The 57,039-nt window shown below is 54.7% G+C and carries 56 protein-coding genes, 1 rRNA gene and 1 other RNA gene (1 of these 58 only partly in view); 22 read left to right on the forward strand and 36 right to left on the reverse strand.

Translation table 11 applies throughout. The features are described from left to right. Nucleotides 1-918: ribosomal RNA gene (locus tag QZ516_RS00005) — 16S ribosomal RNA — on the reverse strand; the annotation flags it as partial. Nucleotides 919-1,476: 558 nt separating this feature from the next. Continuing rightward, complete coding sequence (tyrS, locus tag QZ516_RS00010; protein ID WP_297184571.1) at nucleotides 1,477-2,784, reverse strand: tyrosine--tRNA ligase; 1,308 nt, start codon at nucleotides 2,782-2,784, stop codon at nucleotides 1,477-1,479. A 168-nt stretch (nucleotides 2,785-2,952) separates the two neighbouring features. Here tyrS and QZ516_RS00015 point away from each other — a divergent pair, with 168 nt between their 5' ends. Next, entirely contained in the window at nucleotides 2,953-4,392 is a 1,440-nt protein-coding gene (locus tag QZ516_RS00015) for a peptidoglycan DD-metalloendopeptidase family protein (RefSeq protein ID WP_297184573.1), read from the forward strand. An 11-nt stretch (nucleotides 4,393-4,403) separates the two neighbouring features. Next, nucleotides 4,404-5,528, forward strand: coding sequence for an anhydro-N-acetylmuramic acid kinase (locus QZ516_RS00020; RefSeq protein ID WP_297184575.1), 1,125 nt, complete (start codon nucleotides 4,404-4,406; stop codon nucleotides 5,526-5,528). 231 nt (nucleotides 5,529-5,759) lie between these two features. On the opposite strand, the gene erpA is transcribed toward QZ516_RS00020, so the two are convergent. The 4 genes from erpA to argC all read right to left on the reverse strand — a co-directional run bounded on the left by erpA (nucleotide 5,760) and on the right by argC (nucleotide 8,416). Continuing rightward, complete coding sequence (gene erpA / locus QZ516_RS00025; RefSeq protein ID WP_036858695.1) at nucleotides 5,760-6,113, reverse strand: iron-sulfur cluster insertion protein ErpA; 354 nt, start codon at nucleotides 6,111-6,113, stop codon at nucleotides 5,760-5,762. A 100-nt stretch (nucleotides 6,114-6,213) separates the two neighbouring features. Next, nucleotides 6,214-6,654: a polymer-forming cytoskeletal protein gene (locus QZ516_RS00030; RefSeq protein WP_297184577.1), complete on the reverse strand. Its 441-nt coding sequence runs from the start codon at nucleotides 6,652-6,654 to the stop codon at nucleotides 6,214-6,216. Nucleotides 6,655-6,665: 11 nt separating this feature from the next. Further along, nucleotides 6,666-7,385, reverse strand: a complete 720-nt coding sequence (locus QZ516_RS00035) for a DUF6776 family protein (RefSeq protein WP_297184579.1) — start codon at nucleotides 7,383-7,385, stop codon at nucleotides 6,666-6,668. Continuing rightward, nucleotides 7,385-8,416, reverse strand: a complete 1,032-nt coding sequence (argC, locus tag QZ516_RS00040) for an N-acetyl-gamma-glutamyl-phosphate reductase (RefSeq protein ID WP_297184581.1) — start codon at nucleotides 8,414-8,416, stop codon at nucleotides 7,385-7,387. Before argC ends, QZ516_RS00035 begins: the two co-directional genes overlap by 1 nt. Before the next feature lie 100 nt (nucleotides 8,417-8,516). On the opposite strand from argC, the gene QZ516_RS00045 reads away from it, so the two are divergent. Together QZ516_RS00045 and hemJ are read left to right on the forward strand one after the other, a co-directional pair. Then, nucleotides 8,517-10,265 carry a chloride channel protein gene (locus tag QZ516_RS00045; protein WP_297184583.1) on the forward strand — a complete coding sequence of 583 codons (1,749 nt, stop codon included), beginning with the start codon at nucleotides 8,517-8,519 and terminating at the stop codon, nucleotides 10,263-10,265. Nucleotides 10,266-10,275: 10 nt separating this feature from the next. Then, a complete protein-coding gene (gene hemJ / locus QZ516_RS00050; protein WP_297184585.1) occupies nucleotides 10,276-10,731 on the forward strand; it encodes a protoporphyrinogen oxidase HemJ in 456 nt (151 codons plus the stop codon). Nucleotides 10,732-10,740: 9 nt separating this feature from the next. Here the strand turns inward: hemJ and QZ516_RS00055 are convergent, their stop codons facing one another. Then, the gene (locus QZ516_RS00055; RefSeq protein WP_297184598.1) at nucleotides 10,741-11,352 is read right to left on the reverse strand and encodes a DUF924 family protein; all 612 of its coding nucleotides are present in this window, start codon (nucleotides 11,350-11,352) and stop codon (nucleotides 10,741-10,743) included. A gap of 90 nt (nucleotides 11,353-11,442) precedes the next feature. Here QZ516_RS00055 and hemL point away from each other — a divergent pair, with 90 nt between their 5' ends. Further along, nucleotides 11,443-12,723, forward strand: coding sequence for a glutamate-1-semialdehyde 2,1-aminomutase (hemL, locus tag QZ516_RS00060; protein WP_297184600.1), 1,281 nt, complete (start codon nucleotides 11,443-11,445; stop codon nucleotides 12,721-12,723). A gap of 92 nt (nucleotides 12,724-12,815) precedes the next feature. On the opposite strand, the gene QZ516_RS00065 is transcribed toward hemL, so the two are convergent. Further along, on the reverse strand, nucleotides 12,816-13,553 hold the full coding sequence (locus QZ516_RS00065) for an alpha/beta fold hydrolase (protein WP_297184602.1): 738 nt from the start codon (nucleotides 13,551-13,553) through the stop codon (nucleotides 12,816-12,818). Nucleotides 13,554-13,724: 171 nt separating this feature from the next. Between QZ516_RS00065 and QZ516_RS00070 the strand changes: the two genes are divergently transcribed. From QZ516_RS00070 to QZ516_RS00090, 5 genes are all read left to right on the forward strand, one after another. Continuing rightward, nucleotides 13,725-14,498, forward strand: coding sequence for a glucosaminidase domain-containing protein (locus QZ516_RS00070; protein ID WP_297184604.1), 774 nt, complete (start codon nucleotides 13,725-13,727; stop codon nucleotides 14,496-14,498). Further along, the gene (locus QZ516_RS00075; RefSeq protein ID WP_297184606.1) at nucleotides 14,495-15,535 is read left to right on the forward strand and encodes a polysaccharide deacetylase family protein; all 1,041 of its coding nucleotides are present in this window, start codon (nucleotides 14,495-14,497) and stop codon (nucleotides 15,533-15,535) included. The genes QZ516_RS00070 and QZ516_RS00075 overlap by 4 nt, the downstream gene beginning before the upstream one ends. Nucleotides 15,536-15,819: 284 nt before the next feature. Beyond that, nucleotides 15,820-18,207 carry a penicillin acylase family protein gene (locus QZ516_RS00080; RefSeq protein WP_297184608.1) on the forward strand — a complete coding sequence of 796 codons (2,388 nt, stop codon included), beginning with the start codon at nucleotides 15,820-15,822 and terminating at the stop codon, nucleotides 18,205-18,207. Nucleotides 18,208-18,550: 343 nt separating this feature from the next. Then, nucleotides 18,551-19,285, forward strand: a complete 735-nt coding sequence (locus tag QZ516_RS00085) for a cytochrome b/b6 domain-containing protein (protein ID WP_297184610.1) — start codon at nucleotides 18,551-18,553, stop codon at nucleotides 19,283-19,285. Nucleotides 19,286-19,294: 9 nt separating this feature from the next. Next, nucleotides 19,295-19,840, forward strand: a complete 546-nt coding sequence (locus tag QZ516_RS00090; RefSeq protein ID WP_297184612.1) for a helix-turn-helix transcriptional regulator — start codon at nucleotides 19,295-19,297, stop codon at nucleotides 19,838-19,840. Between the two features lie 144 nt (nucleotides 19,841-19,984). Here the strand turns inward: QZ516_RS00090 and QZ516_RS00095 are convergent, their stop codons facing one another. From QZ516_RS00095 to QZ516_RS00130, 8 genes are all read right to left on the reverse strand, one after another. Continuing rightward, the gene (locus QZ516_RS00095) at nucleotides 19,985-20,461 is read right to left on the reverse strand and encodes a GNAT family N-acetyltransferase (protein ID WP_297184614.1); all 477 of its coding nucleotides are present in this window, start codon (nucleotides 20,459-20,461) and stop codon (nucleotides 19,985-19,987) included. Between the two features lie 158 nt (nucleotides 20,462-20,619). Continuing rightward, entirely contained in the window at nucleotides 20,620-20,883 is a 264-nt protein-coding gene (locus QZ516_RS00100) for a Txe/YoeB family addiction module toxin (RefSeq protein ID WP_297184616.1), read from the reverse strand. After that, nucleotides 20,880-21,122: a type II toxin-antitoxin system Phd/YefM family antitoxin gene (locus QZ516_RS00105; RefSeq protein WP_095611664.1), complete on the reverse strand. Its 243-nt coding sequence runs from the start codon at nucleotides 21,120-21,122 to the stop codon at nucleotides 20,880-20,882. The genes QZ516_RS00100 and QZ516_RS00105 overlap by 4 nt, the downstream gene beginning before the upstream one ends. A gap of 234 nt (nucleotides 21,123-21,356) precedes the next feature. Continuing rightward, nucleotides 21,357-22,139: a class D beta-lactamase gene (blaOXA, locus tag QZ516_RS00110; RefSeq protein ID WP_297184618.1), complete on the reverse strand. Its 783-nt coding sequence runs from the start codon at nucleotides 22,137-22,139 to the stop codon at nucleotides 21,357-21,359. A 302-nt stretch (nucleotides 22,140-22,441) separates the two neighbouring features. Further along, complete coding sequence (locus QZ516_RS00115; protein ID WP_297184621.1) at nucleotides 22,442-24,163, reverse strand: DUF2326 domain-containing protein; 1,722 nt, start codon at nucleotides 24,161-24,163, stop codon at nucleotides 22,442-22,444. Next, the gene (locus QZ516_RS00120; protein WP_297184623.1) at nucleotides 24,150-24,392 is read right to left on the reverse strand and encodes a hypothetical protein; all 243 of its coding nucleotides are present in this window, start codon (nucleotides 24,390-24,392) and stop codon (nucleotides 24,150-24,152) included. Before QZ516_RS00120 ends, QZ516_RS00115 begins: the two co-directional genes overlap by 14 nt. Continuing rightward, nucleotides 24,385-25,344: an SMEK domain-containing protein gene (locus QZ516_RS00125; RefSeq protein ID WP_297184625.1), complete on the reverse strand. Its 960-nt coding sequence runs from the start codon at nucleotides 25,342-25,344 to the stop codon at nucleotides 24,385-24,387. Before QZ516_RS00125 ends, QZ516_RS00120 begins: the two co-directional genes overlap by 8 nt. A gap of 148 nt (nucleotides 25,345-25,492) precedes the next feature. Continuing rightward, a complete protein-coding gene (locus QZ516_RS00130) occupies nucleotides 25,493-25,879 on the reverse strand; it encodes a tautomerase family protein (protein ID WP_297184627.1) in 387 nt (128 codons plus the stop codon). A gap of 402 nt (nucleotides 25,880-26,281) precedes the next feature. Here QZ516_RS00130 and hemB point away from each other — a divergent pair, with 402 nt between their 5' ends. Beyond that, the gene (hemB, locus tag QZ516_RS00135; RefSeq protein ID WP_297184629.1) at nucleotides 26,282-27,295 is read left to right on the forward strand and encodes a porphobilinogen synthase; all 1,014 of its coding nucleotides are present in this window, start codon (nucleotides 26,282-26,284) and stop codon (nucleotides 27,293-27,295) included. A gap of 12 nt (nucleotides 27,296-27,307) precedes the next feature. Here hemB and QZ516_RS00140 read toward each other — a convergent pair whose 3' ends face one another. The 6 genes from QZ516_RS00140 to QZ516_RS00165 form a co-directional block, all read right to left on the reverse strand. Continuing rightward, the gene (locus QZ516_RS00140; RefSeq protein ID WP_297184631.1) at nucleotides 27,308-28,528 is read right to left on the reverse strand and encodes a class I SAM-dependent rRNA methyltransferase; all 1,221 of its coding nucleotides are present in this window, start codon (nucleotides 28,526-28,528) and stop codon (nucleotides 27,308-27,310) included. 109 nt (nucleotides 28,529-28,637) lie between these two features. Beyond that, nucleotides 28,638-29,024, reverse strand: a complete 387-nt coding sequence (gcvH, locus tag QZ516_RS00145; protein ID WP_297184633.1) for a glycine cleavage system protein GcvH — start codon at nucleotides 29,022-29,024, stop codon at nucleotides 28,638-28,640. A gap of 89 nt (nucleotides 29,025-29,113) precedes the next feature. Next, entirely contained in the window at nucleotides 29,114-30,352 is a 1,239-nt protein-coding gene (locus QZ516_RS00150; protein ID WP_297184634.1) for a UbiH/UbiF/VisC/COQ6 family ubiquinone biosynthesis hydroxylase, read from the reverse strand. Beyond that, nucleotides 30,345-31,652, reverse strand: coding sequence for a 2-octaprenyl-6-methoxyphenyl hydroxylase (gene ubiH, locus QZ516_RS00155; protein ID WP_297184636.1), 1,308 nt, complete (start codon nucleotides 31,650-31,652; stop codon nucleotides 30,345-30,347). Before ubiH ends, QZ516_RS00150 begins: the two co-directional genes overlap by 8 nt. Further along, nucleotides 31,649-32,962, reverse strand: a complete 1,314-nt coding sequence (pepP, locus tag QZ516_RS00160; protein WP_297184638.1) for a Xaa-Pro aminopeptidase — start codon at nucleotides 32,960-32,962, stop codon at nucleotides 31,649-31,651. Before pepP ends, ubiH begins: the two co-directional genes overlap by 4 nt. Before the next feature lie 41 nt (nucleotides 32,963-33,003). Continuing rightward, entirely contained in the window at nucleotides 33,004-33,561 is a 558-nt protein-coding gene (locus QZ516_RS00165; protein ID WP_297184640.1) for a UPF0149 family protein, read from the reverse strand. Between the two features lie 193 nt (nucleotides 33,562-33,754). On the opposite strand from QZ516_RS00165, the gene QZ516_RS00170 reads away from it, so the two are divergent. The 6 genes from QZ516_RS00170 (at nucleotide 33,755) to QZ516_RS00195 (ending at nucleotide 37,950) form a co-directional block, all read left to right on the forward strand. After that, the gene (locus QZ516_RS00170) at nucleotides 33,755-33,961 is read left to right on the forward strand and encodes a TIGR02449 family protein (RefSeq protein WP_036858713.1); all 207 of its coding nucleotides are present in this window, start codon (nucleotides 33,755-33,757) and stop codon (nucleotides 33,959-33,961) included. Between the two features lie 5 nt (nucleotides 33,962-33,966). Then, nucleotides 33,967-34,278 (forward strand): cell division protein ZapA, encoded by a 312-nt coding sequence (locus QZ516_RS00175; protein ID WP_036858714.1) that lies wholly within the window; start codon nucleotides 33,967-33,969, stop codon nucleotides 34,276-34,278. Nucleotides 34,279-34,302: 24 nt separating this feature from the next. Continuing rightward, a non-coding RNA gene (gene ssrS, locus QZ516_RS00180) (6S RNA) lies at nucleotides 34,303-34,479 on the forward strand. A 30-nt stretch (nucleotides 34,480-34,509) separates the two neighbouring features. Beyond that, entirely contained in the window at nucleotides 34,510-35,082 is a 573-nt protein-coding gene (locus tag QZ516_RS00185; RefSeq protein ID WP_297184643.1) for a 5-formyltetrahydrofolate cyclo-ligase, read from the forward strand. Nucleotides 35,083-35,110: 28 nt separating this feature from the next. Further along, nucleotides 35,111-36,535, forward strand: a complete 1,425-nt coding sequence (gene pyk / locus QZ516_RS00190; RefSeq protein ID WP_297184645.1) for a pyruvate kinase — start codon at nucleotides 35,111-35,113, stop codon at nucleotides 36,533-36,535. Nucleotides 36,536-36,549: 14 nt separating this feature from the next. Next, entirely contained in the window at nucleotides 36,550-37,950 is a 1,401-nt protein-coding gene (locus QZ516_RS00195) for an alkaline phosphatase (RefSeq protein WP_297184647.1), read from the forward strand. A gap of 22 nt (nucleotides 37,951-37,972) precedes the next feature. On the opposite strand, the gene QZ516_RS00200 is transcribed toward QZ516_RS00195, so the two are convergent. Then, nucleotides 37,973-38,875, reverse strand: coding sequence for a prenyltransferase (locus QZ516_RS00200; protein WP_297184649.1), 903 nt, complete (start codon nucleotides 38,873-38,875; stop codon nucleotides 37,973-37,975). Between the two features lie 30 nt (nucleotides 38,876-38,905). Beyond that, nucleotides 38,906-40,417, reverse strand: coding sequence for a threonine ammonia-lyase, biosynthetic (ilvA, locus tag QZ516_RS00205; protein WP_297184652.1), 1,512 nt, complete (start codon nucleotides 40,415-40,417; stop codon nucleotides 38,906-38,908). Between the two features lie 143 nt (nucleotides 40,418-40,560). On the opposite strand from ilvA, the gene rpiA reads away from it, so the two are divergent. Continuing rightward, a complete protein-coding gene (gene rpiA / locus QZ516_RS00210; protein WP_297184654.1) occupies nucleotides 40,561-41,256 on the forward strand; it encodes a ribose-5-phosphate isomerase RpiA in 696 nt (231 codons plus the stop codon). A gap of 15 nt (nucleotides 41,257-41,271) precedes the next feature. Here rpiA and QZ516_RS00215 read toward each other — a convergent pair whose 3' ends face one another. After that, nucleotides 41,272-42,294 carry a serine/threonine protein kinase gene (locus tag QZ516_RS00215; RefSeq protein WP_297184656.1) on the reverse strand — a complete coding sequence of 341 codons (1,023 nt, stop codon included), beginning with the start codon at nucleotides 42,292-42,294 and terminating at the stop codon, nucleotides 41,272-41,274. Then, on the reverse strand, nucleotides 42,291-43,469 hold the full coding sequence (locus QZ516_RS00220; RefSeq protein ID WP_297184658.1) for a hypothetical protein: 1,179 nt from the start codon (nucleotides 43,467-43,469) through the stop codon (nucleotides 42,291-42,293). The genes QZ516_RS00215 and QZ516_RS00220 overlap by 4 nt, the downstream gene beginning before the upstream one ends. A 199-nt stretch (nucleotides 43,470-43,668) precedes the next feature. Here QZ516_RS00220 and QZ516_RS00225 point away from each other — a divergent pair, with 199 nt between their 5' ends. Beyond that, nucleotides 43,669-43,953: a hypothetical protein gene (locus QZ516_RS00225; RefSeq protein WP_297184660.1), complete on the forward strand. Its 285-nt coding sequence runs from the start codon at nucleotides 43,669-43,671 to the stop codon at nucleotides 43,951-43,953. A 49-nt stretch (nucleotides 43,954-44,002) separates the two neighbouring features. Here the strand turns inward: QZ516_RS00225 and QZ516_RS00230 are convergent, their stop codons facing one another. From QZ516_RS00230 to QZ516_RS00245, 4 genes are all read right to left on the reverse strand, one after another. Next, nucleotides 44,003-44,221, reverse strand: a complete 219-nt coding sequence (locus tag QZ516_RS00230) for a DUF1653 domain-containing protein (protein WP_297184661.1) — start codon at nucleotides 44,219-44,221, stop codon at nucleotides 44,003-44,005. Nucleotides 44,222-44,278: 57 nt separating this feature from the next. After that, nucleotides 44,279-44,758 (reverse strand): peroxiredoxin, encoded by a 480-nt coding sequence (locus QZ516_RS00235; protein ID WP_297184663.1) that lies wholly within the window; start codon nucleotides 44,756-44,758, stop codon nucleotides 44,279-44,281. A gap of 93 nt (nucleotides 44,759-44,851) precedes the next feature. Beyond that, complete coding sequence (locus QZ516_RS00240) at nucleotides 44,852-45,529, reverse strand: fumarylacetoacetate hydrolase family protein (RefSeq protein WP_297184665.1); 678 nt, start codon at nucleotides 45,527-45,529, stop codon at nucleotides 44,852-44,854. Between the two features lie 205 nt (nucleotides 45,530-45,734). Continuing rightward, on the reverse strand, nucleotides 45,735-47,150 hold the full coding sequence (locus QZ516_RS00245; protein ID WP_365332417.1) for an FAD-binding oxidoreductase: 1,416 nt from the start codon (nucleotides 47,148-47,150) through the stop codon (nucleotides 45,735-45,737). Nucleotides 47,151-47,237: 87 nt separating this feature from the next. Between QZ516_RS00245 and serA the strand changes: the two genes are divergently transcribed. Further along, nucleotides 47,238-48,467 carry a phosphoglycerate dehydrogenase gene (gene serA / locus QZ516_RS00250; RefSeq protein ID WP_297184669.1) on the forward strand — a complete coding sequence of 410 codons (1,230 nt, stop codon included), beginning with the start codon at nucleotides 47,238-47,240 and terminating at the stop codon, nucleotides 48,465-48,467. 66 nt (nucleotides 48,468-48,533) lie between these two features. Here serA and QZ516_RS00255 read toward each other — a convergent pair whose 3' ends face one another. The 6 genes from QZ516_RS00255 to tkt form a co-directional block, all read right to left on the reverse strand. Next, nucleotides 48,534-49,508, reverse strand: coding sequence for an alpha/beta hydrolase (locus QZ516_RS00255; RefSeq protein ID WP_297184671.1), 975 nt, complete (start codon nucleotides 49,506-49,508; stop codon nucleotides 48,534-48,536). A 16-nt stretch (nucleotides 49,509-49,524) separates the two neighbouring features. Further along, nucleotides 49,525-49,755, reverse strand: a complete 231-nt coding sequence (locus QZ516_RS00260; RefSeq protein WP_297184673.1) for a DUF2798 domain-containing protein — start codon at nucleotides 49,753-49,755, stop codon at nucleotides 49,525-49,527. A gap of 102 nt (nucleotides 49,756-49,857) precedes the next feature. Continuing rightward, a complete protein-coding gene (gene fba, locus QZ516_RS00265) occupies nucleotides 49,858-50,922 on the reverse strand; it encodes a class II fructose-bisphosphate aldolase (RefSeq protein WP_297184675.1) in 1,065 nt (354 codons plus the stop codon). 88 nt (nucleotides 50,923-51,010) lie between these two features. Further along, nucleotides 51,011-52,180: a phosphoglycerate kinase gene (locus tag QZ516_RS00270; RefSeq protein ID WP_297184677.1), complete on the reverse strand. Its 1,170-nt coding sequence runs from the start codon at nucleotides 52,178-52,180 to the stop codon at nucleotides 51,011-51,013. Nucleotides 52,181-52,215: 35 nt separating this feature from the next. Continuing rightward, nucleotides 52,216-53,238: a glyceraldehyde 3-phosphate dehydrogenase NAD-binding domain-containing protein gene (locus QZ516_RS00275; protein ID WP_297184679.1), complete on the reverse strand. Its 1,023-nt coding sequence runs from the start codon at nucleotides 53,236-53,238 to the stop codon at nucleotides 52,216-52,218. 39 nt (nucleotides 53,239-53,277) lie between these two features. Beyond that, on the reverse strand, nucleotides 53,278-55,272 hold the full coding sequence (gene tkt / locus QZ516_RS00280) for a transketolase (protein ID WP_297184681.1): 1,995 nt from the start codon (nucleotides 55,270-55,272) through the stop codon (nucleotides 53,278-53,280). 149 nt (nucleotides 55,273-55,421) lie between these two features. Here tkt and QZ516_RS00285 point away from each other — a divergent pair, with 149 nt between their 5' ends. After that, the gene (locus tag QZ516_RS00285; protein ID WP_297184683.1) at nucleotides 55,422-56,426 is read left to right on the forward strand and encodes a metalloregulator ArsR/SmtB family transcription factor; all 1,005 of its coding nucleotides are present in this window, start codon (nucleotides 55,422-55,424) and stop codon (nucleotides 56,424-56,426) included. 31 nt (nucleotides 56,427-56,457) lie between these two features. After that, nucleotides 56,458-57,039, forward strand: partial view of a methionine adenosyltransferase gene (gene metK / locus QZ516_RS00290; RefSeq protein ID WP_297184685.1) — the 5' portion only. The gene runs 573 nt beyond the window's last position; the window shows 582 of its 1,155 coding nt (coding positions 1-582); it begins with the start codon at nucleotides 56,458-56,460; its stop codon lies beyond the right edge, outside the window.

Below are 57,039 nucleotides of genomic sequence, written 5' to 3' on the forward strand. Positions count from 1 at the left end.
CGTCAATTCATTTGAGTTTTAACCTTGCGGCCGTACTCCCCAGGCGGTCTACTTATTGCGTTAGCTGCGCCACTAAAGTCTCAAGGACCCCAACGGCTAGTAGACATCGTTTACGGCGTGGACTACCAGGGTATCTAATCCTGTTTGCTCCCCACGCTTTCGCACCTCAGCGTCAGTATCAGTCCAGTGAGCCGCCTTCGCCACTGATGTTCCTTCCTATATCTACGCATTTCACCGCTACACAGGAAATTCCACTCACCTCTACTGTACTCTAGTCAGACAGTTCTGGATGCAGTTCCCAGGTTGAGCCCGGGGCTTTCACATCCAGCTTATCAAACCGCCTACGCGCGCTTTACGCCCAGTAATTCCGATTAACGCTCGCACCCTCCGTATTACCGCGGCTGCTGGCACGGAGTTTGCCGGTGCTTCTTCTGTAGGTAACGTCAGGGCTGACAGTTATTAGCTATCAACTTTTCCTCCCTACTGAAAGTGCTTTACAACCCTAGAGCCTTCTTCACACACGCGGCATGGCTGGATCAGGGTTTCCCCCATTGTCCAATATTCCCCACTGCTGCCTCCCGTAGGAGTCTGGGCCGTGTCTCAGTCCCAGTGTGGCTGATCATCCTCTCAGACCAGCTACGGATCGTCGCCTTGGTGAGCCATTACCTCACCAACAAGCTAATCCGACGCAGGCTCATCCGATAGCGCAAGGTCCGAAGATCCCCTGCTTTCCCCCTTAGGGCGTATGCGGTATTAGCTCGAGTTTCCCCGAGTTGTCCCCCACTACTGGGTAGATTCCTACGCGTTACTCACCCGTCCGCCGCTCTACTCGCCTCCGAAGAAACTTTCGCGCTCGACTTGCATGTGTTAGGCCTGCCGCCAGCGTTCAATCTGAGCCATGATCAAACTCTTCAGTTTAATCTTTAACCTCTACCTTTCGATAAGAGGGAGCAGTTTCACAAAAACCCGCGATACTACTCAAAAACTTGGCTCAAACACTTTGGCTTACCAAATCGTATGAATTGATGAGTTACTTGCGTTTGATGATTCGTTATCACTCGAATCGTCTCAGCAAGCACCCACACGCATTATCTGATCTATTGTTAAAGAACGGTTGCTCTGTGCTTTGAGCGGGCTGCGTATTCTAATCATCGCCGCCTTAATGTCAACTGGTTTAAGCATTTAATCTTGCTTGGCAAATTCGTGCCTGCCTTGCCAGTTAACCCCGCTTCCGTGTTACCCGAAGCGGACGCGCATTCTAGCGCTTTAAACCTTGTTGTCAACGGCTTTCTTCAAAAAACTTGCTAGCCGTTGAACTCTCAAATTCGGGGCTTCACCCTGAACCGAGGCGCGCATTCTAGCGATTTATTTCTACCCGTCAACGCCTTTATAAACTTTTTTTATTCTGCACCGAAATTACCCAGACGAGCCGAACACAAAGAAAGGCTATCGATGCTTATGCCGGGAAGGATATTCCTAAACCAATTCAAGCAGATGGTATTTTTTCTTACCCAACTTGACGATAAAGAAGCGGCCAAACAATGCCTGGGCCGGCGCGAAAGAATGACTGGCCACAAGATTGTCAGCCTCATCTTTGGCAACACCGTTAACCCACACCGCCGACCGACCAAGCGCATCTTTAACTTCTCTGCCAGCCTTGGCCAGCCCACATTCCACCAACAACCCGGTCAGCGGTTTATCGTACAGATCTGTGGCGCTCAAATTACTGGCCGGCATGCCATCCTGCTTCAACTGTTCGAGATCACCCTCAGAGAGCTCATCCAGGCCATCCGTGAAAAGCGCCCGGGTTATCCGTTCAGCGGCCGTTACGCCTTCGCGCCCGTGAACCAACTCAGTCAGCTCCCGGGCAAGCAGGCCCTGCGCAGACCTTCTTCCCCCAGCCTCCAGATCGGCTCTCTCTATTTGCTCAATATCGGTCAAGGGCAGAAAAGTAAAGTAACGCAGAAATTTATAGACATCTGCATCGGCTGTATTTATCCAGAACTGATAAAAGGCATAGGGCGATGTCCTGGCCGGGTCCAACCAGACAGTCCCTGATTCAGTTTTACCAAACTTTGTGCCATCTGACTTCGTCACCAGCGGCAGCGTCATACCGTAAACGTGCTCGCCGTTCAGTCGCCGGGTGAGATCAATGCCACCGGTGATATTCCCCCACTGGTCAGAGCCTCCCAGCTGCACCGTACAACCATAGCGCCGATTCAACTCGGCAAAATCGTAGGACTGCAACAACATATAGGTGAACTCGGTAAAGGAAATACCCTCACCCTCCCGGCCAAGCCGCTGCTTGACCGACTCCTTGTTCACCATATTGTTGACAGAAAAGTGCTTGCCGACGTCACGCAGAAATGGCAGCAAATTCATCGGACCTATCCAGTCCAGATTATTCACGACCTCTGCAGCGCACCGGCCTTTATCAAAATCAATGAAGCGTGAGACCTGATTTTTTATGGACTCCACCCAATCCTCTACCAGATCGGCAGTGTTGAGCTTGCGCTCCTGGGATTTGAAGCTCGGGTCCCCAATCAGGCCGGTGGCGCCGCCCACAAGTGCTATGGGCTTGTGCCCGGCAAGCTGAAACCTGCGCAGAGCCAATAGCGGCACCAAACTTCCTATATGGAGGCTGTCAGCGGTTGGGTCAAAGCCGCAATAGACTGCACGGGAGCTGTCGGACAGGTGTTCAACCAGCGCGCCATCGCCTGTCATCTGGGCGACCAGCCCTCTGGACTGCAATTCTGCGATTAAATTCGGGGCATTTTCAGACATGCTGCCAATCCCAAATGGATGATTTTGAAGGGGGGCAAACATTACCTTATCCGTTCACAAAAACAAGTATTGGGGTGGATAAAACCTGTTGGCGAAGGTGGGACTGGGAGACTTTCTGTTATATATTGATACCTTAAACCAATAACCTAAGACGATTATTGAATCAATATGAGCCAAGCCAGCTTCTCATCAAGCACCAAAAACGAAACAATCGGACGCCAGCTGCTAGCAGGAAAACATTCCCGCCACCACCTGGCGATCCTCGGTTCATTGGCCGCTGCCATCTTCATCGGCCTGTCCGTATTGCCCAGCGAAGAGGTCGAAGCCAACCGCCAGGCGGCTGACATTGACTTAACTTTCCAGGAGAGCACAAACCGATTGTCGCACGAGCCGACGGCTACCCTGACAGATGCCAACGGCAAGACAACGCCTGTAGAAGAGCGTGCCGAGGAGAGCACCGACCAGGCAGATACGCTGACCTGGTCGACCACCACTGTGCGCAACGGCTCAAACCTGTCGACCATGTTTCAGCAGGTATCGCTGAGCGCCAGAGACGTTCACCGATTAATGTCCTCATCCCCACTGACCAAGCCATTGACCAGGATGCGCCCGGGTGAAGAGCTTCTGTTTGGGCTCAATGGGTCCGGGTCGCTGGGCCAGCTAATCTACAATAAATCCAAACTCGAATCCTACGTCTTCACTGAGCAGCCGAACACCGATGGTCCAGCCTTCAGTGCCGAGCATGTGTTACGTCAGCCCGATGTTATAAATGCCTATCGGGAGTCGACCATTGAAGACTCACTGTTTTTGGCTGGCGAACGGGCCGATCTGCCCCATAACACCATCATGGAAATTGCCAATATTTTCGGGTGGGATGTGGATTTTGCGCTCGATATCCGCAAAGGCGACAAGTTCTCGGTACTATATGAAGAAAAGTACCTGGATGGTGAAAAAATTGGTACCGGCAATATTCTGGTGGCGGAGTTCACCAACCGGGGCAATACCTTCCAGGCGGTTCGTTACGAAGACAGCAAAGGAGTAGCGAGCTATTACACCCCCGATGGCATGAGCATGCGCAAAGCCTTTTTACGTGCACCACTGGATTTCACAAGAATCAGCTCTAATTTCAACCTGCGCAGGATGCACCCCATCCACAAGAGCATTCGCGCCCATCGCGGCGTTGATTATGTGGCACCAAGGGGAACGCCGATCTTTGCCTCTGGTCAGGGCAAGGTCATCGCATCCGCATACAGCAAAGCCAATGGCAACTATGTGTTTATTCAGCATGGCCAAGGGTACACGACCAAGTACCTGCATCTCGACAAACGCACCGTCAAACAGGGCCAACACGTCAAACAGCGCCAGGTCATCGGCACCCTGGGCTCCACAGGCTATTCAACCGGGCCCCATCTGCACTACGAGTTCCTGGTCAATGGGGTACACCAAAATCCGCGCACCGTTTCACTGCCCAAAGCACAGCCCATAGATCCGGCGGAAAAAGCCAGATTCGTCAGTGCCACCAAGACATTAATGACCCGACTGGCACAAAACCGTCAAAGCTTCAGAGTGGCCCTGCTCACCGACAAAAAACCCTCTCAAGCCGATTGATCGCGCGATCAATGCCTGACAGAGAACTTTACATAGGCCTGATGTCAGGCACCAGTGCCGACTCCATAGATGCCGTTTTAGCCGACCTGTCAGGCGAACAACACCGTCTTCTGGCTACACTCAGCTGCGATATAGACGACCTCAAAAGCGACATTCACGAACTGGCCACCCCGGGCTCTAATGAGATTTCCCGTATGGGGCAACTGGACCGGGAGCTGGGGGTTCGCTTTGCCAATGCCGTCAACACACTACTTCACAGGGAGTGCATTGACAGCAGTCAAGTGATCGCCGTAGGCAGCCACGGCCAGACAATTCGTCATCTCCCGCCCGGACATGGCGACATGCACCCATTTACCCTGCAGATCGGCGACCCCAACACCATTGCTCATCTGACAGGCATCACCACCGTTGCCGACTTTCGCCGACGCGATATTGCCCTTGGCGGGCAGGGGGCACCGCTGACCCCACTTTTCCACCGTGCAGCATTCGAGAAACCCGGAACACCGAGGGTCATCATCAATATCGGCGGGATTGCCAATATCACACTGCTATACGGCGATGACGTGTCCAGCCCGCTGGGCTACGACACCGGCCCCGGTAACGGACTGATGGATAGCTGGATTCTGCAGTGTCTCGGCAAAGCCTACGATGACAACGGCCAGTGGGCCAGCGAGGGTCGTGTCATCCAGCCCTTGCTGGAACAGTTTTTAAAGACACCCTACCTGCTCAAAAAGCCCCCCAAGAGTACCGGCAGAGAGCTGTTTAACCCCGAGTGGCTGACACAACAACTGGCCAGCTTCGGGAATTCAGCGGACCCGGCCGACCTGCAAGCCACGCTGCTTGAATTTACGGCACAGACAATCAGCACAAGTATCAGAAAATCAGACGGACCAATAGCGGAGGCCTACCTTTGTGGTGGTGGCGCCTATAACGGCGCCCTTGTCAGTCGTATCAGCGCACTGCTAGCCCCGATACAGGTAAGCACCACAGAAGCTTTGGGAATACTGCCAGGATGGGTGGAAGCAATGGCCTTTGCCTGGCTTGCACAGCAAACCCTTGCCGGCAAACCGGGGAATGAACCTACCGTAACCGGGGCTTCAGCAGCCTCCGTTTTAGGCGCCATTCATCCCGCCTGAGCAAGCTGGCAACAAATCGCTCTACTGGAAACCACGCGTTTAAACTGATTTCTTCAAATGAGGTGGGCAAGCAGAAAAGTAAAAGCACCACGAGCACGGAAACGCTGCTCGACCCCCGACAATACAAACATCTCGACCACTTTTACCAGACCATCTCGCTCAATCCGGTCAGGAAACTGACGACATAACGTCAATATTTGAGGGTTGATATTTTGAATACTCCAAATCCAACTACACAGAAAAGGAGGAACCACACCCACAGGTGGTCGTGGCATTGGGGTTGGTTATCGTAAAGCGCGAACCCTGCAAACCCTCTTCATAGTCGACAGTTGACCCCGATAGATACTGAAAACTGAGCGGATCCACAACCACAGCTACGCCATCCTTGCTGACCAGGGTATCGTCTTCAGCAGTCACTTCATCAAAGCTGAACCCGTACTGAAACCCCGAGCAGCCACCACCGGTGACAAATACCCGCAGCTTGAGATCAGGATTTCCCTCCTCTTCGACAAGCGCTTTCACCTTTTCGGACGCGTTGTCCGAAATGTATAACGGCATCGGTGTAAATGTTGCAATACCTGACATGCATGCTCCTGAATGAATCGTAAGGAATGCATTAATCCATAATACCCAAGCATTCCACTCGGGTATTCTATCATGAAGCGCGGCTCTACTGCCTAGTGGCTTAGGCTTTTTCCAGCGAAACTTCTTCGACGGCTTCCGGCCCACTCTCTTCCGAAGGAGCTGCAGACTCTGGCTCAGCCTGGCTTTGATGGACAAAATTGCCGTTGACTTGAGCGCCCTTCTCAATTTCGATCAAGCAATAGTGCAAATTACCATCCACCACCGCCTTCGCCGCCAGCTCTACCTGATGATTGGAGTAAATATTGCCTTCAATACGGCCATTTATGACGACCACCGGAACAGTAATGTCGCCCACCACACGACCTTGCGGCAGGATGCGAACCCGTGCATCAGTACCATCATCAGCCTTGATATTGCCGGTAATATGCCCTTCAACTTCAAGGTTTCCAGCGAAATGAATGTCGCCTACTACGGAAGTTCCTCCGGCTACCAGTGTTGTCGCACCCGCTGCAAAGGGTGCCGGGGTTGTTTTCTTTCTCATGATCTACCTCATCAAGCCTCATTCAGCTGCCAATCAAAACTCCGCTCTACACGGGTATTTTCGGCACCGTCTTTCCACACACTCACCAGCACCGTCAATGGCTGGAAACCAGCAGGTATCCGTATGCTGCCTTCCAGAACTTGAAAATACTTGAACGTGACCTGCAACGGCGACGTATCGACCTCGGCATCCAGCGTGTCAAACCCTACAGAGAATGGCTGACCATCACTGAGACCCTCTACACGAATAACGACATTCACCTTGATTTTCTTCAGATTGGCCGCTTTTTGCTGAACAATCAAACGGTAAGCCACCGCCCCGTTTTTCCCGCCGGATTTCAGCACAAGCCTGCCGATTTGCAGGCCCGCCTCCTTATCGTTCTCCTGCAGAAGGTTTTGATATAGACCCAGCTCCTCTTCGTTCGCGGCCAGCTTTTGCTGCAAAGAGGTCACCAGTTTTCTGACGGATTCCAGAGAGGTCGCATCAACCTGGGCACCAAGTTCTGCATTTGCCAGTTGCTGCTGCAGCTGCAAATTCTGCTCACGGACCGACTTGAGCTCTTTCGCCAAAGCCCTGCCATCGGTCACGGTCCGATCAAAAAACCCGCCCCCCAGTAAAAAACCAACACCACAGGCGACAGTTACAGCCAACACCCAAAGCACCAGCTCCAACCGTCGATGCCCGGGCCTGTGGGGCCTGACGATTAACTGTTCCGGCTCTGTTCTGGACATCAGGGAAGCAGTGCAGGCGCCAGTAAACCGGCCTTCTCTGAAAGGCCAAACATGATATTCATGTTCTGGATAGCCTGACCCGAGGCACCTTTTACCAGGTTGTCCTCGGCCGCCAACACCACAACCTTGGTTCCATTCTCCGGCCGAAACACACTTATTCTGCAAACATTGGAGCCGCGTACCGAGCGCGTCTCCGGATGGCTACCGGCCGGCATCACATCGACAAAAGGTTCATCCCGAAAGCGATCTTCATAGAGTCGCTGTAAATCCACCTCGGTATCCAGCAAATTGGCATAGAGTGTGGAATGAATACCCCTGATCATGGGCAGCAGGTGCGGCACAAAAGTCAGTCCCACCCCGGATCCCGCAATGTCCTCCAGACCCTGCCTGATTTCCGGCAAGTGCCGGTGACCGGGAACGGCATACGCTTTGAAATTATCACTGGTTTCAGCCAGCGACGTTCCGATATTCGCCTGACGCCCGGCACCACTGGCACCGGAGGCCGAACTTGCAATCAAGTCTCCCTGATCCACCAGGCCCTGCTCCAGCAGGGGCAGAAAACCAAGCAGAACACTGGTGGGATAACAACCGGGACAGGCGATCAGACGACCGTGCCGGATCGCTTCACGATTCAGCTCCGGCAAGCCATAAACAGCCTCGGGCACGAGCGCCTGAGCGGTATGGGGCTGCTTGTACCAAGTCTCCCAAAGGGCCACATCGCGGATCCGGAAATCCGCTGACAGGTCAATCACCCGCACACCTTTCTCGAGCAGGCCGGGCGCTGTCAGCTGGGCAACCCCATGCGGGGTGGCAAAAAAGACCACATCACAGCGATCGAGATCGCCGGCGGCAGGATCGGTAAAGCACAGGTCGAAGTGCCCGCGAAGATTCGGAAACAGCTCGGCCACGGGCCGCCCGGCCTCACCACGGGAAGTGATCGCCGTCACCACCACATCGGGGTGAACCGCAAGCAATCTCAACAATTCAACGCCGGTGTAACCGGTCCCGCCAACAATACCTACTTTGATCACGATATAAATGTTCCTGTTATGCCTGGATTTAGCTACCTATAATAACGCAAACCTCAGGCCAATAAACGGGCTCTGTCCCGCAACAATCGGAGCGCAGCAGATGACCTCCACAGAGGAACAGAAAAGCCGTCTCGGAAAACGCTGGCCTTCACGGCGACTGGATGCCTTCCGCGCGCGCCTTGCTCACACCGACGCCCTGCCCCAGCTAGCTGTGCTGGGCTGCATTAGCGGACTACTGACGGCGCTCATCGCCATCGCTTTCCGGCTCTCCTTTGAGTGGCCCCTCGCCTTATTGTTACCACAGGGCAGCGAATCTTTTGAAATGCTCAGCCGCACCGCCAATTTTATCCTGCCCGTAGTCGGGGCACTGGTGATCGGACTGATCATGCACAGCTGCAAGACGGAATACCATGCCGTCGGCGTCGGCCACATTCTCGATCGAATGCAATACCATCAGGCGCAACTGCCGGCGGCCAACGGACTACTGCAGTTTGGCGGCGCCACCATTGCTTTACTGAGCGGCCATTCCGTGGGCAGGGAAGGACCTGCCGCCCACTTGGGCGCCGTCTGCTCCAGCCTGCTGGGTCAGAAGCTGCAATTGCCGAACAACAGTCTGCGCATACTGGCTGCCTGCGGCGTAGCGGCGGCCATCGCTGCATCATTTAACACGCCGCTGGCAGGGGTTATTTTTGCCATGGAAGTGGTGTTAATGGAATACACCATTGCCGGGTTTATCCCGGTCATTCTGGCAGCCGTCAGTGGCGGCGTGGTTTCGCGAATCGTATTCGGCTCAGAACCCGCCTTTGCCATTCCCCTTATCGAAATGGGTAGTCTGTGGGAAATCCCTTTTCTGCTGGCATGCGGCCTGGTCATCGGCCTGGCGGCGGCGGCCATGCTCACGCTCTACGCTTTCTCCACAAGATTCCGGGAGCGTCCGGTGCTACTGAGAATGCTTTGTGTGGGAGTCTTGTGTGGCGCCGTCGCCACTGTGGTACCGCACATTCAGGGGGTCGGCTATGACACTGTCGAACAAGCCTTGCTGGGCGAACTGGGAGTGGGCCTGCTGATCGGAATTGTCGCGGCAAAAATACTGGTGTCCAGTGTCTCGGTCGGACTGGGTTTACCCGGGGGCATCATCGGGCCCAATTTTGTCATCGGTGCCTGCCTCGGCGGGGCACTGGGCATCGCGGGCAGTCTTTTTCACCCGGATCAGGCATCGTCCACCGGCTTTTATGCCATCATCGGTATGGGTGCAATGGTGGGTGCCGTACTGAACGCACCCCTTGCTGCGCTTATCGCTGTACTGGAACTGACCTATAACCCCAATATTCTCTTACCCAGCATGCTGGTCACTGTTATCGCGACGATTACCTGCCGGATGCTGACACGTATGCCCGGTCTTTTCTCCATTGGTCGCGATGGCTATAGCTCACCGCGGTTCCAGAGTCTGAGCCGGGCCGGTGTCACCAGCCTGATGAAGCGCGACTTTATCTCACACTCCCGCCATCTGCCATTCGAGCGCATCGATGACCTGCTGAAAAGTAAACCCCAATGGATTGTGATTGAGGATGTCGGCGAACCGAAACTCATCATGAGACCCGCCGATCTCGCTCGCTATATGGAGGAACAACTGGCCCTGGAACCGGATACCACTATCGATCTACAGGAGATTCCTGCGGAACGATGGCCCATTCTGCCAATACACCCCCGCGCCACCCTGCAGGAAGCCCTGCTGGTCATGCAGCAGAACGATGATCAGGCGGTCTATGTCAGCCAAACCGCAGCGCCGCTGATGAGCGAAGTTGCTGGTATCATCACCCGCCAGGATATCGACAACTATTACCAATAAGGATCAGCGAATGGCACTGATAAAAGAATTTTTGCTGGGCGGCCAAAGCTGGATCACGGCGTTTCACATCATCGCTGTGGTCAGCTGGTTTGCCGCGCTGTTCTACCTGCCAAGACTATTTGTCTACCACGCCATGGCCGAGGATCGGATCAGCATCGAACGCTTCAAAATCATGGAGCGCAAACTTTACCGGGGTATTGCAAACCCATCAATGATAGTCGCCGTTGCGCTGGGCATTGCGCTGTTTTCCATCTACCCGAACTACTTCCTGAACAGTGGCTGGTTTCAGGTAAAAGTAGTACTGGTACTACTCCTCATCGCCTACCATTACAGCTGCCTGTATCTGCTGAAGCAGTTCAGGGATGACAGGAACACCCGCAGTCATGTGTTCTACCGGTGGTTTAACGAAATTCCCGTATTAATGCTGATTGGGATCGTGGTGATGGTTATAGTCAGGCCGTTTTAATCCACCCGGCTAAAAGCCGCTATCGGACTGCGACAAATATTCCAGTTCCTCAGCGGTAGACGCTCTGCCGAGCACCTCATTGCGATGGGGAAAGCGGCCGAACTGTTCAATGACGGCCGCATGCCGCTCGGCATAATCCAGAAATCCGGTGAAAGTTTCCCTGTGTGCAGCGGGCACCTGGGCCAGCAAGTGTCGGTACAACACCACACTGCGGCGCTGAATCTCCCGGCTTTCCGCATGCTCCAGAGGCAGATAAAAGAAAACCCGCTCAATCGGCCGCAACTGTTTATCCATGCCGGCGTCAATACCGGAGAGACTCCAGTTCAACGCCAACCTGTCGGCATTGAAGGCAATTGACGAGTCCCGATAGATATTCCGCGAGAACTGATCGAGGACAATGATCGCAGACAGGCGACTCTCGGCGAATTGCAGCCAGTAGCGATTACCGCCATTGATGAGCACCTGCAGGAAGGGTTCAAAGCGGTCGCGTATATCAGCGTCCACCTCGGGACTTTTGCTCCACCAGATTGGCGACTGTTGACGGGCGCAAACTGCATCGTCAGGCTCTGTACCAAACCAATAATCAAGGATCAGTTGCCAAGCTGGCTCCGCCCTGTTCATCACACCTCCGTCGTGGCTTTGAATAGCGTCTTCATGCCCAATCAAGGATAATAACTTTCTTTCATTTATCAACGAAAATAGCTTAAAACCATGCAACGATCAGAGCAACTATTTACAGCAGCCCAGCGCCACATCCCCGGTGGCGTCAATTCACCCGTCCGCGCTTTCAAAGCCGTTGGCGGCACCCCGGTTTTTTTTGATCACGCCGCGGGCTCACACCTTTTCGATGTGGATGGCAAACGCTATATCGACTACGTACTTTCCTGGGGGCCGATGATTGCCGGGCACAATCATCCCGATGTCATCGCCGCCGTCAGCGAACAGCTGAAGAAAGGCATGACCTTTGGTGCACCCACGGCACTGGAAATTGAACTGGCAGATGAACTCTGCGAGCGGGTGCCGGGGCTGGACATGGTGCGCATGGTCAATTCCGGCACTGAAGCCACCATGAGCGCGATTCGTCTGGCGCGGGGTTTTACCGGTCGCGACAAAATCATCAAGTTCGAGGGTTGTTACCACGGCCATTCGGACTCGCTACTGGTGAAAGCCGGTTCCGGGGCATTAACCCTGGGGGTGCCCAGCTCACCGGGGGTGCCCGCGGCGCTGGCGGATCACACCATCACGCTGACCTACAACGACATTGCCGGGGTGGAACAGGCGTTTGCTGAAATTGGCGACCAGGTGGCCTGTGTCATTCTGGAGCCCGTCACCGGCAACATGAGCTGCATTCCTCCCGCGCCCGGCTTTCTCGAGAGCCTGCGCAGTCAGTGCACCGAGTACGGTGCACTGCTGATCATTGATGAAGTGATGACCGGTTTCCGGGTGGATCCCCGCTGTGCGGTGGGCCGCTACAATATAGATGCCGACCTGATCACCCTGGGTAAAGTCATCGGCGGCGGCATGCCGGTGGGCGCCTTTGGCGGCAAGCGCAAAGTCATGGAACAGATCGCGCCGCTGGGGCCGGTCTATCAGGCCGGCACCCTGTCCGGCAATCCCGTGGCCATGGCCGCCGGGCTGGCGACACTGGCATTGATGACGCGACCCGGCTTTCACGATCAACTCTTTGCCAAAACCACACAATTGGTCGAAGGCCTGCAAGCCCGCGCCGATGCCGCCGGCATTCCCATGACCACCAACCATGTGGGCAGCATGTTCGGGGTATTCTTCACCGAAGAAAAAGCCGTCACCAACTATCAGCAGGTCATGGCCTGCGACACCGTGCGCTTTGGCAAATTCTTCCACGGCATGCTGGATGCCGGTATTTATCTGGCTCCGGCAGCCTATGAGGCAGGCTTTCTGTCCTCCGCCCACAGCGATGAAGATCTGATATTCACCCTGGACGCGGCGGAGCGGGTCTTTAAAACGCTGTAAAATCGCTCGCCAGCGTATGAGGAAAGAAGAGAATCACTGCGACAGCTTCGATGCCACACAGCAATCCTGTCAGAAGTCCCTTGGTAAAATCTCTAGGGCGAAGCGGGTTTGTGAGAGGAAGCGGAGTTGTGAAAAAAAGTGCCGCTTCGTAAAAAATGCTGAACCTGTCTTATCACCGGCTCCGCAGCCATCATAAAGGTATGTGTGTAGGGCATCTCGATAAAATCCGTCATCCCCTCGACCCGGGTGTTTTCAACACTCACCTTGCCATCGTCGGGATTGGGCAGACTCTGCGACAAAATGGGATTAATCGAACGGGTTCCGGCAATAACCCCGAGGGGGAAATCCACCGGTCCCAGTGAACGCGGCACACTGCCTTCGCCAGTCCCCAACTGCTGCCCTGCGGGGCCGTTTAGCCACTCGTAACCCGGCACGTCACGCCACTCATCCGCGACTTCACTCCCCTGGTTCGGTGGCGCCAACATCACCACACGCCCCAGCCTGGCAATACTTTTATCGGCCAGGTAGTAGCGGACCAGAATGCCCCCCAGCGAGTGTGTGACAAAATGTATCGTCTCCACCGGCTGCCGGTCACAACCCGCGATGCCCTCCTCCACGGCCATCGCCGCCAGGCGATCGATGGTTTCCTCACGGGACGGATAGCCGACATTCACCACGCGATAACCGCTGGTGGACAGCGCTTCCTCCAGCTCATCCATTGAGTTGGCCGTTCGCGCCAGGCCATGCAGCAATACCACACACTCATGATCCGCCTGTGCGACCAGAGGCATAAACAGAAAAACCGACAAGAGAGAGACAAGTATTTTCATGGCGTAAGCATAAGCGAGAATCGAGTCTGAAGTTCATCTCCTACGGCTTTGTGCCGCAAAGAAATCCGAGGGTATTGGCCTTGCATGATTACCAGACAAACACCAAACTGGTTCAAACAACCGCTTAACAAGGAGAGTCTCAGCCATCTGGAGTTTTGAATTAAGAACGTCATGAAACCACCCCCACTTGTACAAGCACATAAACAAAGATACGCACTGGCCCTGGGCTTGGCGGTTCTTCTCACCCTGACGTGGTGGCTAAACGCCAGCCGGGTAGAGTCGGCAAAACTTCCCGATTTCAGCATTATCAGCGATATTCCCGAGCTAAAAACCCGTTTTTTTGAGTTTCTGGAGCCCCTTGCCAAGGCCGCCAATCAGACTGTTCTGGAGGACCGCGACTGGCTGCTTGAACTAAAAAGCGAACTGGATCAGGACAAACAACCCGGCTGGATCAAACAGCGGTCACTCAATCACATTGCGGTTCGATACAGTCTCGATGACAAAAAGTTAGCGCCCGGGGAACTCGTCGAGCAGCTACTGCTGCGCGTCGATACCATCCCCGTTTCCCTAATTCTGGTTCAGGCCGCCGCCGAATCCGGCTGGGGACGATCCCGTTTCGCCCGGCAGGGCAATAATCTTTTCGGAGAGTGGTGCTATACAAAGGGTTGCGGCCTTGTACCCACAAACCGGCCAGCGGGGGATACACATGAAGTCAAGGCCTTTGATCGCCCCTACGACTCGGTGACCAGTTACCTCCATACCCTGAACACCCACCCCGCCTACAAAAGTCTGAGACAGAAACGCCAGGCACTACGCAGCACCGATCGAGCAGTGACCGGCTTTGCCCTGGCAGGCGCACTGATTTTTTACTCGGAACGGCGTCAGGCCTATGTCAACGAAATAAAAACCATGCTCCGGCAATACAATCAGTTGATGGACAAATGATGACTCTTAAATATTGGCTGGCAATTCTCTGCCTGCTCGCCTTTAGCAAGCTGGCTCTGGCCGCGGACCATGGCGTGATTTTGCTGTATCACCATGTCGACACCGACACCCCAATAAGCACCAGCATTAGTCCAGCCGACTTCAAAGCCCACCTGCAATTGATCGACGAGCGTGGCTATCAGGTCAAACCCCTCAGCCAACTCCTGACAGAACTCGATAGTGGCGGCACGGCAGACAAGGCGGTTGCCATCACTTTTGATGATGCCTATATCTCGGTCTACCAAACAGCCTTCCCCTTGCTAAAAAAACGCGGCTGGCCCTTTACGGTTTTTGTAAATGCCCAGTCCGTTGATGAGCAGCAAACCCTGCAAATGAGCTGGGATCAGCTTCGGGAACTCGCTGACTACGGTGCTGAAATCGGCAACCACGGCCTGACCCACGCCCAGCTGGTGCGCTATCCCCAGAACGAAACCCATAGTGAATGGCTGGCGCGCATGGACCATGAAGTCATCGAAAATGAGCGGCGTCTGAACCGTGAGATACCCCAGCGCAGCCAGGGAGAACAGCGACTCTTCGCCTTCCCCTTCGGCGAATACAATCCTGAACTACTGGGCCTGCTCAAGCAGAAAGGCTATTACTCCATCGCCCAGCAATCCGGTGCGGTCGCCAGCCCAACCCAGGATGTCATTCCCCGCTTTCCGCTGGCGGGCAACTGGGCCAGGCGGGAACGGCTCAACACCGCACTGCAAAGTCAGCCACTGCCCGTTATCCGTGTCGATGCCGGCGCCATGATCGCAACGCCGGAGCAAGCAGCTTCCGTACTGACCCTGACCATAGCACCCGGCTTTAATCTGGCCAGCATTAGCTGCTACAACGCCAGTGGCGTCAAACTGGCGGTGAACATATCGGGAAAAAATCAGATTGAGGTCACTCTGCCGCGCTGGACACCGGGCCGTCAAAAAGTGAACTGCACGGCGCCGGTTGGCGATGAACTGGGCGCCTATTACTGGTATAGCCAGTTGTGGATCATCGAATAGAAGCATGTCGCAAACCGCGGCTCCTGAGCTGCTCTACTAATGTAAGGCGCTCCCCATAAAAGCAGCAGAGCCCATCTGAGCATCACCTGTGAACACAAAGCCCGTTGTTAAAAGCCTGTGACGCCCCGGCCAGGACAATGCCCAGCATCACGCTCTGCTGAAGAATCAGCTGCGCAAGCCATGCTCCAACCTGCTCCCTAGCAGTTTTGACCGGGCATAAGCCTCTATAATACCGCCTGATTTCATTATCATGTAACCACAACCAACAACATCTGGCAGGCTTCATGGCGCACCGTTTTCTTCCCCGCTGGCTTATCCATGCCTTACTGCTGCTCATGCTCTTCACGCTTGTCGCCGTGAGCTATGGCTACTGGTTCCTGCGCGAGAGCCTGCCGCTGCTCGAGGGCACAGTCACCAGCGAACACTTACAGGGCTCCGTCACGGTGGAGCGGGACGCTCAGGGTATCCCCACCATTGCCGGTGAAAGCCGCAACGACACCGCCTTTGCCCTGGGCTTTCTCCACGCCCAGGAGCGTTTTTTCCAGATGGACCTGCTGCGCCGCAACGCTGCCGGCGAACTCTCCGAGCTGTTCGGCATTCTCGCGCTCAATCACGACAAAGCCGTGCGCGTTCACCAGTTCCGCAAACGCGCCTTACGGGCATTCAGGGCACTGGGTCCGGAAGACCGGGCGCTGTTGCAGACCTACACCGAGGGGGTCAACAAGGGACTGAGCAAACTGGGCAAGGCACCCTTTGAATACGCCTTGCTGCGTGCGACCCCGAAACCCTGGCAGGAGGAAGATACCTTCCTGGCCCTGTTCAGCATGTACATTGATCTGCAACCGGAACTGGACGAGTACGAGCGCTCTCTGGCAGTACTGCGGGATACGCTGCCCGCCGACTGGTTCGCCTTCCTGGTTCCCGAGGGCGGCGAATGGGATTCCCCCATACAGGGCCAGGCCTACGCCTTCAACGACCGGCTACCCAAACAACCCCTGGCGCAGTTGCAATCACCGGAAGATGGCGACTCCTATCACGATTTCGTCGCAGTGGGTTCCAACAACTGGTCCGTGGGTGGCGCTCTCACCGACTATTCCGCCGGCATGCTGGCCAATGACATGCACCTGGGGCTAAATGTGCCCAACATCTGGTATCGCGCCTCCTGGTATCTGCCCGCAGACAACCGCCGCGTCACCGGTGTCACCCTGCCCGGCGTCCCGGTGATGGTGGTGGGCTCCAACGAACATATCACCTGGGGATTCACCAACTCCTACGGCGACTACCAGGACAGCATCGTGCTGCAACTGAATGACGCGGGCGACGCCTACCTGACGCCCGGCGGGTGGCGGCCCTTCACCACCGAAACCGAAACCCTCAAGGTAAAAGGCGAACCCGACCAGACCCTGAAAATCAGACACACCATCTGGGGGCCGGTGATTGGCGGGGATCACAAACACCGCCTGTTAGCCCTGCGCTGGGTCGCCCACGACCCGGAGGGCGCCAACCTCAATCTGCACCGCCTTGAAAATGCCGACACCGTCAGTGAAGCCCTGACCATTGCCGCCAGCGCGGGCATTCCGGGACAAAACTTCAATGTTGTGGACAGCGCCGGCGATCAGGGCTGGACCATTGCCGGGCGACTGCCCAAACGGGTGGGATTCAGCGGTGAAGGGCTGTCATCCAAATACCCCCAGGACTGGTCCACCGGCGAATACCGCTGGGATGGCTACCTAAGTGCTGCCGACTACCCACGGGTAATCAACCCGGCGGGCAACCGCATCTGGACCGCCAACGCCCGGGTTGTCTCCGGCATCATGCTAGACAAAATCGGTCACGGCAGTTATGCCCTGGGTGCCCGCCAGCAACAGATTGCCAAAAATCTGCACGACAGCAACCACTTCAGCGAACAGGATATGCTGGCCATCGCCCTGGACGATCGCGCTCTGTTTCTCAGCCGCTGGCAACAATTGCTGCTCAAGCTCGTCCGGGAACACAACGACAGCGACGCAACCATCAACAACACCGACACCCTGATCGACCTGCTGGAAAACTGGCAGGGCCGGGCCTCGAAAAGCTCCACCGGCTACCTGATCGTCAAACGTTTCCGGGAAAACGTCATCGGTGCCAGCACCGGACGCGTGATACAGAAGCTGGATAAAGAGATCGACTTTTTTGATCCCGTGCGTGTCAGTATCTACCTCGAATACCCCACCTGGACGTTGATTAACAAACAGCCCGCCGAACACACCCCCGCAGGCTACCGCGACTGGCAGGAATTCCTAGTGGCACAGGCCAACCAAACCATTCGAGAACTCACCCGAAACGGTAATCCTCTGCGAGAACAGCGCTGGGGCGAGACCAACACCCTCGACATCCGCCACCCATTGAGCGGCTCCATTCCCCTGCTGGGCGGCCTGCTCAACACGCCCAGTGAAAGCATGGCCGGCGACACCTATATGCCACGGGTGCAAAAACCCAACATGGGCGCCTCGCAACGCATGGTGGTAGCACCGGGCCACGAAGACAAAGGGATATTCCATATGGCCGTCGGCCAGAGCGGCCACCCGTTATCCAGCTATTACACACTGGGCCATCGGGATTGGGTGGAAGGCAATGCCAGCCCTTTTTTGCCGGGACAGAACCGCTGGCATCTGACCCTGACCCCGGAGTAGGCAGTCAACATCAACACCGCCACAGAGTCCCGGTTGCCCTGATTACGCCACAGAGTCCCTCCACGGGGCTACCGAAATTGGAGCAGAGTGCCCGTGGTCCGGGTTTTGACTCAGTCGATGCCGTCATCCCCTGCCCGCGTCCGACTCAAATCTCCCTTCGATATCAGAGTGATATCGGGCTCCTAGGTCATAGTACCTATGCCAAATATCCCCAATTGCCGCCCTTTCGGCCCCTCTAGGTCATTTGCACAATGGCTCCCCGATGGCCATCCACCTATTCTCCAGGCATCACTTTCGATCAATCCGGCACTTTTGAGCGATACCTTTAGGATAGGAGTCCACTATGAAAGCTAAACGTGTTTATGATCTTCCCACCCGGGTGTTTCACTGGCTTTTTGCCACGCTCTTTGTGGTGGCCTTTACCATTAGTAATACCGTCGACGACGAGTCCCTGGTGTTTTCCTACCACATGATCGCGGGGCTAACCCTCTGCTTCCTGGTGGCCTGGCGACTGGTATGGGGCGTCATCGGCACCACCCACGCCCGTTTCTCTGATTTCCCCCTGCACCCCCGGGAACTCGCCGGTTACTTCAAGGGCCTGCTATCCAGGGATCACAAGCTCTGGAGTGGCCACAACCCGGCCTCCAGCTGGGCCGCCGTCACCATGATGGCCTGCGCCGTGGGTCTCGGCATCACCGGCTACCTGATGGCGTCCGGACAGGCGGGAGAAGACCTGGAAGAAGTTCACGAACTGCTCGCCAATGGCTTTCTGGTGATTGTTCTGCTTCACCTGGCCGGAATAGTCCTCCATACTTCGAAACACCGTGACCCCATCTGGAAAAGCATGGTGAACGGCGAAAAACAGCACGTGCCCGACGACAGCGTGCCGGTTCAGGCCCGCCGCATCAGTGGGGTATTTTTTCTGGTGCTGACCATCGCATTTGCCGGTTACCTGCTGCAAAACTTCAACAGCGATACCCGGGAGCTGAACCTGCTCGGTTCGCCACTGCACCTGGGTGAAGCGGAGGATGAAGACGAGCATGAATCCCACGATGATCACGACCATGACGACGACTAGAAAAGCATCATGACCTCCCGGGACCGCGCCATACTGCTTATCACCCTGCTGCTGATCACGGCCATCATCGCCTTTGACCTGGTCACAGACTCCGGTGAAGGCGTTGCCCTCTGGCACCTGCTCGCGGAAGGCGCGGCAGGACTGCTGGGCCTGGGAGGTGTCTTTTACGTGCTGAAGGATATGTTCCGGCTGAAAAAGCACCTTCACCACGAGCGAGAAATTTCCGCCGGCCTGAAACAGGAATCGGAAGAATGGCGCAATCGCTCGAAAACCTATCTGGACGGACTCTCGGAGGCCATCGACCAGCAACTGACCGCCTGGCACCTCACACCGGCGGAAAGGGAGGTGGCCTTCCTTCTGCTCAAGGGCATGAGCCTCAAGGAAATTGCCGTGATACGGGATACCGCGGAAAAGACCGCGCGGGTACAGTCCATGTCGATTTACGCCAAAGCCGGTCTGTCGGGTCGCTCGGAACTGGCGGCATTCTTTCTCGAAGACCTGCTGCCGGCCACGGGCATGGGTGCCAAAGACGCAGAGCAACCACCGTCCGCCTGAATGCCGTGCATTCGACGAAAACCGTAAAGGTCTAAAGAGGTCGGAGTAAATTAATTTTGATCAGCCTAACAGTGATAATGGTTAAAAAATAATCGTTACGACCCCTTTGTTTGTTTGTTTGTTTGTTTGTTTAAAAAGTCTTATCTAACCCCACTTCCACTTGGCGATTTGCTTGCACATAACATCGACCGTCACTCCCTTATAATCGCATCTCTCCAAATGACGCCAACCGAGCTTCTCATAAAGTCTCGAGGCGAACTCGGTGTATAGGTACCAAGCATTAGCATTTGAGCGAACTGCCTCATCCTCGCACCGGGCAACCAATTTGCTAGCTACTCCCTGATGCCGGAAGCCCTCTTTCACATAAACGGCTGCCAACCAAGGGGATAAATTCAGCTTAGTATCCATATCGTTCTGTACCAGCGCAGCCGAACCAATTAGCAGATTCCCTGACATCGCAATAAAGATTGAAGGAATACCCTCTCGTCCCGCAGCTTCAGCGATTGCTTCGATGCGCCCCTCTAGAGTAAGCGACGGATTCAAATGCTTCCACTCCGCATGGTGCAGCGCTGCCAACTCAGCAATGAACTCTTTCCTATCAGCCAGAGGGATAATATCCATAGTATTTGCCTCTTAACGCCCCAGATATGCCCCGGACCTTAAGCGTAGTGAACTTGGGAGCAGAAATGGTTAAAAAACAATCGTTACGATCCCTGTAACGCGATTTTGGAGCTGCGAAGCGGTGGAAAAATTGTTCGGCAACAACCGTTGGTTATGCATTATTCGTAGTGGCTCCAGAGCCTGAGAATTTTCACCACTCGCTCGTCCTCGAGCACTTGGTAAACCAGACGATGCTGAATATTGATACGGCGTGAATAGGCCCCTACAAGGTCGCCAATGAGTTTTTCAAACGGTGGCGGCTTGCGGTATGGATCTTCCGCGATTAAGTCCAATAGTTCCTGGGCTTTTGGTTTGAGGCCGCTGGAGGCCAACTTCTTTGCATCTTTCTGGGCTTGCTTGATGTAAACCAACTTCCATGTCACCAGTCCAACTCCTCATCGCATTCATCCACGGGGGTCTCCATCCCCTCACGAATAGACTCCCGCATACCAGGTACGGAGAGCAGGTAGAGTGTTTCCTGAATGGCTGACCAGTCTTCCTCGGAAACCAGCACGGCTTTGTTCCGCTTACCCATGATGACGATTGGTTGATGAGACTCAGCTGTTTCATCAATCAACCGGTAAAGGTTGCTACGCGCCTCAGTTGCAGTGATTCCGGTCATGACGCACCTCTTGCGTGTTTAACTTTTAACCTATTGTACGTCTTTAGGTACGTACGTCAAGACGAACGTTTTGTATAACGCTTGAGACCAAAGAGGTTGGAGTGAATAAATTTTGATTAGCCTAGCGGTGAAAATGGTTTAAAAATAATCGTTACGACCCCTTTAATTCATTTGTAGTGAGCGCAGCGAACGAAAAATGAGTCCGGATTGACGGCACTGTTAGGCCATGATCTCTCACAGCACCCCCAACGCTTCAAGGCTGGCCTTGCCGATTTCAATGCGTTTGCTCGCGTCGGTTGCCTTCTGAATATCGATATTCAAAGCGAACGCATACACATGATCATCTTTTTTAACCCAGCCGACCCACCAACCGATGCCTGAATCCGGCGCATTCTCCCAACCTGTTTTCCCATACAATCGCCAACTGTCTCCTTGCTCCAGAAGAACGATCTCTCGAACACTCGCCTGAACATCTGCGTGTAGTGGTAGCTGTCCCTGAGCCAGGCTCGCCAGAAATTGGGCCTGCTCGATTGCACTAATCTTGAGCGGTCCTTCAAGCCAGAACGTATCGACGGTTGCGCCTATATTTCCATTTCCATAGCCAAGCTTTAAGACGTTCTCGCGCATTCGCTCCAAGCCAATGCGACGGGCAAGCTCCTGATAGATCGGAACATTGGAGAGCGTGATAGCCTCACGTAGCCCCATGTCTTTTTCCCAGACGGCAAATGACTGAGGCTTACCACCGTAAGGCAGGATCTCATCAACATCCTGTACCGCTTCGACGGCAAGACCGATCAAACTGTTCGGAATTTTAAAGGTGGAAGCGGGAATGAAGCGCACCTTGGAGCGAGCTTGGTTGTGCCCTACAAATCGCCCCGCATCGACATCATAGAGTACGAAGGTTCCCGTCACGCCTGCACGCTTGAATAGCGCCCCAACTTCCGGACTCTCTTTCCACTCTGATGAGTATCCTTGCAGGGAAAAAAGTGCAAGTAATGCGGTGAGCAGTGATTTCATAGCTGTCCTTTCTGTACCTACATTAAGGTCGCATTGCTTTTGTATACTTGATATTCCAGCTCCGCCATGCCGGCACCCATCTGACGAACGGATATTAGGTAAAGACCTGGGGAACAATGGCTTACCCTTACCAAGGGTAGCGGAGCCAATCTGGATGATGACCAAAGGGGTAGGAGTGAATATATTTTGATCAGCCTAGTAGTGGAGATGGTTAAAAAATATTCGTTACGACACCTTTATTTTGACCCCAAATATTAAAAGTCTTATCTGACCCCACTTATTCATGCGCTTTTCCATGGTGGCTAGGGAGACAACTCTTGGTATTGCATCTTCAAAAATCTGTTCTCTTTTGTAAATGCCGCGCGGGAGTAGTCATTAAGCCTTATGTTTAATAATTCTAAATCTGAACTACTAAATTTATCACTATTAATAGTAAGTATGTATTGCCTGCCACTAAGTAAGCCGATATTTTCGCCAATGTAATTAATACTTTTAATTAAAGTGTCTTGGTCAACATCAAAAATATTGTCATGAACTAAAAAGCCAGGGTGATGCTTCGATGTTTCTGGATTTGTCAGCAAGGCAAAGTCATATAGAAAAACTTTTTCTCTGTTGATGCTGTGGCTACCATCCGAGTCAGTGCGAAGTTCAAATTTCAAAACTTCTTTTCGTTTTGAAACTTCAATTTCAAAAGAGCTTCTTCTGTTTCCAAAAATATAATCGTGCATATCAAGAATTGTTCTTTCAAAAGAGTCAATCACTTCTTGTGAATTATTCACATAACTTTCTAATAGATATACTTCACTTTCTCGATCACGTTTTTTTGCTTTGTGTTCGCTGTCGTAATCAGAGTGTTTTTGGATGAATGATGATAAGGCGGAAAACTCTTCAATCTTTTTTTCGTGTATGGCGATTGTTTGCTTTAAGCTGACAAGTAGACCTTCTTGGTCAAGCAATGATATTTTTTCCCTGTACAGCTTGGTGAGTGAAGATATACTTTCTTCGAATACCTTTATTTCTTGTTCTATCGAAGATTTTCTATCATCCATTATGCTTCGCTGAAAGTCGTCAATCTTTTGTTTGAAAGATGTGACTTCATCCAGTTCGCGTTTAATTAAGTCGCCCAAGCCCTCTTTGAACTGATTGTAAAGGTCTGCAACTTCCTGGCCGTCAATATAATTGTCGCCGCGAAAAAGTTTTATTTTTGATAGCTCTGATTTTAGAACGCCTTGCTTTGAGCGTTCTTGTTCTAGTTGATTCTCAATATCAATGATTTCATCTTTTACGGTATCAAAGCCTTCGATATTCTCAAGCCTGTCAATGTCACCCTGAATTCTACGCACTTGGTTTTCCAATTCGTTTAAGTCCGCCTTGGATTCTGATACGTTTTTGCATGTAAGAGCGGTTATATTTTCCTCCATCTTTTTTCTGGCTTTTGAAACGTTTTCCATTTCAGAATATAGCCGCTTGGCTTCACTGTATGGATTAGGATCAACGTGCAGTAAAAAAAGATGCGGCGTGTAGTCGGGTGGTATTCTTTTATTTGTGTCGAAACAGCTAATAATGGACTTAAATTCAGAACCTTCATCACGCATTAATGGGCCCATCATCATTCTAAATGATGGTGGATTTTCATATACTGCGTCTGCAAATAGTAAGGTGCTTAGGTGGTCGTTAGCATCAGAAAGCCTAGAGTAAGATTTTCTTTCGCCGTCTATGATTAGAATCGGGCACTCTTGATCATTTATAACCCGCCTAGAAGTAATGGAGTGACCATTTAATTCAAAGTCTAAACATACGGTTGTATCACGTGATAAATCTTCTTCAGGTATTAGTGATACGCGGCTATCGTTGTGGCGTTTCAGCAAGGCGTAGTTGATGAATTCTACAGCCATGGATTTTCCCACGCCGTTAGTTTTTACATTACCTTCAGTGGTTTCACCTAATATAAGGTTGAACCCTTCTTCAAAAGTAATGGGTTCAAAAACTTCGGGTTCGCTGTAAAGTTTCTTAAGCTGCAACATTTTTAATCAAATATGGTTCGTCGAATTCAACTATATCTAAGGAATACAAGAAAAGCATTCCATAGTAGATGCTTCGTGCCGTTATTTTATTGGTCTTTCTTAAATTCTTTGCCAGATCGAAAATGCTAATTCGACCATCATCACTACTCTGTAGCTGCTTTAATATTTCTGACCCGATAAAGGGGGCTGACTTCATTAAGTCTTCATCTTTTGTGAACAAGTTAGCCATTTGTTACTTCCTTGTTTGGAAATACGTTGCACTTAATTAGATGCTTAACAATATAGAACTGCGCAGCACCAGTATCAGCTTCAAAACCGTTTTCGTTCAACATTCCAATAAAGTTATCAATTAGCTTTTCAAGCGCCTTTTTCGGGTCACCAGCACATTCAGTTAACACCTTATCGCTGTAAACTCGCAAATGTTGAGAAACCCGGCGAATTTTAACCTGACCAATATCTGATTCTTGTTCAACTGAATCAAGAACAGCACCGTAATCCTGATAAAGTGTTAGGAACTCTTGTTTCAAGAAATCTGAATGATCTGAAAAACGTTTATTAATTTTTTCGTCTGGAAATGGTTCAACAAGGAACCCTTCACCAGCTGCGGGGTGTTCTTCGTCACTGATTAGTTCAATTAGCCGTAAAATGGTTTCCACATTACGCGGAAGGCTTTCAGTGGGCTTCATGTATAGCTGCTGATTCAGAAAGTTACTGATTTCCTGAATTTTTGACAGCTCTAAGTTATTGATCATTACAGCCAAGTCACCAATGTCCCATATATCTTCTTTGGTGTTCAGGCGGTAAGTGTCGTCTCCAACAGTTGGGGTAGTGTGTGCGGTCTTCGCTGTGATGTTTAGAATTACTAGACGGTCGTACTTTTCGTACAAGCCTTTTTCAATAAACTTAGTAACGGTGTGTCTTGTTTTGGTAAGTGCTGAAGTAGAAGTCACCTGAATAGCAAACTTATTTCCTTCGTCGCCAAGGTCTATAGCGGCAGCGTTGGGATCGATGATGTTAATGTTGACTAAACCGTAACCAAAAGCCAGATTCAACAGATCGCGATAGAAGTTTTCGGAGTGAACGTTTATGTCCGTAAGGTTCAGTCTATTGTGTACTGTTACCTGAGTAGAAAGCCAAGTAAGCGAGTTGATAACTGATTTTTGATAGTCTTGGCGATTCATCTTACGTTCATTATTTTGGGCGCGTTCATCACACTATACAGTCTTATATAAAGGCTGGCTAAGCTCGAAATCATACGCATAACGCCCGCCATAAACGGCCGAGTGAAACGAGGTCCGGCGACCGCAGGGAGCGAATTTAATGGCTTTGTTACACGTTGACTTTATACTTGAGGTCATTCGCTTCATCCCCTGTCATCCCGCGAAATCCCCACTGATGCGGCTGCTGCTCCTTGATCGTAATTTCAACGTCAATTGACGCTAAGGATAGCTGCGACTCGAGCTCTTGGAATAACGACTTGATAAGAGCCTTTTGAGTTTCCGGCTTCCGGCCGGACATCATGTTGATTTCAATGACTGTATAGGCGTCGCTTCTGCCACCAGGGTAATAGAAATCCTCTCGTTCCAAGGGGATAAATCTATGCGCACGCTTATCTTCCGGCATACCTAGAACAGACTGCATGCAGCCATGAATGACATCCGACAGTTTGGCCTTTATTGGATTTAGCTGGTCCTTGATTCCATAAACTACAATCATGCTATTTCCTTAATACGTGTAACAGTCTGTTAATGAGGCCTTCGGCCTCATAATAATTATTAAAAGGCGGCCACTGTAATATATTATGCTGGCACCCGTAGTCTTCCGTAACACGTTGACCTTCATAACAATCTATACGTCATCAGATGTCCAAAATCTGTTTCAGGGTCGTGTTTGGTTTGCTGGACAAAAAAAGCTGGCAAGCTGAATACGCTGCCAACTCGAAAGGATATTTTTGCAATATCGCTATTACCCTTCCTTTGGTTTTGGTTGCTTCCCGCATGCAGTATTTCACTGCGGCCCTGCAGTCGCAACCGCTGTTAGTGGCCCCATCCACCAACAAATTGATTAACCGTCCCATCCCACCTATCATCTTCACGCTTATCTGAATCCGGAGCCTCCATGAGTTTCAGCCATAATCGCGGCCCTTTTCCCGCCACCCGCCTGCGTCGCAACCGTGCCGACGACTTCTCCCGTCGTCTGGTGCGCGAGTCGGTGCTCACCCCCAACGACCTGATCTACCCGGTATTTGTGCTGGAGGGTGCAGGCCAGCGCGAGGCGGTGGCCTCGATGCCCGGGATCGAACGGCTGTCTATTGATCTGCTGGTGAAACAGGCGCGGGAAATTGCCGGTCTCGGCATTCCCGCCATTGCGCTGTTCCCGGTGACACCGCAGTCCGCCAAGAGCCTGCTGGCGGAGGAGGCCTACAACCCCGACGGCCTCGCCCAGCGGGCGGTGAAAGCCATCAAGGATGCGGTGCCAGAACTGGGGGTGATGACCGATGTGGCGCTGGACCCGTTCACGGTGCACGGCCAGGACGGCATTATCGATAACCAGAGCGGCTATGTGTTGAACGACATCACCGTTGAAACACTGGTGAAACAGGCGCTGTCCCACGCCGCCGCCGGTGCCGATGTGGTGGCACCCTCGGACATGATGGATGGTCGCATTGGTTCAGTGCGGACAGCACTGGAACAGGCCAATCATGTGAATACCCGCATCATGGCTTACTCGGCCAAATATGCGTCCAGTTACTACGGTCCGTTCCGGGACGCGGTTGGCTCAGTGGGTAATATCAAGGGTGGCGACAAGAAAACCTATCAGATGGACCCGGCCAATAGCGACGAAGCGCTGCACGAGTGCGCCCTCGATTTGCAGGAGGGCGCGGACATGATCATGGTGAAACCGGGCATGCCCTATCTGGACGTGGTGCGCCGGGTGAAAGATGAATTGAAAGCCCCCACCTTTGTGTATCAGGTGAGTGGCGAATACGCCATGCATGTGGCGGCGTTCCAGAACGGCTGGCTGAATCGCGAGCAGATCATTCTCGAATCACTGTTGTGCTTCAAGCGCGCCGGTGCCGATGGGGTACTGAGCTATTTTGCGATGGAAGCCGCCCGCCTGCTGAACGACTAGCCAGCGCACCTTTCAACCGGCAATATCCCGGGCAAAAATTGCTTTCAGATAGCTGGTTTCCGCAATGGCCGGATGCACGGGGTGATCGGGGCCCTGCCCGCCCTGTGCAAAAACCTGCAGCTGGCGATGCCGGTGAGCCGCCGCCGTTTTCACGACATCCATTAGCGCCTCCCGCGACAAATGCATGGAACAGGAGGCGGAAACCAGTGTGCCGCCCGGGGCCAATAGTCTGAGCGCCAACTGGTTGATCTGATGATAGGCCTTTTCACCCTGACGCTGATCCTTGCGCCGCTTGATAAAGGCCGGCGGGTCCAGCACCACCAGGTCGTAGGTGCGACCCTGGTCCAGCACGGATTTCATCAGGTCATTGGCCTTGCCCTGCAGGGTGGTAAATTCGCCCCGGTAATCATTGAGAACGGCATTCTCCTGCGCCAGGGCCAGGGCGTCGCCCGACACGTCGATACAGGTAACCGAGCTGGCACCGGCGACGGCCGCCTGCACGCCCCAGCCACCCACGTAACTGTAGACATCCAGCACCGACTTGTCTTTTGCCAGATGCTGCAGGCGCTGGCGGTTTTCCCGATGATCGTAAAACCAGCCGGTTTTTTGACCGGTGAGCAGCGGCGCCATAAAGCGAACACCGTTTTCCTCCAGCTCCACCCGTTCAGGGATGTCCCCGGCCACGACCTCCACGTACTCCGGCAAACCTTCCATGGTGCGAAAAGAGCCCTGGTTGCGCAGCAGGATGCCCGCCGGAGACAACACTTCATCCAGCGCCGCAATCACCTCATCCCGTCGGCTGTCCATAGCCGCCGTGGTCAGCTGTACCGACAGATAATCGCCAAACCGATCGACCACCAGACCGGGCAGCAGGTCGGAATCACCAAAGATCGCCCGATAAAAGGGCTTCTCGAAACACTGCTCACGCAGCTTCATGGCCTGCCTTAGGCGCAGCACAATCAGGTTGCGATCGAGCTGACAGCCCTGCTCCAGAGAATACAGCCGGGCACAGATCAGGGTGGACGGGTTCACCGAGGCCATGCCGACAAAATGCCCTCTGGCATCTTCGACAACGACAACCGCACCAGCCGAAAGGCCTTTCAGCGGGGTCATGTCGGTATTCACCTCATTGCTGTATATCCAGAGGTGGCCCGCGCGCAACCGACGGTCTGCCCCGGTCTTGAGGCGCAAACTGGCTACCGGGCTTTGCTCGACGGGCGATTCAACTGACATGGCTAACTCCAAAAAGAGATAAAGCTACAAACAAAAAGAGCTGCCACCTGGCAGCTCTGCGTGGCGGAAACTGAACCGCCTTGATCCTTGATCCTGCTAACCGACGTTACTAATCGCTGGCCAGATCCTGGTAACTGTCGGCGTCGAGCAGATCTTCCAGCTCATCGGGGTCAGACATTTTCAGCCTGAAGAACCAGCCGTCGTCATAGGGGGAATCGTTGATCGTTTCCGGGGCATTCTCGAGCAGCTCATTAATGGCAATCACCTCACCGGAGACCGGGGCATAGATATCCGAGGCCGCCTTTACTGACTCGACAACCCCGGCGTCATCACCCGCCACCAGCACAGCGCCAATCTCGGGCAGTTCCACATAAACCACGTCACCCAGACTGTCCTGTGCATGCTGGGTAATCCCCACTGTCACAGTGCCATCGCCCTCATCACGGGCCCATTCATGGGTAGGAGCATATTTCAGGTCCCCGGGTGTCTCGCTCATGGTGATCTCCTCGATATTGACGATCTAAAACTGTCGGCGATTCTAAACCCGATCGGGCGCAAACAGAAGTACCGAATCAGCCGAACTCACTATGTCAGGCCCATGGCCTGCCGGATCAGCCGCTTTTTCAGTGGTCCGGCGCCGTTAAACAGGGCCATACCGTCATTGCGCAGCAATCGCAACGGCAGCCTGTCAGATTCAAACAGACGCTTGAAACCCTCCATGGCCGCCATCATCGCCAGGTTCTGTGGCTTGCGGCGGCGCTGGTAGCGCGCCAGCGCCAATCTGTCGCCGGGGGGCAATCCCCGCTGCAATGCCCGCTGCACTTCCTCTGCCAGCACAGCCGCATCCTGCAAACCCAGATTGACACCCTGCCCCGCCAAGGGATGAATACTGTGGACCGCATCTCCCAGCAGGGCGACACCTGGCACCGTGTAATCGACCGCATGGCGCTGCCACAACGGAATGCAGTGACGGCGATCGGCAGCCACCACTTCCCCCAGGCAATGGTCTGCCGCCTGACCGAGGGCCTGACAAAACCCCTGGTCATCGAGCGCCATCAGCGACTCCGCCACCGGGGTTTGTTGAGACCAGACAATGGAGCATTGTCGAGTGTCACCGCCGTCGCCCAACAGTGGCAGAAACGCCAGTGGCCCGGTTGGCAGAAAACGCTGCCTTGCCGTATGGCCGTGGCTCTTTGCTGTGGTCACCGTTGTCACAATCGCATGATGGCCATAATCCCATTGCCGGAGCTTCAGACCACACAACCTGCGAATACCGGAGTTCGCACCATCGGCTGCGGCCACCAGCCCGGCACGGACGGACCGGCCGTCCGACAGGGTCAGAACGGCCATGTCAGAATCACTGCCGGCAATGGTCAGGCCATCGACCACCGCAGGGCACAACAGCTCCACATTGGGCATGTCATCCAACCGCTGCAGCAGCGCCCCGACAATCAGTGCATTCTCAACAATATGACCCAGGTTGGGCTGACGCACATCGGCACAGTCAAATTCGATATGACCGGTGCCATCGGCTTCCCAGATTTTCATACGATGGTAGGCACAGACACGCTGCGCCGCGATCGACGACCAAACGCCCATTTGATCGAACAATTGTCGAGACGATTCCGTCAGCGCCACAACCCGGGGGTCAAAGCTGCTCGAAAGGTCCGGCATCGTAAAGGGACGCGCTTCCAGAACCCCGATGCGCAGTGATTGCCCCCAACTGGACCCGGCGATAAGCACAGCCAGACTGGCACCGACCATGCCGGCACCCACGACGACAATATCAAACGACTTTTCGATCACCTGCTCTTTTTCAGCCACCGGTCGTATTTCCCAACGTATTTCCCAACGTATTTCCCAACGTATTTCCCAACATGGGTGTTCCCCGTGTCTCAAGCCCCATACCGAGCCGGGTAAATTGATGGCGCAGCAGCGGCACCGTGTCCAGCGCCAGCAAACCGGTATTGCGCAACAACGCCATCGGGATGGAATGCATGCCGAACACCCGGGGGAGAAAATCGCTCAACAAAATGGTCTGTTGCTGATCCAGTTGCTGCCGCTGAAGGTACTGTTGCAGCACGCTCAACTCCCCCGGGGCCTGGTGGTTTTCCGCTGCTTCACCCAGTGTCTCCGCCAGCACAGCCACATCGCGCAGGGCGAGATTAAATCCCTGCCCCGCCACCGGGTGCAACGAATGCGCAGCATTGCCGACCACAACCAGGTGCCTGCGCACCTGTTCTTCACTGGTGATCAGACTCAGGGGATACACCTGCCTGCTCCCCACCCGGACAAAGGGACCCAGCCGATAGCCAAACCGCTGCTGTAGCCGGGCGAGAAATTCCGCCTCATCAGCCGCCAGCAATTCAGCCGCCTGCTCTGGCGGCATGGTCCAGACCATTGCACAGCGGTGCTCTCCGGCCATTGGCTGCAGTGGCAACATGGCCATCGGGCCAAGATCGGTAAAGCGCTCATAGGCGATGCCGCCATGATCCAGCTGCAACCCGATATTGGCAACCACGGCAGCCTGCCCATAATCCTTACACCGGGAATCAATCGCCAGCCGTTGACGGGTTTGGGATTGTGCACCATCGGCCACCACCAGCAGATCGGCACTGATCATCTCGACGGCATCCGTGTCATCGGAGGAAACCTGCAACTGCATGCCCCGGCTCGATGGGCTGACAGCCACGACCTGAGCCGGTGCGGTTACTTCCACACCCGGCGCTCGCTGCAGCGCAGCCATCAATACGTCGCCCAGCTGGCGGTTCTCGACCACATAGCCCAGCGCGGGCAGGTTCTGCTCGGCAGCCGTGAGCCGGGCCCTGCCAAAATGGCCCCGGTCGGAGACGTGCACTTGCCGAATCTCAGTGAGGCCGGAATACAGCGATTGCCAGAGCCCCAGCAGCTCAAAAATTTCCCGGCTGCTGTGAGAAAGCGCCGTAGAGCGCCCGTCAAAACTCGGCGACAGGGTTGCAGTGCTTTGCAGGGGGAAGGATTCAATCACCCGAATACGCCAGTCTGCCTTCAGGTGGGACAGCAGCAATGCCAGACTGGCCCCCACCATGCCACCACCGACAATGGCGATATCCACCGCAGATTCAGCGGCAGCGCGGCCCGTCATTTGCCGGCCATCAGAGTTTCAATATCACTGGTTGTCTTGGGCGCATCGGCGCTCAGCACAACCGCACCCGAACCACTCAACAGGATGTCATCTTCAATGCGTATGCCAATGCCCCGCCAGCGCTCATCGACCCGGGGATTATCTCTGGCAATATAGATACCGGGCTCGACGGTCAGAACCATCCCGGACTCCAGTAATCGCCACTCATCGTGCACCTTGTAATCGCCCACATCGTGGACATCCATACCCAGCCAATGGCCGGCGCGGTGCATATAAAAGTCGCGATAGGCCCCGGTTTCCACCAGCTCATTCCGCTCGCCGTCGAGAATACCCAGCTCCACCAGACCGTCAGTGATAACTCCCACCGTGGCCTGGTGAGGTTCATTCCAGTGATTGCCCGGCTTGCAGGCTTTGATGGCTTCAAGCTGGGCCTGCAATACCACGTCATAGATCGCTTTCTGTTCAGACGAGAAACGGCCGTTCACCGGAAATGTGCGGGTAATATCGGAGGCATAGTGCTCCAGCTCACACCCGGCATCGATCAGTACGAGGTCACCACTGGTCAGCTTGGCACTGTTTTCCACGTAGTGAAGAATGCAGCCGTTGGCGCCCCCGCCGACGATAGAGTTGTAGGCCGGGAAACGGGCACCGGCCATGGCGAATTCGTGTTCAATCTCGGCCTGCAACTGATACTCGTACATGCCCGGACCGCAGACCTGCATGGCGCGGCAATGTGCTCTGGCAGAAATACTCGCCGCCGCCCGCATGATCTTCTGCTCACCGGCACTCTTGAACAGCCGCAACTCGTGCAAAAAATGATCGAGATCGACAAGCTCCCCCGGCGGACTGACCCCGGCCCTCGAACGGGAACGGATACTGTTGATCCACTCCATAAGGTGGCGATCGAAAGAGGGGTCCCTACCCATTGCGTAATAGACCTTTTCGCGGCCCTCGAGCAGACCCGGCAGAATATCGTCAATATCGTCGATGGGGAACGCGTCGTCTGCACCGTATTCGCTGCATGCTCCCTCCGGACCAGCCCGGTAGCCATCCCATATTTCGCGCTCGGGATTGCGCTCCCGGCAAAACAGCAGGAACTGGCCCTGTTCGCGACCGGGGATGAGCACCAGCACAGCCTCGGGCTCCGAAAAACCGGTCAGATAATAAAAATCGCTATCCTGGCGATAGGGGTAATGCGTATCCCGATTGCGAATGCGCTCGGCAGCGCCAGTGATGACGGCAATACTGTTATCCGTCATCAGCTCCATAAGAGTCCGGCGGCGGCGGGCAAATTCCTGCTTGCTAATCATATAACTACGGTGTCTCCGGACAGGATCCTGGCGGTAAAAATCTAGTGAAGTGTCGGGGATAGGGGGTCGTCGACTTTCTTGTTCAACTCCGCATAGACCAATAGTACGGCCACCCTGACGTATTCGACCAGCTCAGTATAACTGACTTCGTCTTCTTCACTTTCTTCATCCAGGGTGCCGATCTGGGAAATAGCGGCCAGATCACCCAACGCATCGGCGATATCCCCGGTCAACGTTGTGTCATCGGAAAGCCCGGCGCTACCGAGACCGAACAGGAAACCCTGGCACCATTCTCCCAATGACAGCAGGCGCTGATTCAGCTCCACCTCGTCACCCGGCAGCAAGGGTTGAAACTCATAGGTGCCACTGCTGATCGATTCAAGCGAAAAAAGGTGCAGATCTGGCAATACGTCGCCGAGGTCCTCCACCCGCTCCGTGACCACATCAAGCAACTGGCAGACCATGGTAATTAATTCTTCTCCACCGGCATGCTGGCCACCGCTGATACGACCACACAACAGGCCATGCAACTCGGCAGGGCTACCCGGCAAATTGGCGCGTAAAAACGCATCGGCAATGTCATTAAAATCCATATTCATCTGTACTTCCGGCAAGCAAATGAAGGGGAATCCTACCACCCTTCCCAAGGCCAATCATCCCGCCGTATGGCAGAAATAAAAACCCCAGCTCCCATAACAGGCTAGACAATATTTCTCGAAGCACTGTAAGGATTATTGACCGACGTGTTAGGGCACAATATAGTGGTCTGCAATTATATTCACGGTTGGGTCCATGTCAGAAGATTTACAAACCCTTGAACAGAAAATTGATCGACTGATCAATATCTGTGCGCGCCTGCAGAAAGAAAACCTCTCCCTGCGCGAGCGTGAATCGACCCTTTTAAAGGAACGCAGCAAGCTCCTGGAAAAAAATGAACTGGCTCGCAACCGGGTTGAGCACATGATTGTCAGACTCAAAAACCTCAATAACGAAGGCTGAACCGGATGAACCCGCAGACTGTCAACATCCGCATCCTCGACAAGGAATATCAGGTCAGTTGTCCGCCAGAGGAGCGCGATGCCCTGCTGCTCTCTGCCCGTGCACTGGATGAGCGCATGCGTTCGATCCGCAACAGTGGCGGCGTTATCGGACTGGAGCGTATCGCCGTGATGGCAGCATTGAACCTCACCTATGACCTGTCCAAGCTGGAAGCCCAAACCGCCAGCCATAGCCTTTCCGCTGAAGCCTTTCAGCGCCTGGATCGCAAACTCTCCTCCGCCCTGGAAAGTTTTGAGCCTTCCACCTCCTCCTTTTGACGACTCTCTGAGCTATACTGTCGGAACGCCCTGGGGTGCTTGCCAGTCGACAAGTCCTTGAGCCGATAATCTGTAACCTGGAGGGTAACAGTCTGTACGGTGTGCAAGTCCGCGTGACGGAAAGCCTAAAGTATTGCGTTACCCACCACCTTGAACTTTACGGTTCAAGGCCACATTGACAGCGGCACTTCCGGGGACCCTCCAATCAACACCGAATAAGACCGAGCAGCGATGGACAACAAAGCCATTCGTAAAGAAATGCGTCAAAAACGCCAGTCGCTGTCCGCACCACAGCAAGCCGATGCCAGTCACGGACTTGCCCGGCAATTATGTCGGCTACCGGCTTTTCTGTTTGGCAAGAACATCGCTTTCTATCTGGCCAATGACGGCGAAATAGACCCACTTATAGCGATGGGAATCGCCGAAGCAGCGGGCAAAGCCTGCCATCTGCCCGTACTGCACCCCCTGAAACAGAATCGCCTGCACTTTGTCCGCTACCGCACAGGACAACCGCTGACAGGCAACCGCTTCGGTATAGCTGAGCCACCCCTGCGCCGCAACCGAATCGTTCCGTTGCTGGCTATAGACGTGGTTCTTTTACCTATGGTCGCCTTTGACCGACAGGGCAACCGGCTGGGCATGGGCGGCGGCTTTTACGACCGCACCCTGAGTCAGAGTTTCAGGCTGACCAAATTCATCGGTTTAGCCCACAGCTGTCAGGAAACTGATAGTATTGCTCCGCAACCCTGGGATATCCCATTACAAGCCATCGTTACCGAACGGGATATTATTCAGATTCGTTAGTCCAGTCAGGTCAAGAAGCCTTCTCGATATGCGCAAAACCAAAATTATTTGTACCATAGGACCCGTTACCGAGTCCTACGACATGCTGGAACAACTGGCCAATGCCGGTATGAACGTAGTGCGACTCAATATGTCACACGGCGACCATGAATCCCACGCCAGGGTTATCAAGGCAGTACGAACCCTCAACAAAAAACGCCATCATCCGATTGCCGTCCTGATAGACACGCAGGGTCCTGAAATTCGCACCGGCGACATCCACAATGAGCTCGACCTGAAGCAGGGCGATGAAATCTCGGTGGTTGCGCGGGGCGAGGATGACGTGGAGGCGAGCTCCATCCGCATCAACTATGAAAACCTGATCGACGATGTAGAGATCGGCGATAAGATTACCGTGGATAACGGCCTGATCAATCTCGAGGTTCTCAGCAAGGAAGATCGTGTGATGCGTTGCCGCGTCGTCGATGGCGGCGTACTGAAGAGCAAGCGCCATGTGAATTTGCCCGGCATCAGGGTAAACCTTCCGGCCATTACCGAAAAGGACAAGCGCGATATTGAATTCGCGATCGAACAGGAGGTGGATTTTATTGCGCTCTCTTTCGTGCGCGACGCTGAAGATATTCATCAGCTCCACCAACTGCTCGGGGATAAAGCCGACAAAATCAAGGTGATCTCCAAGATCGAAGACCAGGAGGGCGTCAAGAACGTCCGGGAAATCATCAAAGTGTCGGACGGTTTGATGGTGGCGCGGGGTGATCTCGGAGTGGAGATCGCTATTGAAAAACTGCCCCGGGTACAACGGCGCATTATCCGTCTCTGCGCCCAGGAGGGTAAACGGGTCATCGTTGCCACCCACATGCTGGAATCCATGATTGAAAACCCCATGCCCACCCGCGCCGAAGTCACGGACGTGGCCAACGCCGTCTATGAAGAAGCCGACGCGATCATGTTGTCCGGCGAAACCACCATCGGCAAATACCCGGTTAAATGCGTGGAGATTCTCGATCGAATTGCCCGTTCCATCGAACTCAGCCGGGGCCTTCGCTTTACCGATAACCTGATTCTCAAAAATGACAAGGAAGAGATTGCCGCCGCCGCCGTGAAGCTGGCTGAATCAATCAAAGCCAAGGCCATTATTGTACCCACCCGCCGGGGACGTATGGCAGGTTATGTCACCAACTGCCATCCCCAGGCACCGATTATCTGCGCCTTTACCAACGACAGTCGCACTCGCCGTCAGCTGGTTCTGAACCGCAACGTCCTGAGTTTCCGTATCAACTTCAGTGAAGACCCGGAAAAAACCCTCGCCACAGCGGCCAACATCCTCATTGAACGGGCCGAATTTACCCCGGAGGATCGACTGGTGGTTATTTCCGACGCCCTCGCCGGATCCGGCATTGATGCCATACAGATCCGAAAACTGGGGGATCTGTTGAAAGTGCCTATCGAGTAGCACCAGGCAAGACGATGCTTAAGTTCCGTCGAATACTGGCAACGCTTCTCATCAGCGGGCTCCTCGCTACTGGTGCAGTATTCGGCGACACCGTCAAGCCAGCCAATGTGATTCTTTTTATCGGCGATGGCATGGATGAACACCAAATCACCATGGCGCGCAATTACCTACTCGGGCCGGAAGAAGGTCTCCTGGCGATGGAACAATTGCCAGTCCGCAGTTCTGTCCGGGTACAGACCCTGCTGGAAAACCGACCAGACCGGTTCACTTTTATCGCCGATAGCGCCAACTCCGCGTCGACGCTGGCCACCGGTCAACTCACCAGCATTGGCCGCATTGCCACCAGCGCCGGAACGGACTTCGACCAGCCCACTATCCTGCAGGCCGCCCGCGAATCTGGATTCCTCACCGGGCTGGTCACCACCGCCAGCCTGACCGATGCCACCCCCGCCGCTTTTGTTGCCCATACAGCACACCGCAACTGTCAGGGACCGGAGGATATGAATCGCGCCATCAGCTACGCGCCGCCCTCTCAGCAGTGCGCCATCGACTCGAAACAACAGGGCGGCCCCGGCTCCATCGCAGAACAACTCATTGATGCCCGTGTTGATGTCTTACTCGGTGGCGGAAAAAAATACTTTGCCCAGAAAAATCATTCGGGTGCGCAACTGCTGGATCAGGCCAGGTCTCAGGGCTATCAACTGATCGACCATATCGGCCAACATGATGCGTCGGATCAATCGACCGAGCCACGACTGCTCGGTCTGTTTTCACCGGGACATCTGCCGGTGGAATGGATCGGCAGCGGCAACCGCAAGGCCGAGGCTGTCGAACTGGTCTCCGGAAAACCTGTGTTCGCCGCGCCTTTTGACTGCCTGAAAAACCCCCGACACAACGGCATACCGACACTGGCCCAAATGACCCGAAAGGCGCTTGCCCGGTTATCCAGAGACCCTTCGCGAGGGTTTTTTCTGATGGTCGAGGGAGCATCCATCGATAAGCAGGCCCATCGGCGCAACCCCTGTGGTCAGATTGGTGAATTGAGCGCGCTGGACAGTGCAGTGGCGGTCGGGCGCGAATTTGCCAAACAGCATCCCGGCACCCTGGTCATCGTCACGGCAGATCATGGTCAGGCCAGCCAGATTTTACCCCTGCCCGACAACTATATGGCCTTGACAGAATCGCTGCAAAGTCCCCAATACCCGCCGGGGTATTACGCCGTACTGAAAACCCGGCACGATGATCTGATGGCTGTGGGCTATGCCACCAACGCTCCACCCCAGGGGGGATGGGAACAGCACACCGGGGTTGATGTTCCCGTGTTTCTCGAGGGGATTGACGGGCTGGAAGTTCCAGCGTTGATGAGCCAACGGGATATTTTCCGGTTAATGCGAGAGCATTTGCAGCTGCCCTGAACGGGCCGTCCCGATAACGGTGCTAACCCAGCAAAATGCCGATGCCCAGCAGCACCGGGGTCGACAACACCAACAACACATTCTTGCCCAGGGCAGGCACCATGGCGGGAATATCGCCACCACTACCCAGCAGATCACGGGTAATCATCAGCCCCAGTGGCAGGGTCGCCAATGCCAGCAATGCCGGCCATGGCAACAGGCCAAGTACCACGCCGATCACCACAGAACCGTATGCGCCCAGCAGCAACAACCGGTAGATACGAACACTGGCCACCACCCCCAGCAATACCGGAAAATGACGTCGACCCACCGCCCGATCTGCATCGATATCCGGGAGCTGATTGAGCAATAACAGGGCGTTGACCAGAAAGAACACCGCCCAGCCAACGGATTGTCCAGCGGCGAAAAAATCCCCTGTCAAAACATACACGGTCCCGTTAACCATCAGCAGCCCGAAACCCACACCGGGGGATACCAGGCACGCCATCGGCATTCGGTTTATCAGGCGAGTGTAGGCAACGATAATCAATCCACCCAACAGGCCCAGCGAGAGGATTCCAGGCCCCGCCCGCCATGAAAGGTAGGCGCCGATCAGCACCATGAGGAGAAAGGCACCGATAAAAAGCCACAGCGCAGTGCCCAGCAGGGCAGGCCTGTCAGGCAGCGTCCCGCTACCACCGCTGAACGGCGTTCGATGGGTGATATTATCGAGGCCGCTTTTAAAATCCTGGTATTCGTTGAGCGCATTGACCGCCACATGGGCCGCCAGTGCGCCCACAACAATCAACAACAGCAAATCCAGTGGCAATCTGCCGGTTAGCTGAAAACTGACCGCGGCAGCAGGAAACAGTACCGCCGGCGTCAACAGCAGGAAGGGGCCTCTGGCAATTGCCAACATGGCCTGGAATCGCCGGGCTATCAGCACGCCACATATCCTCCCCGTTTTTCCCCGATGCTAGCTCAGAAAAAACTGGTAAGCGGGATTTTGGGTCTCTTCCTTCCAGGTGTAGCCCAGCTGGTCAAGGAACTGACTCACCAGCTTCTGTTCGCCCAATGGCACCTGCAGGCCCACCAGAACCCGACCGTAGGCAGCGCCGTGGTTGCGATAGTGGAACATGGAAATATTCCACTTCCCTCCCAGTTGATTGAGGAAATTCATCAGTGCCGCGGGCCGCTCGGGAAACTCAAAGCGGTACACCACCTCTTCGGTCGCCTCCGGCGCGCGGCCGCCGACCATATGGCGAATGTGTAGCTTGGCCATTTCGTTGTCGGTCATATCCACCAGCGAATATCCCTTGTCGGTCAGGTCCGCCACCAGTTGCTGACGATCCTCGTCACCGGAGACCTGCACACCGACAAAAATATGGGCCTCGGCGGGATCGCCCATGCGGTAGTTGAACTCGGTAATGTTGCGCTTGCTGAGAGAGGCGCAAAAGGCCTTGAAGCTGCCCGGTTGTTCGGGAATCGTCACCGCCAGAATCGCCTCGCGTTTTTCACCGATTTCCGTGCGCTCGGAGATATAACGAAGCCGGTCGAAATTGATATTGGCGCCGCAATCCACCGCCAGTAGCGTCTGCCCTTTTACCCCGGTGCGCTCGACATATTTTTTCAATCCGGCCAGACCCAGCGCCCCGGCGGGCTCACAAATGGATCGGGTATCCTCAAAGGTATCCTTGATCGCCGAACAGATCTCGTCCACCGACACGGTAATCACTTCATCAATGGTATTGCGGAGTACCCGAAAGGGCTCCTTGCCAATCTGGGCAACGGCCGCTCCATCGGCGAACAGACCCACATGCTTCAAGCGCACCCGACGACCCGCTTTCATCGCGGCATCCAGGCAGGCAGCATCCTCCGGCTCCACAGCGATCACCTTGACTTCAGGTCGCACATACTTAATGTATGCCGCCATCCCCGCCGCCAAACCGCCGCCCCCAACCGCAATGAACACTGCATCGAGGGGACCGGATACCTGCCGTAAAATCTCCATCGCAATGGTGCCCTGGCCGGCAATCACATCGGGATCATCAAATGGGTGGATATACGTCATGCCCTTTTCGGTCACCAGCTTGAGCGCGTAATCCGAGGCTTCATCATAGGTGTCACCCTGCAGGACTACCTTTGCCCCGCGAGCCCGCACCGCATTGACCTTGATCTGTGGTGTGGTGGTCGGCATGACAATGATTGCCTTGACACCCAGTTTTTTGGCGGCCATGGCGAGGCCCTGGGCATGGTTTCCCGCCGATGCAGCGACCACGCCTTTGGCGAGTTGCTCCTCGCTGAGGCAGAGCATTTTGTTATAGGCCCCGCGCAACTTGAAGGAAAACACCGGTTGCAAATCTTCCCGTTTCAGCAGTACCCGGTTACCGAGACGCTGGGACAGTTGTGCGGCCTCATCTACCGGGGTTTCCACCACCAGGTCATAGATACGGGCATTGAGGATACGTTTTACGTAGTTTTGTGGCATTTTTCTGGATACTGTCCAATTATGTGATCAACGGGCAATAGTAAATTTTCCCCTCCGACAACACCAGCGCTGCGGGGGATTATCTGACTTTTCACCCGTTGATCCGTATAATCAGCCACTTCTGAAATCGGGCAAGCAGAACCATGAGCACACCATCGAACAGCCAGGATGCAATGAAACAGGCCGTCGCCGCCGCTGCTGTGGAATTCACGCTGCAACGCATTGACGACAAAAGCACCATTGGCATTGGTACCGGCTCAACGGCCAATGCTTATATCGATTTGCTGGCAGAACACAAGGCCAAAATAACGGGCACGGTTGCCAGCTCCGAGGCCTCAGCCGAGCGGCTGCGGGGCCATGGTATTCCCGTCTACGACCTGAACAGTGTCGATGAGATTACCCTCTATGTGGACGGCGCCGACGAAGTGAACCCCCACCTGGAGCTGATCAAGGGTGGTGGCGGCGCCCTCACCCGGGAGAAAATTGTTGCAGCAGTGGCTCGCGAATTCCTCTGTATTGCCGACCAGTCCAAGTGGGTCGAGCATCTGGGCACCTTTCCACTGCCGGTGGAAGTGATCCCGATGGCACGCAGTCACGTGGCCCGGGAGCTGGTCAAGCTGGGCGGTGATCCGGTCTACCGGCAGGGCGTGAAGACAGATAATGGCAACGTCATTCTCGACGTACACCACCTGTTCCCCATCAGTCCGGTACGCAAACTGGAAGAGCAGATCAACAATATCACCGGCGTGGTCTGCAATGGCCTGTTTGCCCTGCGCCCGGCAGATGCCCTGATGCTGGGCACATCGACCGGGGTCAAGACCGTCTACCCGGTGGACTGATTGCCGTCACCGGCGCTACATCACCTGCAGGGGCGGTTCTGCCATCGCGGCGAACTGCTCGCGCAATTCAAGAATGTGTTCACTCCAGTAACGCACCGTATTGAACCAGGGAAATCCCATGGGGAAGGCAGGATCGCTCCAGCGACGCGCCAACCAGGCCGCGTGGTGAATAATCCGCAGTGAACGGAAAGCTTCCACCAGCTGCAATTCCCGTGGGTGAAAATCAAAGAACTGATTGTAGCCGTCGATAATTTCCGATAATTGTGCCGTCTGGCGATCCCGGCTCCCGGACAACAGCATCCAGATATCCTGGATGGCCGGTGCCATTCGCGCATCGTCCAGGTCTACAAAATGTGCATTGTCATCACGCCACAGGATATTACCGGCATGGCAATCCCCATGAACCCGGATATAGTCGATGGGACCGGCATTCGCAATCGCTTGATCCACCGCCTGGAGCAGATCCCTGACCAGCGAGTCGTAAGCTTCCTTTAGCTCGGAGGGAATAAACTGTTCGCTGACCAGCGCCGCGGCCTCATGGCCAAAAATCCTGCTGGTCAGGGTTGGCCGATGCACAAAGGGGCGCACCGCCCCAACGGCGTGGATACGCCCCAGCAATTTACCAAGCAAATAGAGATTATCGAGATTATCCAGCTCCGGACCATACCCTCCCCTCCTCGGATACAGCGCAAAACGGTAGTCCTTGTATTCGAACAGGCTGCGGCCCCGGTCATCGCGAATGGGGGCAACCACAGGCAGCTCATGGGCTTCCAGCTCAAAACAGAACTGATGCTCCTCGAGGATCTGCTCGTCGCTCCAGCGAGCGGGGCGATAAAACTTGCCAATTAACGGCTGGCGATCCTCAATACCGATCTGATAGACCCGATTTTCATAGCTGTTGAGGGGGAATTGCCGCCCATCGCAGTGATAACCTATGCTCTCCACCGCATCCATGACAATCTCGGGTCCGAGCCGATAAAACGGCTGCTCCTCAGGATTGACAGCGTGACTGACATCCCGCTGCTCATCGCTGTTCATGAGGATTGGACACTGTGGTCGGTGAGTAGCTGCCCGTTGGCTCGAACAACCTTGGCAAAAAAGAGCAGCCCCAACGCCCAGAACACCACGCCTGCCCACGGCAACCACTGCAGGGACGGCTCACTGACCAGTGTCGCCGACACCATTATTGCACCCACAATGGCAAGCAGGGGTATAGTCAGAATCAGTGGTGAGAACTGTCCACTGCTGTCCAGTTTCGCCAGCAAACCCATCAGATAGGCTGCGACAAAAAACCCGGCCGCACCCAGCAGACCGTACGCCGTGAGATAACCGGTTTTGTCCGGTTTAACCTGCAATAACACAACGGCCACCAACACCAGCACCCCCGCCATACCAACCGGCAGCAAAAAACCCCGGCGGGCCGCCAAAATTGCGCCCAGCAAAGCACCGAACACCCTGGCCAGCAACAGCAACATGATCGCCGAGGCGCCCAACCCCAGTGCCGGCTGCGCTGTTTCGAACTGCAGTTGATGCGACGACCAGAACAGGCCACATCCCAAAAAGATCAACAAACCGGCTATCGCCACCTGAAGCAACTGCCGGTCGGCCCGACTGTTGCGGCTGCTGAGCAAGCTCAGGCGTTTGGCACCGCTGGTCGGCAACAGGCGGCTCAGCAATACCGTCAGAAATGCCAGCCCGGCCAGCGCCAATAATACCTGCTGTGAGTCGGCACCCGGCGCAAATGACGGCACCAAAAAAGTCAGTCCTGCCGCCATCAGGGCCTGGACAAAAAGTGCCCAGGCAAAACTGCTGACCGGTTTCACCGTATCGCCCAGGCAACTGACCACCACACTCAGCCCCAAACCGGCAAACAGGCCAGCCAGACCATGGCAGACCATCAGCCACAGGGCGCCGGATACCAGCGCCGCTGCCAGCAACGCGAAGGCAGAGCCGAGTCCGCCAATCAACACCAACCGCCGCCAATCGCCCAAACGGATAAAAAATACTGCCAACCCCGAGGCCAGCATAGCCCCTGCCGAAAAAAGTCCCGGTAACAGCCAGCGATTCAACGACGCAGCCGCCGCCATATCTTGCTGAAAATAGGGCAATGCCTGCCAGTAAAATGACAGACACAACCCCACCAGTATGGCTGTCAGGCGCACACTGGAACGGTTCACATCCACACGTTTCTTTTCAAACAGAATTGAAGACATTTCCGGTATCCGCTCCTCGCTTTGAAAGGTGGGTACTTTGCTGCCTGCAGAAATAAATGTCCAGATGGATTTACTGCGATGGGACGACTGGCCGACCTGGCTGTAGTGACATCAATTTGTCACAGCAAATTCATTTTTCTGACATGGAGGCTTGCTAGCCTCGTCAGCGAATATGAAAAGAAATGAAAAGGAAAAAGCCATGAATAAGGTACAACAAACAAAACCGAACGAACCGTCTATCAATAACTTGATGCGCGAACAGGCCGCCAACTTCTTTGTTGAGGTAACCGGCTCCGGCGAACGCATTTACCACTGGACTGATACCCGGGTGGATATGTTGTCCAGCACCAAGCTTTGGGAAATTTTGCGTATCTCGGAAATACCCGGCTGTGATCTGGAAGCGGCTTTTATTGATGCGATTACCGATGAGCTGATTCGCCGCACCGATTATTTTGACGGTCGTCCACGGCTGCCAAGGCACTGACTGGCAGAGCCTGGAGTTCCGTTAACGGCCATCTTCGGGGGCAGCAACACTATTCGCTGCACAAGCCCACGAATTCAAACCGCTTCATCGTTACCCCACTCCGTTCGATCATCTCGTCGAACATGGCCAGCGGACGAACCCACAGCTGGCTCTCGCCATAAAGTGGCCGATAGACCACATGCCAGTCACCGGTTTCACTGTGACGGGCCAAACCGGTCACCTCATACAAGTTACCCTTGAAATGTCGGTAACGCCCCAGCGGAATCAATGTCCCGTCACTCCAAAGAACTTTGAACCCGAGAACTTTGGCCTAGAGGATCTTAAACTAAAGGATTTCGAGGGTCTTTTCTGCGGCACTGACATCCACCTTACCCTCAGGCTCTATCGCCAGATGAGTCACCACACCATCCTCTGCAACCAGGGCAAACCGCTGGCAGCGCATGCCCATGCCGTGACCAGTGGCATCCATCTCGAGACCCAGTTTTTTGGTGAGTTCGCCGTTGCCATCGGCCAGCATCAGTAGCGCGTCGGCATTCTGGTCTTTGCTCCAGGCACCCAGCACAAAAGCGTCATTGACCGCCATACAGACAATGGTATCGACTCCTTTCGCCTTGATGCGATCCGCGTTGGTCACATAGCCCGGCAGGTGGCTGAGAGAACAACCGGGGGTAAATGCCCCCGGCACGGCAAAAAGCACAACCTTTTTACCCTTGAAAATATGATCAGTGGTGATATCTTCCGGTCCCTTTTCACCCGGAGTTTTGAGGGTCAAAGCGGGGATAGTGTCGCCAACAGAAATAGTCATAACTACACCTTTATTATCCATAATAGAAAATTTGATCCGGCACACAAAACCGAAAAGAGAAAGGATTCGGCATGGAACGCCGGATACCACCTATCAGCGTGCCACCACTTCGGTGGACACGGCAATCAGGTCGCCCAGCTCTACCAACAGCTGGTCACCGGGGGCCAGAGGGCCAACGCCGGCGGGCGTGCCGGTGAGAACAATGTCGCCAGGCATCAGCGTAAAAAAGCCGGAGATATAGGCGATCAGTTGCGCAACCGGTGTCAACATCATGGCGGTACTGCTCTGCTGGCGCAAGTCACCATTGACCGTCAATCGTATTTGCACGTCCTGCAGATCGGCGACCCGGGCGCGATCCACAAAAGCGGAGGCGGGACAGGCCCCATCAAAGGCCTTGGCCTTATCCCAGGGAAGCCCTTTCTGTTTGAGTTGTGCTTGCAGCTCGCGCAGGGTGAGATCCAGCGCCACACCAACCCCGGCAATTGCAGCGTCGGCCTCCTGTTCACTGCACTGGCTCAGTTGCTCGCCAATCAGCACCGCCATTTCTATCTCATGGTGACAGGCACCCAGGGTAGTCGGTATCGCAATCGGTTGTTCCAGAGATGCCAGCGCCGTCGACGGCTTCAGGAACAGCACCGGCTCGGCGCCGGGCTGGCTGTTCATCTCGCTGACATGGTCCCGGTAGTTAAGCCCCACGCATACCACCTTACCCGCGGGAATCTGCGCGGAAAGACCGTCGGCAAAATGAATACAGTGATCAAAGTAATGCATCGTCGAGCCCCTTTTTGTCGCTGAGTGCCAGCCAACCCCTGACGATCCGATAGATATAGCAGATGCGGACCATTTGCGTGAGATACCTCAACTGCCCGCTCGCTTGAGGCACGGCCTTTTTCACTGTTCCGTCCGAAACGGTAAGCCGCGTCGCATACCCGAGCTGTGACGGCGGCTTCTCATCCGATATCAGTGGAACCTCTGGTCAGACTGCATCAAATATCTTACCCGGATTCATGATGCCATTGGGATCGAACACCTGCTTGACCTGCCGCATCAGCTGCACTTCCGTGGCGGAGCGCGAGTATTCGAGGTAATCCTTCTTCAGTAAACCTACGCCGTGTTCGGCAGAAATACTACCGTTGAATTGCCCCACCAGTGCTGCGATCTGCTTGCTGGCCACGCTGCATTGCCCGGCGAACTGTTCCACGGGCAGGTCATCCGGTTTCAGAATGTTCAGGTGCAGGTTTCCATCGCCGATATGGCCGTACCAGACCAGCTCGAAGTCCGGGTATTCCCTGGCCGCCAGTGATTCCACCTCGGCAAGAAATTCCGGCATGCGCGAAACATTAACGCTGATATCATTTTTATAGGGCTTCCAGCGTGACAGGGTCTCCGACATATCCTCGCGCAACTTCCAGAGATTCTCCGCCTGGGAGAGGCTCTGGCTGATGACGCCATCGAGCACCCAGCCCTCCATGACACAGGTTTCAAACAGCGACATCGCTTGATCCAGCTGAGTCTCGGACAGCGCCTCGAATTCCACCAGCGCATAAAACGGTGCTTCAGATTCAAAGGGTGCGGGCACCTCGCTGTGAGCCAATACTTTTTCCATACCGTTGTGGGTAAAGAATTCGAAGGCCGTCAGCTCCATGCCATCGTTGTAGGTTTTCAGGACATCGATAATGCTGGGGAAATCCACCACCCCCAACACCAGCACACTCAACTCCTTTGGTGGCCGGGTGAGCCCAATGGTGGCCTCGGTGATGATGCCCAAAGTGCCCTCGGAACCAATAAACAGGTGCCGGAAGTCCAGGCCCGTGTTGTTTTTCACCAGGCCGTGATTCAGTTCGAGGATATCGCCATTGCCACTGACCACCTTCAGACCAAGCACCCAGTTGCGGGTCATGCCGTAGCGAATGACTTTGATACCGCCGGCATTGGTCGCAATATTGCCGCCAATCTGGCTGGAACCGGTCGAGGCGAAATCAACCGGATAGAATAATCCCTGTTGCTCGGCAAACGCCTGTAACTGCTGGGTGATCATGCCCGCCTGCACCGTGACACTGCGGTCAATGGCATTGAATGCCACCACCTCGTTCATCCGGTCCAGCACCAGGACGATCTCACCGTTCAGGGCCACAGCCCCGCCACTGAGACCCGTGCGACCGCCGGAGGGAACCACGGCGATGCGCTCGACATTGGCCAGCTGAATAATGGCCTGCACCTCCTCGGTGCTCCCCGGCAATACCACGACGCCAGGTGACGGCGACCAGAGAGTCGTGCGATCGACACCGTACTGCTGAAATGAAGCTTCATCCGTCAACACACGCTGCTGACCGACAATCTCACGTAATTTCTCAATGACCGGGGGGGCGACAGTCATCTGGGGGACCTCCACAAAAAGGGGCAGTTATCGAAGGGCGTGCATGGTATCATAGCCGCCTTTTTTTCAGGTAGCAGTACGGGCCACCCAACCGAGGAGTGTATGGTCAATTTTTCTCTCAATAAGTCCAAGATCAAATTTCTCCTGCTTGAGGGCGTGCATCCCTCTGCGGTAGAGACACTCAAAGCTTCTGGCTACAGCAACGTCGAGTATCTTAAAGCGGCGCTGTCAGAAGAACAGCTGATCGAAAAGATCCGGGACTTCCACTTCGTCGGGATTCGCTCCCGCACCCAGCTCAACCGCCAGGTATTTGAAGCCGCCAGACGGTTGATCGGCGTAGGCTGTTTCTGCATCGGCACCAACCAGGTGGATCTGCAGGCAGCCACAGAGCACGGCATAGTGGTATTTAACGCGCCCTATTCCAATACCCGCAGCGTCGCAGAACTGATTATTGCTGAAACCATCATGCTGATGCGGGGCATTCCCGAAAAGAATGCCGCTGCCCACCGCGGTGACTGGCTCAAAACAGCCACGGCCTCTCACGAAGTACGGGGCAAAACCCTCGGCATTGTTGGTTACGGCAATATCGGCAGTCAGCTCAGCGTCATGGCCGAATCCATGGGCATGCGGGTGAAGTTTTACGATGTTGTCACCAAGCTCCCCCTGGGCAATGCCGAACAGGTCGGTTCTCTCAGGGAGCTATTGGAACTGGCCGATGTGGTTTCACTCCATGTGCCCGACAACCCCGCCACGCGCAACATGATTCGTGCCGAACAGCTTGCTGCCATGAAAACCGGCGCCATCCTGATCAATGCCGCACGCGGCAAAGTAGTGGATATTGATGCTCTCTGCGACCGGCTGGAAAGCAAACAACTCGGTGGTGCAGCAATTGATGTTTTCCCGGTTGAACCGAAGTCCAACCAGGAAGAATTCGTTTCGCCACTGCGCAAGTATGACAATGTCATACTGACACCGCACATCGGCGGCTCCACCCAGGAAGCGCAGGAAAATATTGGCCTGGAAGTTGCGGAAAAGCTGGTCAGGTACAGCGATACCGGTGCCACCATCAGCGCTGTCAACTTTCCCCAGGTGTCGCTGCCTTCCCACAGTGGTGCCCACCGCCTGTTGCACGTGCACCACAATGTGCCGGGCGTTATGACGGCCATCAACCATGTGTTTTCCGACAACAATATCAATGTCAGCAGCCAATACCTGCAGACCAATGAGTCCGTGGGCTATGTGGTGCTGGATGTGGACAGGGAATACAGTGATGTGGCGCTGAAGGCGTTAAAAGCCATTGATGGCACCATTCGCTGCCGGGTATTGTTCTAGGATCTCACCAGAGACCGGTGGATACCGACCTGTCGGGTCTACCGGTTCTTCTCACTACTCTGCCGCCTACCCCTCACCGAGCGACTTGAATACCCGGTCGCGCATGTAATCGACCTCATTGACCAGATGGTGCCGGGCACCGGGGATCAATACCAGTTCAAAGTTGGGGAATTTTTTGCGGATCGACGCCACGTTATAGCGCCAGTCCACCGTTCCGTCACAGTCGCCCTGGACCACCTTTATCGGGTAATCACTGGGCGGCAGCGCGGCAAATTCCTCAGTCCAGCGCTTCATTGATGCCACCCATTCAATGGGAATGTAGTTGTACTGCAGCGGATCATTGTTGATCAGAAACTCGTTAAATGCCTCGTTGGTCGTATTGGGACGGAATGTCCGGGATACTTTTTTCAGTACCCGGTGAAACAGCTTGTAGGTACGCAGACTTTTCATCCACTCCCTGGGCCGGATGAGTGGCGCCAGCACAGTGACCGCAGTGAGATCATTCGGGTAGTGGTAGGGTTTGGCCGCCATGACATACTTCATCAGAATAGCGCCTCCCGTGCTTTGACCAATCCCTTTCCAGGGTCTGGGAAAACTGCTCACGCATTTTTGCAACAGGTCGGAAAACACATCCACGTAGCGATCAAAACTGTCGATACTGACTCGCTCGCCACTGGACAGGCCATGCCCCGGCAGATCAAATGCCACCACTGCATAACCCCGCTGCAGCAGGTAGTGAATCAAATGGCCATAAAGCCCGACATGATCAAAGTAACCGTGCACCAACAGGTAGGTGCCACGCGGACTCTCCGGTAACCAGTAATGGGTGGCCAGCTGGAAATCGCCGGAGGCGAAGGTCCCCATGCAATGCCTGACCGCCGTCAAGGAGTCTGGCAGTATCAGCCCGTAGTGACGCAGGTAAGCCATTTCGTCCGGCGTCTTGTCCCGCCGATCCTGCTCAGAGTCGAATGACAGCGGCAACAAGCCGCTGCCCACGCGTTCCAGCAGAGCATTGGGTAAGGACTCTCGAGTGTCAGTCACGCAGGGCAACTGAGTGTCACCCATCTTTTTTAATCACCAGACTGACCAGCCTGCTCACCAGGGGCGCCACCACCAGCACCGCCGGGAACGCAACCACAAAGGCAAAACCCCAAGCGTGAAGCCAAATCTGCAGTATATTGTCCACCAGACCGACATTAAAAATACTGATCACTAGCGACATCAGACAGGACATCAGCCCTGCCATGAAAAAGGCAAACACCAGGTGCTGATACTTTCTAGGAATCATTGGCACCACCTCTTCTACTCACCTGTGGTGGACGGCTATCGATTGCCATGGTGAGCAATCGACCAAAAGCTGAATAGCACGGTGACATCATTGTACCGTCGCCTAATTGACCTGGGGATCCAGTTCGCCACACTGGTAGCGCTCGGACATTTTATCCAGACTGTACGGCCTGATTTTGCCAGCATTACCCGCCGTACCGAAGGACTCATAGCGGGCCACACAAATCTCTCTCATGGCATCCGTGCTCGCCTTCAGGTATTTGCGCGGATCAAACTCGGATTTATGACTGGCGAGAAAGCGGCGCACCGCACCCGTAGAGGCCAGTCGCAAGTCAGTATCTATATTGATTTTGCGCACCCCGTACTTGATACCCTCAACAATTTCCTCCACTGGCACACCGTAGGTTTCCGCAATATCGCCGCCAAACTCGTTAATGATCGCCAGCCAGTCCTGCGGCACAGAGGAGGAACCGTGCATCACCAGGTGGGTGTTGGGGATGCGGGCGTGAATCGCCTTGATTCGCTCGATAGCGAGGATATCGCCCGTGGGCGGACGGGAAAACTTGTATGCCCCATGGGACGTACCAATAGCAATTGCCAGCGCATCGACTGCGGTTCGCGACACGAAATCCGCGGCTTCCTCCGGGTCCGTCAACATCTGCTCATGGGACAACATGCCCTCGGCACCGACACCATCTTCCTCGCCGGCCTGGCCAGTTTCGAGCGACCCCAGACACCCCAGCTCACCCTCGACGGAAACTCCGCCAGCATGCGCCATGTCCACTACACGCCGCGTGACGTCAACATTGTAATCATAGGAGGCCGGTGTCTTGCCGTCTTCTTGAAGAGAGCCATCCATCATCACCGAGCTGAAACCCAGCTGGATAGACCGCTGGCAGATTGCCGGGCTGGTGCCATGATCCTGATGCATGCAGACCGGTATATGAGGAAACTCCTCAATCGCCGCCAGAATCAGGTGGCGCAAAAAAGGCGCTCCAGCGTATTTGCGCGCACCGGCAGAAGCCTGCACGATCACCGGGGAGTCCGTCTGATCGGCCGCCTCCATAATGGCGCGCATCTGTTCCAGGTTGTTGACATTGAATGCCGGCACACCATAGCTGTGCTCAGCAGCATGGTCCAGCAACTGTCGCAGTGAAATAAGTGCCATGTAATTATCCTTCCATCATATTTGGTTGCTTCCCGCCGGGGAGGCGCTTTTCAGCGCTCACCGGGTGCCGTGAAAAATTGGCCTGGCGTCAAGAGATCGCACGCGACTCGAGTACCGCTACTGCGGGCAGGGTTTTACCTTCAACGTATTCCAGAAAGGCCCCCCCGCCCGTTGAAATGTAGGAAACTCTGTCGGCAATGCCATATTTGTCAACCGCTGCCAGCGTATCGCCTCCGCCCGCTATCGAAAACCCGTCATTGCCGGCAATGGCATTGGCGATGGCCTCGGTGCCGGCACCAAACTGGTCAAACTCAAAGACACCCACCGGGCCGTTCCAGATAATTGTACCTGCGCTTTTGAGTATTTCGGTCAACACCTCGATGGTATCCGGACCAATATCAAGGATCATATCGTCGTCCGCCACATCCGCCACTGCCTTGAGCGTCGCCTCGGCCGAGGCGGAAAATTCACTGGCGACGACCACATCGCTGGGCAGTGGAATGTTTGTTTTTGCCATCAACTGTTTGGCCTCAGGCAGGAGGTCGTGCTCACAAAGAGACTTGCCGACGGGTAATCCCGACGCGGCCAGAAAGGTATTGGCAATACCACCCCCGACGATCAGCTGGTCCACCTTTTCAGACAGTGTTTCAAGTACAGTCAGCTTCGTGGAAACCTTGGCACCTCCCACAATAGCCACCAGCGGACGGGCGGGATTGGCCAGTGCCTTTTCCAGTGCCTCCAGTTCTCCCGCCAGCAATGGACCGGCACAGGCCAGTGGAGCGAACATTGCAACACCGTGGGTGGAAGCCTGGGCGCGGTGAGCCGTGCCGAAGGCATCCATGACAAAAATATCACAAAGAGATGCATAGGCTTTCGCCAGCATCTCATCATCCTTTTTCTCGCCGGCGTTAAAGCGCACATTCTCCAGCAATATCAATTGCCCCTCTGCCATCTCAACACCCTTTTGCCAATCGCGAACAAGCGGGATCTCTCGCCCCAGCAAAACGCCCAACCGATCGGCCACCGGTTGCAGTGAAAACTCGGCATCAAACTGCCCTTCGACCGGACGCCCCAGATGGGACATCAGGATGACCGTGGCACCGGCCTGGAGCGCCAATTCAATAGTGGGTAGTGTTGCCCGCAACCTGGCATCGGATGTGACAACGCCATCGCGGATAGGGACATTGAGATCTTCACGAATCAGCACCCGTTTGCCTGCCAGGTTCAGATCCGTCATCTTGAGTACATTCAATGGCATGGTGATTACCCTGTCTCTGTTTGCAGTATTTCAGGTTATTTGGGTCCGGAAATGGACAGCCAGTGGTTCACCAGCTCTACCATCCGGTTGGCGTAGCCCCACTCGTTATCAAACCAGAGCAGCACTTTTACCAGACGCCGCTGACTGACCCTGGTCTGTCCCGCGTCCACGATACCGCTGCGCGGATCATGATTGAAATCACAGGAGGCCAGCGGCTCTTCGGTATAACCGAGAATACCGGCCAGTTCAGTGTCAGCGACATCCGCGAGCACCCGGTTTATGGTGGCGACATCGACGTCGGTGTTGAGCAATATGGAAAGATCAATTGCAGACACATTCAACGTGGGAACACGCATCGCCTGGGCTTCAAAACGGCCCTTGAGTTCCGGCAACAGGCGGTCGATGCCTCGCGCCAACTGGGTGTCCACCGGAATAATGGATTGCATCGCGGCACGGGTCTTACGCAAGTCCGTATGATGGTAGGCATCGATAACGGGCTGGTCATTCATGGCCGAGTGAATCGTGGTGATCACCCCGCCCTCTACCCCAAATGCCTGATGCAGGGTTTTAATCACCGGGATCACGCAATTGGTGGAACAGGAGGCATTGGATATTACCGTCTCTTCACCGGTCAGGATCCCTTCGTTGACACCCAGCACGATGGTGGCATCAACGGTTGCTTCAGCCGGCTGGGAAAACAACACTTTCTTTGCCCCCGAACGCAGATGCCCCTCGGCAGTCTGACGATCAGTGAACGTGCCGCTGCATTCCAGCACCACATCCACTCCCAGTTCACCCCAGGGAAGGCTGGCGATATCCTCACGGTGATAGACCGAAATGGCATCGCCATTGACGGTCAGGGTGTCGCCCTGAATCTCTACCGTACCGGGAAACCGGCCATGGGTGGAGTCGTATTTGGTCAGGTGGGCGATGGTCTTGCAGTCAGCTGGCTCGTTGATGGCTATGACCTGGATGCGTTCGCGAGATCCGGACTCATAGAGTGCCCGCAGGACCGAACGGCCTATTCGGCCATAGCCATTAATTGCCACACGAATCATCGAGCTGAACTCTCCTTCACCGGGGGTGCAACATCCCGCTTACAACACGGCTTTGACAGCTTCAACCACGTTCTCCACGGTGAAACCAAACTGTTTCATCAACTGATCGCCGGGAGCAGACTCCCCAAAGGTAGACATGCCAACCACCCTGCCATCGAGACCAACATACTTATACCAGTAATCCCGGTGCCCCGCTTCCACGGCTACCCGCACTCTGACTTGAGGCGGCAGCACACTGTCCCGGTAAGCAGAGTCCTGGGCATCAAATAACTCGGCACAGGGCATGGAGACAACCCTGACCGCCACCCCGTTACTTCTCAACTCTCCGGCAGCATCCATGGCCAGTGACACCTCTGAACCCGTCGCAATCAATATTGCCTTGGGCTTGCCATCGCAATCTTTCAGCACATAACCACCGCGCTGTATATTGTTCAGTTGAGCTTCGGATCGCGACATCGGAACCAGACCCTGTCGGGAAAAGACCAAAGCACTTGGCCCGTTCTTGCGAACAATTGCCTGTTTCCAGCTCACCGCTGCCTCCACGGTATCGCAGGGGCGCCAGGTGTGTAGATTGGGCGTTGCCCGAAGAGCTGTGAGCTGCTCCACCGGCTGATGGGTGGGGCCATCTTCGCCCAGCCCGATGGAATCGTGGGTATAAACAAAAATGCTTCGCTGTTTCATCAAGGCAGCCATACGCACCGCATTCCGGGCGTATTCCATGAACATCAGGAACGTGGCGCCATACACGACAAAGCCACCGTGCAGCACAAGGCCATTCATGATGGCGCTCATACCAAATTCGCGAACACCGTAATACAGGTAGTTACCTGACGCATCGTCAGCGGTGATGCCCTGGCAACCGGACCACAATGTGAGGTTGGATCCTGCCAGGTCTGCAGAACCGCCCAGCAGTTCAGGCAACAGCGGCCCAAACGCATTGAGACAGTTTTGCGAGGCTTTGCGGGAGGCCACTTTCTCCATGGCTTGCTGACACTGGTGAATATAGGCATCGGCCTGATCAATAAATGTCGCCGGCAACTCTCCTTTGACGCGTCTGATCAATTCAGCGGCCAAATCCGGGTGTGCAACACGGTAGCGCTCGAGCTTCTCCTGCCAGTCAGACTGGGCCTTACTGCCCTTTTCACAGGCATTCCAGCCACGATAAATCTCGTCTGGCACATCAAAGGGGCCATGATTCCATTGCAGTTGTTTGCGGGCCAATGAAATTTCGTCAGCACCCAGAGGGGCCCCGTGACAATCTTCCTTACCCTGCTTGTTCGGCGACCCAAAACCGATGATCGTTTTACAGCAAATCAGGGTAGGCTTTTCTTCATCCATCCTGGCGATTTCGATGGCGGCCTTGATGGCGGCCGCATCATGACCATCCACATCAGGGATCACCTGCCAACCATAGGCCTCAAAACGGGCCGGCGTGTTATCGGTAAACCAGCCATCCACCTCACCATCAATGGAAATGCCATTGTCATCGTAGAAGGCAATCAGCTTACCCAGCTTGTGAGTCCCCGCCAGAGAACTGACCTCATGGGATATACCCTCCATCAGGCAGCCATCACCGAGAAAACAGTAGGTGTAGTGGTCGACGATATCGTGACCCGGACGGTTAAACTGGGCTGCCAGAATTTTCTCCGCAAAAGCCATACCCACGGCATTGCTAAGCCCCTGCCCCAACGGCCCCGTGGTGGTTTCGACACCCGGCGCATAGCCATATTCCGGATGACCCGGCGTTTTTGAATGCAGCTGGCGAAAATTTTTCAATTCATCCAGTGGCAGGTCGTAGCCGGTCAGATGCAACAGAGAGTACAGCAACATGGAGCCGTGGCCATTGGACAAGACAAAGCGGTCGCGGTTAGCCCAGGAGGGATCGGCCGGGTTGTGTACCAGGTAGTCGTTCCACAACACTTCGGCGATATCTGCCATCCCCATGGGAGCACCGGGGTGACCGCTATTGGCTTGTTGAACTGCGTCCATACTCAGGGCGCGGATGGCATTGGCTAGATCACGTCTGGAAGGCATTTGAAACTGGCTCCTGGAGGGCAAATCGGGGGAAATCGAAAGGGGCGCTATTTTCTCGCACTCGCGCTGCACAGTAAACAACCAATAGCATGCTATATCTATATCTAATTTTTTTGATATAGATATTCGGCTATGTTAAAGTCGCCCCCATGATGACCAGCCTTCAATCCGCCACCCGGGAATCTACCGGGTCAGATACCGACTCACTGGCCGCTCTCTGCAAGGCGGCCGGTGATCCCCTGCGGGTGGATATTCTCAGGGTATTGCGTCACAACGCCTACGGCGTGCTGGAATTAAGTGAAATTCTGGATATTGGTCAGTCCGGGATGAGCCATCATTTGAAGAGACTCACCAAAGCGGGCTTGACGGCTACCCGCAGGGAAGGCAATAGCATTTTTTACCGGCGTTCGCCGATACCGGACGAATCACGACTTCAGTCATTACACCGCGCCCTGTTTGCCGCCATTGACCAGACTGAACCCAGCCTAAAATTGCAACAACGCATACAGCGCGTCAATGACGAGCGGACCCGGGCATCAAGTGCTTTTTTTGAACAGAATGCAGACCGGTTTCACGTCAATCAGGATCTGATTGCCAGTTTCGATCAATACGGTGAGCCGGTCACGGATTTCCTGGACGCGACACCGGGAATTCGTGGCACGGTACTTGAGATTGGCCCCGGGGAGGGCAGCTTTTTACCTGCGCTCTCCCTGCGCTTTGATCAGGTTATTGCATTGGATTTATCGGCAGAAATGCTCCACCGCTCGCGCGAGTTAGCCGAAACACGCAATCTGGCAAATATACAATTTATCCACGGCGACACCGGGCTTGCTGTCGAGCATTCTCTCTACCCGGATTACATCACCCTTAACATGGTACTTCACCACACCCCGGATCCAGCGCTGATTTTTAAACATCTCGCCAAGCTCCTGGTACCGGGTGGAGCTTTGATCGTGACGGAGCTTTGTCATCACGATCAAAGCTGGGCCCGCGAAAGTTGCGGCGATCTATGGCTTGGCTTTGAGCCGGAGGATCTCAGCAGCTGGGCATCCGCTGCGGCCCTGACCGAAGGAGAAAGCCTGTTTCTGGCACAGCGCAATGGCTTTCAGGTTCAACTGAGACAATTTTTTAAACCCAATCCCAATCGGAAGTAGCTGAGGTTAATCAGCACAGGAACCACTACCTATGTCGAATTACAACTTGTTCACCTCGGAATCCGTTTCCGAGGGCCACCCCGATAAAATGGCCGACCAGATCTCCGACGCCATTCTGGATGCCATTCTGGCCGATGATCCCAATTCCAGAGTGGCTGTGGAAACCATGGTGAAAACCGGGATGGCAATTATCGCCGGGGAGGTCCGCACCAATACCTATGTCGATCTGGAAGAGATTGTCCGCAGCGTCATTCTGGATATTGGTTACAACAGCTCGGATGTGGGCTTTGATGGCGCATCCTGTGCCGTATTAAATGCCATCGGCAAGCAATCCCGCGATATCGCCATTGGCGTTGACGAGGCCGAGGAGAAAGAACTGGGCGCGGGTGATCAGGGACTGATGTTTGGTTATGCCAGCAACGAGACAGATGTCCTGATGCCCGCTCCGATCTATTTCGCCCATCGACTGGTAGAGCGCCAGGCACAGTTGCGCAAAGATGGTGTACTTCCCTGGCTGAGGCCCGATGCCAAGAGTCAGGTGACCCTGCGTTACGCTGATGGCAAACCCGTGGCCGTGGACGCGGTTGTATTATCGACACAGCACGCACCCACT

The organism is uncultured Porticoccus sp., assembly GCF_913061305.1.
GTDB lineage: Bacteria > Pseudomonadota > Gammaproteobacteria > Pseudomonadales > Porticoccaceae > Porticoccus.

Excerpts from the sequence above, each read along its gene's own strand:
- tyrS (WP_297184571.1), bottom strand. The coding sequence starts at position 2,784 with ATGTCTGAAAATGCCCCGAATTTAATCGCAGAATTGCAGTCCAGAGGG.
- QZ516_RS00015 (WP_297184573.1), top strand. The coding sequence starts at position 2,953 with ATGAGCCAAGCCAGCTTCTCATCAAGCACCAAAAACGAAACAATCGGA.
- QZ516_RS00020 (WP_297184575.1), top strand. The coding sequence starts at position 4,404 with ATGCCTGACAGAGAACTTTACATAGGCCTGATGTCAGGCACCAGTGCC.
- erpA (WP_036858695.1), bottom strand. The coding sequence starts at position 6,113 with ATGTCAGGTATTGCAACATTTACACCGATGCCGTTATACATTTCGGAC.
- QZ516_RS00030 (WP_297184577.1), bottom strand. The coding sequence starts at position 6,654 with ATGAGAAAGAAAACAACCCCGGCACCCTTTGCAGCGGGTGCGACAACA.
- QZ516_RS00035 (WP_297184579.1), bottom strand. The coding sequence starts at position 7,385 with ATGTCCAGAACAGAGCCGGAACAGTTAATCGTCAGGCCCCACAGGCCC.
- QZ516_RS00045 (WP_297184583.1), top strand. The coding sequence starts at position 8,517 with ATGACCTCCACAGAGGAACAGAAAAGCCGTCTCGGAAAACGCTGGCCT.
- hemJ (WP_297184585.1), top strand. The coding sequence starts at position 10,276 with ATGGCACTGATAAAAGAATTTTTGCTGGGCGGCCAAAGCTGGATCACG.
- QZ516_RS00055 (WP_297184598.1), bottom strand. The coding sequence starts at position 11,352 with ATGAACAGGGCGGAGCCAGCTTGGCAACTGATCCTTGATTATTGGTTT.
- hemL (WP_297184600.1), top strand. The coding sequence starts at position 11,443 with ATGCAACGATCAGAGCAACTATTTACAGCAGCCCAGCGCCACATCCCC.
- QZ516_RS00065 (WP_297184602.1), bottom strand. The coding sequence starts at position 13,553 with ATGAAAATACTTGTCTCTCTCTTGTCGGTTTTTCTGTTTATGCCTCTG.
- QZ516_RS00070 (WP_297184604.1), top strand. The coding sequence starts at position 13,725 with ATGAAACCACCCCCACTTGTACAAGCACATAAACAAAGATACGCACTG.
- QZ516_RS00075 (WP_297184606.1), top strand. The coding sequence starts at position 14,495 with ATGATGACTCTTAAATATTGGCTGGCAATTCTCTGCCTGCTCGCCTTT.
- QZ516_RS00080 (WP_297184608.1), top strand. The coding sequence starts at position 15,820 with ATGGCGCACCGTTTTCTTCCCCGCTGGCTTATCCATGCCTTACTGCTG.
- QZ516_RS00085 (WP_297184610.1), top strand. The coding sequence starts at position 18,551 with ATGAAAGCTAAACGTGTTTATGATCTTCCCACCCGGGTGTTTCACTGG.
- QZ516_RS00090 (WP_297184612.1), top strand. The coding sequence starts at position 19,295 with ATGACCTCCCGGGACCGCGCCATACTGCTTATCACCCTGCTGCTGATC.
- QZ516_RS00095 (WP_297184614.1), bottom strand. The coding sequence starts at position 20,461 with ATGGATATTATCCCTCTGGCTGATAGGAAAGAGTTCATTGCTGAGTTG.
- QZ516_RS00105 (WP_095611664.1), bottom strand. The coding sequence starts at position 21,122 with ATGACCGGAATCACTGCAACTGAGGCGCGTAGCAACCTTTACCGGTTG.
- blaOXA (WP_297184618.1), bottom strand. The coding sequence starts at position 22,139 with ATGAAATCACTGCTCACCGCATTACTTGCACTTTTTTCCCTGCAAGGA.
- QZ516_RS00115 (WP_297184621.1), bottom strand. The coding sequence starts at position 24,163 with ATGTTGCAGCTTAAGAAACTTTACAGCGAACCCGAAGTTTTTGAACCC.
- QZ516_RS00120 (WP_297184623.1), bottom strand. The coding sequence starts at position 24,392 with ATGGCTAACTTGTTCACAAAAGATGAAGACTTAATGAAGTCAGCCCCC.
- QZ516_RS00125 (WP_297184625.1), bottom strand. The coding sequence starts at position 25,344 with ATGAATCGCCAAGACTATCAAAAATCAGTTATCAACTCGCTTACTTGG.
- QZ516_RS00130 (WP_297184627.1), bottom strand. The coding sequence starts at position 25,879 with ATGATTGTAGTTTATGGAATCAAGGACCAGCTAAATCCAATAAAGGCC.
- hemB (WP_297184629.1), top strand. The coding sequence starts at position 26,282 with ATGAGTTTCAGCCATAATCGCGGCCCTTTTCCCGCCACCCGCCTGCGT.
- QZ516_RS00140 (WP_297184631.1), bottom strand. The coding sequence starts at position 28,528 with ATGTCAGTTGAATCGCCCGTCGAGCAAAGCCCGGTAGCCAGTTTGCGC.
- gcvH (WP_297184633.1), bottom strand. The coding sequence starts at position 29,024 with ATGAGCGAGACACCCGGGGACCTGAAATATGCTCCTACCCATGAATGG.
- ubiH (WP_297184636.1), bottom strand. The coding sequence starts at position 31,652 with ATGACGGGCCGCGCTGCCGCTGAATCTGCGGTGGATATCGCCATTGTC.
- pepP (WP_297184638.1), bottom strand. The coding sequence starts at position 32,962 with ATGATTAGCAAGCAGGAATTTGCCCGCCGCCGCCGGACTCTTATGGAG.
- QZ516_RS00165 (WP_297184640.1), bottom strand. The coding sequence starts at position 33,561 with ATGAATATGGATTTTAATGACATTGCCGATGCGTTTTTACGCGCCAAT.
- QZ516_RS00170 (WP_036858713.1), top strand. The coding sequence starts at position 33,755 with ATGTCAGAAGATTTACAAACCCTTGAACAGAAAATTGATCGACTGATC.
- QZ516_RS00175 (WP_036858714.1), top strand. The coding sequence starts at position 33,967 with ATGAACCCGCAGACTGTCAACATCCGCATCCTCGACAAGGAATATCAG.
- QZ516_RS00185 (WP_297184643.1), top strand. The coding sequence starts at position 34,510 with ATGGACAACAAAGCCATTCGTAAAGAAATGCGTCAAAAACGCCAGTCG.
- pyk (WP_297184645.1), top strand. The coding sequence starts at position 35,111 with ATGCGCAAAACCAAAATTATTTGTACCATAGGACCCGTTACCGAGTCC.
- QZ516_RS00195 (WP_297184647.1), top strand. The coding sequence starts at position 36,550 with ATGCTTAAGTTCCGTCGAATACTGGCAACGCTTCTCATCAGCGGGCTC.
- ilvA (WP_297184652.1), bottom strand. The coding sequence starts at position 40,417 with ATGCCACAAAACTACGTAAAACGTATCCTCAATGCCCGTATCTATGAC.
- rpiA (WP_297184654.1), top strand. The coding sequence starts at position 40,561 with ATGAGCACACCATCGAACAGCCAGGATGCAATGAAACAGGCCGTCGCC.
- QZ516_RS00215 (WP_297184656.1), bottom strand. The coding sequence starts at position 42,294 with ATGAACAGCGATGAGCAGCGGGATGTCAGTCACGCTGTCAATCCTGAG.
- QZ516_RS00220 (WP_297184658.1), bottom strand. The coding sequence starts at position 43,469 with ATGTCTTCAATTCTGTTTGAAAAGAAACGTGTGGATGTGAACCGTTCC.
- QZ516_RS00225 (WP_297184660.1), top strand. The coding sequence starts at position 43,669 with ATGAATAAGGTACAACAAACAAAACCGAACGAACCGTCTATCAATAAC.
- QZ516_RS00235 (WP_297184663.1), bottom strand. The coding sequence starts at position 44,758 with ATGACTATTTCTGTTGGCGACACTATCCCCGCTTTGACCCTCAAAACT.
- QZ516_RS00240 (WP_297184665.1), bottom strand. The coding sequence starts at position 45,529 with ATGCATTACTTTGATCACTGTATTCATTTTGCCGACGGTCTTTCCGCG.
- serA (WP_297184669.1), top strand. The coding sequence starts at position 47,238 with ATGGTCAATTTTTCTCTCAATAAGTCCAAGATCAAATTTCTCCTGCTT.
- QZ516_RS00260 (WP_297184673.1), bottom strand. The coding sequence starts at position 49,755 with ATGATTCCTAGAAAGTATCAGCACCTGGTGTTTGCCTTTTTCATGGCA.
- fba (WP_297184675.1), bottom strand. The coding sequence starts at position 50,922 with ATGGCACTTATTTCACTGCGACAGTTGCTGGACCATGCTGCTGAGCAC.
- QZ516_RS00270 (WP_297184677.1), bottom strand. The coding sequence starts at position 52,180 with ATGCCATTGAATGTACTCAAGATGACGGATCTGAACCTGGCAGGCAAA.
- QZ516_RS00275 (WP_297184679.1), bottom strand. The coding sequence starts at position 53,238 with ATGATTCGTGTGGCAATTAATGGCTATGGCCGAATAGGCCGTTCGGTC.
- tkt (WP_297184681.1), bottom strand. The coding sequence starts at position 55,272 with ATGCCTTCCAGACGTGATCTAGCCAATGCCATCCGCGCCCTGAGTATG.
- QZ516_RS00285 (WP_297184683.1), top strand. The coding sequence starts at position 55,422 with ATGATGACCAGCCTTCAATCCGCCACCCGGGAATCTACCGGGTCAGAT.